General features: G+C 58.7%; 59 protein-coding genes (1 of these 59 only partly in view). 31 read left to right on the top strand and 28 right to left on the bottom strand.

Going from position 1 to position 55,460, the window contains the following annotated elements:
* On the bottom strand, window positions 1-560 hold the 5' portion of the coding sequence (locus ACR0AG_RS15450; RefSeq protein WP_480840468.1) for a rhomboid family intramembrane serine protease. The gene continues 127 nt to the left of window position 1, outside the view; 560 of the gene's 687 nt are visible here — the first part of the coding sequence; it begins with the start codon at window positions 558-560; its stop codon lies beyond the left edge, outside the window.
* Between the two features lie 86 nt (window positions 561-646).
* On the opposite strand from ACR0AG_RS15450, the gene trpS reads away from it, so the two are divergent.
* The 13 genes from trpS to ACR0AG_RS15385 all read left to right on the top strand — a co-directional run bounded on the left by trpS (window position 647) and on the right by ACR0AG_RS15385 (window position 12,124).
* Window positions 647-1,675, top strand: coding sequence for a tryptophan--tRNA ligase (trpS, locus tag ACR0AG_RS15445; protein ID WP_480840466.1), 1,029 nt, complete (start codon window positions 647-649; stop codon window positions 1,673-1,675).
* Between the two features lie 58 nt (window positions 1,676-1,733).
* On the top strand, window positions 1,734-2,597 hold the full coding sequence (locus tag ACR0AG_RS15440; protein WP_480840464.1) for a branched-chain amino acid aminotransferase: 864 nt from the start codon (window positions 1,734-1,736) through the stop codon (window positions 2,595-2,597).
* A 66-nt stretch (window positions 2,598-2,663) separates the two neighbouring features.
* Window positions 2,664-3,119, top strand: coding sequence for a universal stress protein (locus ACR0AG_RS15435; RefSeq protein ID WP_480840462.1), 456 nt, complete (start codon window positions 2,664-2,666; stop codon window positions 3,117-3,119).
* A 10-nt stretch (window positions 3,120-3,129) separates the two neighbouring features.
* Window positions 3,130-3,723 carry a DsbA family protein gene (locus ACR0AG_RS15430; RefSeq protein ID WP_480840460.1) on the top strand — a complete coding sequence of 198 codons (594 nt, stop codon included), beginning with the start codon at window positions 3,130-3,132 and terminating at the stop codon, window positions 3,721-3,723.
* A gap of 69 nt (window positions 3,724-3,792) precedes the next feature.
* On the top strand, window positions 3,793-4,356 hold the full coding sequence (locus ACR0AG_RS15425) for a NifU family protein (RefSeq protein ID WP_480840458.1): 564 nt from the start codon (window positions 3,793-3,795) through the stop codon (window positions 4,354-4,356).
* Complete coding sequence (tsaB, locus tag ACR0AG_RS15420; RefSeq protein WP_480840456.1) at window positions 4,346-4,936, top strand: tRNA (adenosine(37)-N6)-threonylcarbamoyltransferase complex dimerization subunit type 1 TsaB; 591 nt, start codon at window positions 4,346-4,348, stop codon at window positions 4,934-4,936. The genes ACR0AG_RS15425 and tsaB overlap by 11 nt, the downstream gene beginning before the upstream one ends.
* An 11-nt stretch (window positions 4,937-4,947) precedes the next feature.
* On the top strand, window positions 4,948-5,352 hold the full coding sequence (locus tag ACR0AG_RS15415) for a GNAT family N-acetyltransferase (protein WP_480840454.1): 405 nt from the start codon (window positions 4,948-4,950) through the stop codon (window positions 5,350-5,352).
* A gap of 151 nt (window positions 5,353-5,503) precedes the next feature.
* Window positions 5,504-6,502, top strand: a complete 999-nt coding sequence (locus ACR0AG_RS15410; protein ID WP_480840452.1) for a BMP family lipoprotein — start codon at window positions 5,504-5,506, stop codon at window positions 6,500-6,502.
* Window positions 6,503-6,590: 88 nt separating this feature from the next.
* Window positions 6,591-8,120, top strand: coding sequence for an ABC transporter ATP-binding protein (locus ACR0AG_RS15405; RefSeq protein ID WP_480840450.1), 1,530 nt, complete (start codon window positions 6,591-6,593; stop codon window positions 8,118-8,120).
* 3 nt (window positions 8,121-8,123) lie between these two features.
* Window positions 8,124-9,218, top strand: coding sequence for an ABC transporter permease (locus ACR0AG_RS15400; RefSeq protein ID WP_480840447.1), 1,095 nt, complete (start codon window positions 8,124-8,126; stop codon window positions 9,216-9,218).
* Complete coding sequence (locus ACR0AG_RS15395; protein ID WP_480840445.1) at window positions 9,218-10,186, top strand: ABC transporter permease; 969 nt, start codon at window positions 9,218-9,220, stop codon at window positions 10,184-10,186. The genes ACR0AG_RS15400 and ACR0AG_RS15395 overlap by 1 nt, the downstream gene beginning before the upstream one ends.
* 253 nt (window positions 10,187-10,439) lie before the next feature.
* Window positions 10,440-11,357 (top strand): sulfite exporter TauE/SafE family protein, encoded by a 918-nt coding sequence (locus ACR0AG_RS15390; RefSeq protein WP_480840443.1) that lies wholly within the window; start codon window positions 10,440-10,442, stop codon window positions 11,355-11,357.
* Window positions 11,358-11,359: 2 nt separating this feature from the next.
* Window positions 11,360-12,124 carry a TIGR02186 family protein gene (locus tag ACR0AG_RS15385; RefSeq protein ID WP_480840441.1) on the top strand — a complete coding sequence of 255 codons (765 nt, stop codon included), beginning with the start codon at window positions 11,360-11,362 and terminating at the stop codon, window positions 12,122-12,124.
* Here ACR0AG_RS15385 and ACR0AG_RS15380 read toward each other — a convergent pair.
* From ACR0AG_RS15380 to ACR0AG_RS15350, 7 genes are all read right to left on the bottom strand, one after another.
* Window positions 12,121-12,849 (bottom strand): SDR family oxidoreductase, encoded by a 729-nt coding sequence (locus tag ACR0AG_RS15380; RefSeq protein WP_480840439.1) that lies wholly within the window; start codon window positions 12,847-12,849, stop codon window positions 12,121-12,123. The two genes, ACR0AG_RS15385 and ACR0AG_RS15380, sit on opposite strands and share 4 nt — an antisense overlap.
* Window positions 12,846-14,378 carry an ATP-dependent DNA helicase gene (locus ACR0AG_RS15375; RefSeq protein ID WP_480840437.1) on the bottom strand — a complete coding sequence of 511 codons (1,533 nt, stop codon included), beginning with the start codon at window positions 14,376-14,378 and terminating at the stop codon, window positions 12,846-12,848. The genes ACR0AG_RS15380 and ACR0AG_RS15375 overlap by 4 nt, the downstream gene beginning before the upstream one ends.
* A gap of 60 nt (window positions 14,379-14,438) precedes the next feature.
* Window positions 14,439-15,077 (bottom strand): acyl-homoserine-lactone synthase, encoded by a 639-nt coding sequence (locus tag ACR0AG_RS15370; protein WP_480840436.1) that lies wholly within the window; start codon window positions 15,075-15,077, stop codon window positions 14,439-14,441.
* An 83-nt stretch (window positions 15,078-15,160) separates the two neighbouring features.
* Window positions 15,161-15,880: a helix-turn-helix transcriptional regulator gene (locus tag ACR0AG_RS15365; RefSeq protein ID WP_480840434.1), complete on the bottom strand. Its 720-nt coding sequence runs from the start codon at window positions 15,878-15,880 to the stop codon at window positions 15,161-15,163.
* On the bottom strand, window positions 15,819-16,037 hold the full coding sequence (locus ACR0AG_RS15360; protein WP_480840432.1) for a hypothetical protein: 219 nt from the start codon (window positions 16,035-16,037) through the stop codon (window positions 15,819-15,821). The genes ACR0AG_RS15365 and ACR0AG_RS15360 overlap by 62 nt, the downstream gene beginning before the upstream one ends.
* A gap of 210 nt (window positions 16,038-16,247) precedes the next feature.
* Window positions 16,248-17,534: a crotonyl-CoA carboxylase/reductase gene (gene ccrA / locus ACR0AG_RS15355; RefSeq protein WP_480840430.1), complete on the bottom strand. Its 1,287-nt coding sequence runs from the start codon at window positions 17,532-17,534 to the stop codon at window positions 16,248-16,250.
* A 136-nt stretch (window positions 17,535-17,670) separates the two neighbouring features.
* Window positions 17,671-19,029 (bottom strand): 1-acyl-sn-glycerol-3-phosphate acyltransferase, encoded by a 1,359-nt coding sequence (locus tag ACR0AG_RS15350; protein ID WP_480840428.1) that lies wholly within the window; start codon window positions 19,027-19,029, stop codon window positions 17,671-17,673.
* Window positions 19,030-19,174: 145 nt separating this feature from the next.
* Here ACR0AG_RS15350 and ACR0AG_RS15345 point away from each other — a divergent pair, with 145 nt between their 5' ends.
* From ACR0AG_RS15345 to deoD, 3 genes are all read left to right on the top strand, one after another.
* Entirely contained in the window at window positions 19,175-21,142 is a 1,968-nt protein-coding gene (locus ACR0AG_RS15345; protein WP_480840426.1) for a protein meaA, read from the top strand.
* 121 nt (window positions 21,143-21,263) lie between these two features.
* Window positions 21,264-21,581 (top strand): H-NS histone family protein, encoded by a 318-nt coding sequence (locus tag ACR0AG_RS15340; protein WP_480840424.1) that lies wholly within the window; start codon window positions 21,264-21,266, stop codon window positions 21,579-21,581.
* Window positions 21,582-21,598: 17 nt separating this feature from the next.
* Window positions 21,599-22,309 (top strand): purine-nucleoside phosphorylase, encoded by a 711-nt coding sequence (gene deoD / locus ACR0AG_RS15335; RefSeq protein ID WP_480840422.1) that lies wholly within the window; start codon window positions 21,599-21,601, stop codon window positions 22,307-22,309.
* 40 nt (window positions 22,310-22,349) lie between these two features.
* Here deoD and ACR0AG_RS15330 read toward each other — a convergent pair whose 3' ends face one another.
* The 11 genes from ACR0AG_RS15330 to ACR0AG_RS15280 all read right to left on the bottom strand — a co-directional run bounded on the left by ACR0AG_RS15330 (window position 22,350) and on the right by ACR0AG_RS15280 (window position 30,932).
* Window positions 22,350-23,213, bottom strand: a complete 864-nt coding sequence (locus ACR0AG_RS15330) for an urea carboxylase-associated family protein (protein ID WP_480840420.1) — start codon at window positions 23,211-23,213, stop codon at window positions 22,350-22,352.
* A gap of 367 nt (window positions 23,214-23,580) precedes the next feature.
* Window positions 23,581-23,832: a hypothetical protein gene (locus tag ACR0AG_RS15325; RefSeq protein ID WP_480840418.1), complete on the bottom strand. Its 252-nt coding sequence runs from the start codon at window positions 23,830-23,832 to the stop codon at window positions 23,581-23,583.
* Window positions 23,833-23,920: 88 nt separating this feature from the next.
* The gene (locus ACR0AG_RS15320; protein WP_480840416.1) at window positions 23,921-24,700 is read right to left on the bottom strand and encodes a succinate dehydrogenase iron-sulfur subunit; all 780 of its coding nucleotides are present in this window, start codon (window positions 24,698-24,700) and stop codon (window positions 23,921-23,923) included.
* A 12-nt stretch (window positions 24,701-24,712) separates the two neighbouring features.
* Window positions 24,713-26,521: a succinate dehydrogenase flavoprotein subunit gene (gene sdhA / locus ACR0AG_RS15315; RefSeq protein WP_480840414.1), complete on the bottom strand. Its 1,809-nt coding sequence runs from the start codon at window positions 26,519-26,521 to the stop codon at window positions 24,713-24,715.
* Between the two features lie 12 nt (window positions 26,522-26,533).
* Window positions 26,534-26,917, bottom strand: coding sequence for a succinate dehydrogenase, hydrophobic membrane anchor protein (locus ACR0AG_RS15310; protein WP_480840412.1), 384 nt, complete (start codon window positions 26,915-26,917; stop codon window positions 26,534-26,536).
* Between the two features lie 12 nt (window positions 26,918-26,929).
* Window positions 26,930-27,313, bottom strand: a complete 384-nt coding sequence (sdhC, locus tag ACR0AG_RS15305) for a succinate dehydrogenase, cytochrome b556 subunit (protein WP_480840410.1) — start codon at window positions 27,311-27,313, stop codon at window positions 26,930-26,932.
* Window positions 27,314-27,527: 214 nt separating this feature from the next.
* On the bottom strand, window positions 27,528-28,190 hold the full coding sequence (locus ACR0AG_RS15300) for a DUF1194 domain-containing protein (RefSeq protein ID WP_480840408.1): 663 nt from the start codon (window positions 28,188-28,190) through the stop codon (window positions 27,528-27,530).
* Window positions 28,191-28,266: 76 nt separating this feature from the next.
* Window positions 28,267-29,295, bottom strand: a complete 1,029-nt coding sequence (locus ACR0AG_RS15295; protein ID WP_480840406.1) for a MaoC family dehydratase — start codon at window positions 29,293-29,295, stop codon at window positions 28,267-28,269.
* On the bottom strand, window positions 29,295-29,501 hold the full coding sequence (locus tag ACR0AG_RS15290; RefSeq protein ID WP_480840404.1) for a DUF1737 domain-containing protein: 207 nt from the start codon (window positions 29,499-29,501) through the stop codon (window positions 29,295-29,297). The genes ACR0AG_RS15295 and ACR0AG_RS15290 overlap by 1 nt, the downstream gene beginning before the upstream one ends.
* A 14-nt stretch (window positions 29,502-29,515) precedes the next feature.
* The gene (locus tag ACR0AG_RS15285; RefSeq protein WP_480840402.1) at window positions 29,516-30,067 is read right to left on the bottom strand and encodes an NnrU family protein; all 552 of its coding nucleotides are present in this window, start codon (window positions 30,065-30,067) and stop codon (window positions 29,516-29,518) included.
* Between the two features lie 7 nt (window positions 30,068-30,074).
* Window positions 30,075-30,932, bottom strand: a complete 858-nt coding sequence (locus ACR0AG_RS15280) for an HpcH/HpaI aldolase/citrate lyase family protein (protein WP_480840400.1) — start codon at window positions 30,930-30,932, stop codon at window positions 30,075-30,077.
* Between the two features lie 170 nt (window positions 30,933-31,102).
* Here ACR0AG_RS15280 and ACR0AG_RS15275 point away from each other — a divergent pair, with 170 nt between their 5' ends.
* Entirely contained in the window at window positions 31,103-31,402 is a 300-nt protein-coding gene (locus tag ACR0AG_RS15275; protein ID WP_480840398.1) for a hypothetical protein, read from the top strand.
* On the opposite strand, the gene ACR0AG_RS15270 is transcribed toward ACR0AG_RS15275, so the two are convergent.
* The gene (locus ACR0AG_RS15270; protein ID WP_480840396.1) at window positions 31,399-32,154 is read right to left on the bottom strand and encodes a sulfite exporter TauE/SafE family protein; all 756 of its coding nucleotides are present in this window, start codon (window positions 32,152-32,154) and stop codon (window positions 31,399-31,401) included. The genes ACR0AG_RS15275 and ACR0AG_RS15270 overlap by 4 nt on opposite strands.
* Window positions 32,155-32,315: 161 nt before the next feature.
* Between ACR0AG_RS15270 and mdh the strand changes: the two genes are divergently transcribed.
* The 11 genes from mdh to lpdA all read left to right on the top strand — a co-directional run bounded on the left by mdh (window position 32,316) and on the right by lpdA (window position 44,077).
* A complete protein-coding gene (mdh, locus tag ACR0AG_RS15265) occupies window positions 32,316-33,278 on the top strand; it encodes a malate dehydrogenase (protein ID WP_480840394.1) in 963 nt (320 codons plus the stop codon).
* A gap of 312 nt (window positions 33,279-33,590) precedes the next feature.
* Window positions 33,591-34,784 carry an ADP-forming succinate--CoA ligase subunit beta gene (gene sucC / locus ACR0AG_RS15260; protein ID WP_480840392.1) on the top strand — a complete coding sequence of 398 codons (1,194 nt, stop codon included), beginning with the start codon at window positions 33,591-33,593 and terminating at the stop codon, window positions 34,782-34,784.
* Window positions 34,781-35,302 carry a hypothetical protein gene (locus tag ACR0AG_RS15255; RefSeq protein ID WP_480840390.1) on the top strand — a complete coding sequence of 174 codons (522 nt, stop codon included), beginning with the start codon at window positions 34,781-34,783 and terminating at the stop codon, window positions 35,300-35,302. Before sucC ends, ACR0AG_RS15255 begins: the two co-directional genes overlap by 4 nt.
* Window positions 35,303-35,319: 17 nt before the next feature.
* On the top strand, window positions 35,320-36,201 hold the full coding sequence (sucD, locus tag ACR0AG_RS15250) for a succinate--CoA ligase subunit alpha (RefSeq protein ID WP_170573356.1): 882 nt from the start codon (window positions 35,320-35,322) through the stop codon (window positions 36,199-36,201).
* A 121-nt stretch (window positions 36,202-36,322) separates the two neighbouring features.
* Entirely contained in the window at window positions 36,323-36,820 is a 498-nt protein-coding gene (locus tag ACR0AG_RS15245; RefSeq protein WP_480840387.1) for a DUF805 domain-containing protein, read from the top strand.
* Entirely contained in the window at window positions 36,817-37,359 is a 543-nt protein-coding gene (locus ACR0AG_RS15240) for a DUF805 domain-containing protein (RefSeq protein ID WP_480840385.1), read from the top strand. The genes ACR0AG_RS15245 and ACR0AG_RS15240 overlap by 4 nt, the downstream gene beginning before the upstream one ends.
* On the top strand, window positions 37,356-40,313 hold the full coding sequence (locus ACR0AG_RS15235) for a 2-oxoglutarate dehydrogenase E1 component (protein WP_480840383.1): 2,958 nt from the start codon (window positions 37,356-37,358) through the stop codon (window positions 40,311-40,313). Before ACR0AG_RS15240 ends, ACR0AG_RS15235 begins: the two co-directional genes overlap by 4 nt.
* A gap of 3 nt (window positions 40,314-40,316) precedes the next feature.
* Window positions 40,317-41,831 (top strand): 2-oxoglutarate dehydrogenase complex dihydrolipoyllysine-residue succinyltransferase, encoded by a 1,515-nt coding sequence (odhB, locus tag ACR0AG_RS15230; protein ID WP_480840381.1) that lies wholly within the window; start codon window positions 40,317-40,319, stop codon window positions 41,829-41,831.
* A gap of 2 nt (window positions 41,832-41,833) precedes the next feature.
* Complete coding sequence (locus ACR0AG_RS15225; protein WP_480840379.1) at window positions 41,834-42,106, top strand: hypothetical protein; 273 nt, start codon at window positions 41,834-41,836, stop codon at window positions 42,104-42,106.
* Between the two features lie 132 nt (window positions 42,107-42,238).
* Complete coding sequence (locus ACR0AG_RS15220; RefSeq protein ID WP_480840377.1) at window positions 42,239-42,631, top strand: MAPEG family protein; 393 nt, start codon at window positions 42,239-42,241, stop codon at window positions 42,629-42,631.
* A gap of 57 nt (window positions 42,632-42,688) precedes the next feature.
* Window positions 42,689-44,077 (top strand): dihydrolipoyl dehydrogenase, encoded by a 1,389-nt coding sequence (gene lpdA / locus ACR0AG_RS15215; protein ID WP_480840375.1) that lies wholly within the window; start codon window positions 42,689-42,691, stop codon window positions 44,075-44,077.
* Between the two features lie 18 nt (window positions 44,078-44,095).
* On the opposite strand, the gene ACR0AG_RS15210 is transcribed toward lpdA, so the two are convergent.
* Window positions 44,096-44,674, bottom strand: a complete 579-nt coding sequence (locus ACR0AG_RS15210; protein ID WP_480840373.1) for a TetR/AcrR family transcriptional regulator — start codon at window positions 44,672-44,674, stop codon at window positions 44,096-44,098.
* A 101-nt stretch (window positions 44,675-44,775) separates the two neighbouring features.
* Here ACR0AG_RS15210 and ACR0AG_RS15205 point away from each other — a divergent pair, with 101 nt between their 5' ends.
* Window positions 44,776-45,369 carry an NAD(P)H-dependent oxidoreductase gene (locus ACR0AG_RS15205; protein WP_480840371.1) on the top strand — a complete coding sequence of 198 codons (594 nt, stop codon included), beginning with the start codon at window positions 44,776-44,778 and terminating at the stop codon, window positions 45,367-45,369.
* 21 nt (window positions 45,370-45,390) lie between these two features.
* Here the strand turns inward: ACR0AG_RS15205 and ACR0AG_RS15200 are convergent, their stop codons facing one another.
* Genes ACR0AG_RS15200 through ACR0AG_RS15185 form a run of 4 tightly spaced genes read right to left on the bottom strand, consistent with a single transcriptional unit; the run spans window position 45,391 to window position 48,296 of the window.
* Window positions 45,391-45,996, bottom strand: a complete 606-nt coding sequence (locus tag ACR0AG_RS15200) for a pyridoxamine 5'-phosphate oxidase family protein (protein ID WP_480840369.1) — start codon at window positions 45,994-45,996, stop codon at window positions 45,391-45,393.
* Window positions 45,983-46,723, bottom strand: coding sequence for a lysophospholipid acyltransferase family protein (locus ACR0AG_RS15195; RefSeq protein ID WP_480840367.1), 741 nt, complete (start codon window positions 46,721-46,723; stop codon window positions 45,983-45,985). Before ACR0AG_RS15195 ends, ACR0AG_RS15200 begins: the two co-directional genes overlap by 14 nt.
* Entirely contained in the window at window positions 46,723-47,622 is a 900-nt protein-coding gene (locus tag ACR0AG_RS15190; protein WP_480840365.1) for a cell division protein FtsX, read from the bottom strand. The genes ACR0AG_RS15195 and ACR0AG_RS15190 overlap by 1 nt, the downstream gene beginning before the upstream one ends.
* Window positions 47,619-48,296, bottom strand: a complete 678-nt coding sequence (locus ACR0AG_RS15185; RefSeq protein ID WP_480840582.1) for a cell division ATP-binding protein FtsE — start codon at window positions 48,294-48,296, stop codon at window positions 47,619-47,621. Before ACR0AG_RS15185 ends, ACR0AG_RS15190 begins: the two co-directional genes overlap by 4 nt.
* Window positions 48,297-48,478: 182 nt before the next feature.
* On the opposite strand from ACR0AG_RS15185, the gene ACR0AG_RS15180 reads away from it, so the two are divergent.
* Window positions 48,479-49,174, top strand: coding sequence for a zinc-ribbon domain-containing protein (locus ACR0AG_RS15180; RefSeq protein ID WP_480840363.1), 696 nt, complete (start codon window positions 48,479-48,481; stop codon window positions 49,172-49,174).
* 18 nt (window positions 49,175-49,192) lie between these two features.
* Here the strand turns inward: ACR0AG_RS15180 and ACR0AG_RS15175 are convergent, their stop codons facing one another.
* The 3 genes from ACR0AG_RS15175 to argH form a co-directional block, all read right to left on the bottom strand.
* Window positions 49,193-51,673 (bottom strand): TIGR02302 family protein, encoded by a 2,481-nt coding sequence (locus ACR0AG_RS15175; RefSeq protein ID WP_480840580.1) that lies wholly within the window; start codon window positions 51,671-51,673, stop codon window positions 49,193-49,195.
* A 96-nt stretch (window positions 51,674-51,769) separates the two neighbouring features.
* Window positions 51,770-53,035, bottom strand: coding sequence for a diaminopimelate decarboxylase (gene lysA, locus ACR0AG_RS15170; RefSeq protein WP_480840361.1), 1,266 nt, complete (start codon window positions 53,033-53,035; stop codon window positions 51,770-51,772).
* 434 nt (window positions 53,036-53,469) lie between these two features.
* Window positions 53,470-54,861 (bottom strand): argininosuccinate lyase, encoded by a 1,392-nt coding sequence (argH, locus tag ACR0AG_RS15165; RefSeq protein ID WP_480840359.1) that lies wholly within the window; start codon window positions 54,859-54,861, stop codon window positions 53,470-53,472.
* 21 nt (window positions 54,862-54,882) lie between these two features.
* On the opposite strand from argH, the gene ACR0AG_RS15160 reads away from it, so the two are divergent.
* Complete coding sequence (locus ACR0AG_RS15160) at window positions 54,883-55,452, top strand: TlpA disulfide reductase family protein (RefSeq protein ID WP_480840357.1); 570 nt, start codon at window positions 54,883-54,885, stop codon at window positions 55,450-55,452.
* The last annotated feature ends 8 nt before the right edge of the window (window positions 55,453-55,460 follow it).

Below are 55,460 nucleotides of genomic sequence, written 5' to 3'. Positions count from 1 at the left end.
CCAAACAGCAACTGAATGCCCATCAGCACTGCGATCAGGTTAAAGGCCCGCGCCTGGTTTTCCCCGACCAAAGACAGGTTGCGCCACAAAAGCCAGGTGAACGCGCCGATCAGGCCATAGACCGGTGGGAACCCGCCCACCAAAGGGTAAGCGGGGTTCAGCAACAGCGCATAGACCAGGGCCCCGCCAACGCCGGAGAGGACAAAGGTGATCAGCATTCGAAAGCCGCCGAAAACCTCACCCACCATCTTGCCCATCGCCAGAAGAAACACGCTGACAAAAATGGCCTGGGTAAACGCCCCCGAGACAAAGGGATAGGTGAAGAAACGCATCACATGTTCAACCGGCCAGCGTCCGTTCTGCATCATCCAATCGAATATGTCGGGCGAGAAGGAATAACGCTGCAACGCGTCCAGCCGCCAACCGACAGCCGTCGGCCCGCCGATCAGCCCTCGTGAACCAAGTGTAAAGGCCAGCTCGATCCCCATGATGAACAGCACCAGCGCGACCACAACGGGCGGCAAAGGGTTCACGGGTGGGGTATAATGCTCACTGCTCATTGGGCGGGCCTTTCGCGGCTGTTGACGTCCCTTGGCCTCATGGGTAAGCGACGAGGGCTGATTTTTCCAGACGGGAGTTCCCTTTGATGACCGAGACCCAGTTCACGCCGCGCGTGTTTTCCGGCATCCAGCCTTCGGGAAACCTGCACCTTGGGAATTACCTGGGTGCGCTTAAGCGTTTTGTTGACATGCAGGGGCAGGATTACGAGACCGTCTATTGCATGGTCGACCTGCACGCGATCACCGTCTGGCAAGACCCCGCCCGCCTGCGTGAAAAGACGCGCGAGGTTTGCGCCGGGTTCATCGCTGCGGGACTGGATCCGAACAAGTCGATCCTGTTCAACCAAAGTCAGGTGGCCGAGCACACTCAACTGGCCTGGATTTTCAACTGCATCGCCCGCATGGGCTGGATGCAGCGGATGACTCAGTTCAAGGACAAGGCGGGCAAGAATGCGCAGAACGCCTCGTTGGGGCTCTTTGCCTATCCGGCGCTGATGGCGGCGGATATTCTGGCCTATCACGCCACCCATGTGCCGGTGGGAGAGGACCAAAAACAGCATTTGGAACTGACCCGCGACATCGCGATCAAATTCAATCACGACTACGGCGTCGATTTCTTTCCCGTCACCGAACCGGTGATCGGGGGCCCCGCGCCGCGTGTGATGAACCTGCGCGACGGCTCGCGCAAGATGTCATCCTCGGATCCATCTGACATGACGCGGATCAACATGACCGACGATGCCGACACGATCGCCAAGAAAATCCGCAAGGCAAAGACCGACCCGGATGCCCTGCCCTCGGATGTGGATGGCCTGTCCGAACGCCCCGAGGCGCGCAACCTGGTCAGCATCTATGCCGCGCTGAGCGATCAAACGGCCGATCAGGTGTTGGCCGAAGTCGGTGGCAAGCAGTTTGGCGAGTTCAAACCCATGCTGGCTGAACTGGCTGTATCCAAACTGTCGCCGATTTCGTCCGAGATGGCGCGCCTGATGAATGAAGAAGCCGAAATTGAGCGGATTCTGGCAGATGGCGCAGAAAAGGCGCGGGCCATTGCTGCTCCAATTTTGCAAAAGACCTACGACATCATCGGCATGGTCGGCGCAAAATCGGGCTGATTGCGCTGGACGTTAACGCAATGCCCTCCTAGGTTTGGCGCAAATCCGGGAGGGCAAGATGGCTGTTGGCAAGAACATTCGCACGTATTTCGAAGGTCAGTGGCATGACGCGGATCAACCGATCATGCGCGCGGCTGACCATGGCTCATGGTTGGGGTCATCCGTGTTTGACGGCGCGCGCCATTTTGACGGGCTGACACCCGATCTTGACGCCCATTGCGCCCGTGTGAATCGCTCGGCCGAGGCACTGATGCTGACCCCTACCGTGACGGTCGAACAGATGGTCGACATCGTGCACGAGGGGTTGAGCACATTCAGTCCCGATGCGGCAGTTTACATCCGTCCGATGTATTGGGGCATCGACGGGGACCAGACCGCAATCGTTCCGCAGGAAAACAGCACCGGGTTTGCCGTTTGTCTGGAAGAAATTCCGATGGCCCCGGAAACCGCTTCGACGACGCTTGCCACCACCCGCTTCCGCCGCCCGGTCCTGGAATCCGCTGTTGTCAACGCCAAGGCAGGGTGTCTCTACCCCAACAATGCCCGCATGTTGCAGGAAGTGCGCCAAAGGGGCTTTGGCAATGCGCTGGTGGCCGACGCCATGGGTCACGTCGCCGAGACCGCGACGGCCAATATCTTTATGGTCCGGGATGGCGAGGTGTTCACCCCGATCCCGAACGGGACCTTCCTGGCCGGGATCACGCGTGCACGCCATATCGAAAACCTGCGCGCTGACGGTGTGACCGTACATGAAACCGTTCTGAGCTTTGATGATTTTCACAACGCAGACGAGGTGTTCATGACCGGCAACATGAGCAAGATCACCCCCGTGACCGCCTTGGAAGACACGCAGTATCAGGTCGGCCCGATTGCGCGCCGCGCGCGGGAAATGTACTGGGACTGGGCCGCGAGCGCGCGATAGCCCAGCCTTTCGGTTGCCTCGGTTCAGCGTCTAAGGCATGATCCACAAAAATGAATGAGGACAGACATGCGCAAGTTCCTGGTGGTACTTGATGATAGCCGCGAATGCCTGAACGCAATGCGCTTTGCCGCAATGCGCGCCGCGCATACCGGCGGAGGCGTGACGGTTCTGTCCGTGATCCCGCCGGATGAATTCAACCATTGGATCGGTGTCGCCGAGGTGATGCGCGAGGAAGCACGCGAACGTATCCACGCCCATTTCGAAGTTTTTGCCAAATGGATGCGCGACAAACAAAATGTCGAGCCCGAGCTGTCCATCCGCGAAGGTGACCCCGTGCCCGAGATCATCGCCCACGTGCAGGCCGATCCCGAGATTGGCGTGTTGGTTCTGGGCGCCGGGACCGACAAAAAGGGGCCTGGGCCGCTGGTCACTCAGCTGACGCGCAACTCGGGCAGCCTTCCGATCCCGATCACCATTGTGCCTGGTGATCTGAGCAAGGAAAAACTGGAAGTCATCACCTGAGGTCGGTTGGATGCGTGCCGAAATTCAGTTCTGGTTCGATTTCGCCTCAACCTATTCGTACCTGTCCGCCATGCGTGTGGAACAGGACGCCGCCGCGAAAGGCGTGGCTGTCTCGTGGCAACCGTTCCTGCTGGGTCCGATCTTTGCCGAACAAGGCTGGAACAACTCTCCGTTCAACATCTACCCGGCCAAAGGGCGGTATATGTGGCGCGATATGGAACGTCTTTGCGAAGCCCGCGGCCTGCCTTTGAAACGGCCCCAGACCTTTCCGGTAAACAGCCTGAAAGCCGCTCGCCTGGCCATGGCGATCGAGGCACCCGAACAACGCGCTGCCTTTGCGCGGGCCGTGTTCGCTGCCCAATTCGGTGAAGGGCGCGATATTTCAGACGACGATTGCCTGACCCGTTGCCTCGATGCGGCGGAGCTTGCACCCGAGACACTGGGCCGAACGCAGGACGGTGACATCAAAGCGGCCTTGTTCGAACAGGTTGCCCGCGCCAAGGCCATCGGTATCTTTGGCGCGCCCAGCTTTGTGGTCCAAGACGAGCTGTTTTGGGGGGATGACCGCCTGGATGCGGCCATTTTTGAGGCCTCGCGAATTTAGAACGGTTCCAATTCTTGACTTCCCGCACCCCGAGGCGCATATCAGGGACATCAAAATCGGAGCCGCATCATGTTTATCCAAACCGAATCCACCCCGAATCCGGCCACTTTGAAATTCCTGCCCGGACAAACGGTGCTGGAGGCCGGAACAGCCGATTTTCCGACTGCGGAAGCCGCGGAAAAATCGCCGCTGGCCAAACGTGTTTTCGGCGTCAAAGGCGTGACCGGTGTGTTTTTCGGCAACGACTTCGTCACGGTCACCAAATCCGAGGACGTGCAGTGGGATCACATCAAGCCAGCGATTCTGGGCGCGGTGATGGAGCATTATCAATCCGGTCAGCCGGTCATGGGCGCAGGTGCTGAAACCGCATCTGGTCATGCCGAACATACCGGCGAAGACGCAGAAGTGGTCAACCAGATCAAGGACCTGCTGGACAGCCGTGTGCGCCCTGCCGTTGCGCAAGATGGCGGGGATATTACCTTCCACGGGTTCGACCGCGGTGTCGTGTATCTGCACATGCAAGGGGCCTGCGCAGGGTGCCCGTCATCCACACTGACGTTGAAGATGGGCATCGAAAACCTGCTGCGCCACTATATCCCCGAAGTGACCGAGGTGCGCCCGGTTGCCGTCTGACCCAACCATACTGGCATTTGACACATCGGCCGCGCATTGCGCGGCCGCTTTGCTGCATGGGGGCCAGATCGTCGCCTCTCGCGCCGAAGCCATGAGCCGAGGCCAGGCGGAACGCCTAATGCCTCTGCTTCAAGACGTTCTGGCCGAAGCCGATCTGACATGGGGCGATCTTGACGCGATTGGCGTCGGCGTGGGCCCCGGCAATTTTACCGGCATCCGCATTTCGGTCTCGGCAGCGCGCGGTCTGGCGCTAGGGCTCAATGCGCCAGCCGTGGGTGTCACCGGGTTTGAGGCGCTCGCCATGCTGGCGCCCGGGACAAATATTCCCGCCATTCCCGGACCGCGGGATCAGGTCTACATTGAAACGAGCGACACACCGGCCCGTCTGATGACGCGGGACGAGGCCGAAGCGATCGGTGCGCTTTATTTCTGCACCGACCCCAAGGAACATGCGCAAGCGATTGCCCGGATTGCCGCCGCACGTTGGGACACAAACGTGCCCTCCCCTGCACCGCTTTATGTCAAAGCCGCGGATGCAGCCCCATCCAGGGATGTCCCGCCCGCGCTGCTGGACGCATGACGCCTGCGGACATGGCATCCACGCACGCTGCGGCTTTCACGCAGTCTCGGCCCTGGACGGCAGAGGAGTTCACCGATCTTCTGACCAACCGCTTCACGCATTTTGTTGGTACGGCTCAGGCATTTGCCGTGTTTCAGGTGATCGCCGACTCGGCTGAACTGTTGACCATTGCCACGCATCCCCGGTTTCAAAGACAGGGCCTGGCCCGTGCGCTCATGAACGAATGGCACGATTCTGCGCGCGAATTGGGCGCGACGCAGGCTGTTCTGGATGTCGCGACCGACAATCACCCGGCGATCTCGCTTTATGAAAGCTGCGGCTATGTCGCTTGCACGATTCGCAAGCAGTACTACCTGCGCGAGAATGCCGAAAACATGGATGCTATCGTCATGAATCGCAACTTGGCCAGACTCTGACCCAAGGTTCTAGACCATATGGTCAAAAATGTATTGACCATTGATGTTGCAAACGCTCTTAATTCCCGCCATCACAACAGATATGCTCGCTCTGAGTGGGTATTCGGGGCTATATTTGCCCGAGACCAACTATAACAAACGGGAGTAACACATGACGCTGATGAAATCTTTGATGGGCGCTGCCGCCGCCGTCGCTTTGACTGCGGGTGCTGCGCTGGCAGAACCGGCCCTGATCTTTGACCTTGGCGGTAAATTCGACAAATCGTTCAACGAAGCTGCCCACAATGGCGCGCAGCGCTGGGCCAACAAAACCGGCGGCACCTATCGCGAGATCGAATTGCAATCCGAAGCTCAGCGTGAACAGGCTCTGCGCCGTTTCGCCGAAGCCGGAGCAAACCCGATCATCACAATGGGCTTTGCCATGGCTGATCCGCTGTCGGCTGTTGCAGGCGACTATCCGGACACCAAGTTCGTTGCGATTGACGTCAACTGGCTGGACGCGCCGAACATTCGTCAGATCGGCTTTGCCGAGCACGAAGGTTCGTACCTCGTCGGCATGATGGCTGCGATGGCGTCGCAATCCGGCACCGTTGGGTTCATCGGCGGCATGGACATCCCGCTGATCCGTCACTTTGGCTGCGGCTACGCGCAAGGCGCCAAGGCCGTGAACCCTGATATCGAGATTGTCGCCAACATGACCGGCACAACGCCGGCTGCGTGGAATGATCCGGTGAAGGGGTCAGAGCTGACCAAAGCGCAGATCAGCCAGGGCGCTGACGTGATCTATGCTGCGGCTGGCGGCACCGGCGTAGGTGTTCTGCAAACCGCTGCCGACGAAGGCATCCTGTCGATCGGCGTGGACAGCAACCAGAACCACCTGCACCCGGGCAAGGTCCTGACCTCGATGCTCAAGCGTGTGGACGTTGCCGTCTATGACGCGATGGAGGCCGGTGACAACGTTGAAACCGGTGTGTTCACCATGGGTCTGGCCGAAGACGGTGTTGGCGTCGCGATGGACGACAACAACAAAGAACTGGTCTCGGCGCAGATGGCGGACGCTGTTGAGGACGCGCGCAAAGGCATCATCGACGGCAACATCAACGTCGTCGCCTATTACGAGAACGACAGCTGCCCTGCACTGCAGTTCTGATATCTTTCGGGGCAGAGGCTGACTCTGCCCCGTTTTCCATCCTGCCGCTTTGCGCAAACGCGGCCCCTTCGGCAATTGAGGACAAGACATGACCGTCCCCGCCATTGAGCTCAAAGGGATTTCCAAAGCCTTTGGGCCGGTTCAGGCCAACAAGGACATCTCGATCAGCGTCGCCCCCGGTACGATCCACGGGATCATCGGTGAAAACGGTGCGGGCAAATCCACGCTGATGAGCATTCTTTACGGCTTCTACAAAGCCGACAAAGGTGAGATCTGGATAAACGGAACCAAGACCGACATCCCCGATAGCCAGGCGGCGATTGCTGCAGGAATCGGGATGGTGTTCCAGCATTTCAAGCTGGTTGAGAACTTTACCGTTCTGGAAAACATCGTTCTGGGCGCCGAGGATGGCGGGCTGCTGGCCCCGTCTTTGGCCAAGGCGCGGAAAGAGTTGAAAGAACTGGAAGAAGAATACGAATTGTTCGTGGACCCCGACAAACGCATCGATGAGATCGGCGTGGGGATGCAACAGCGTGTCGAGATTCTCAAGGCGCTGTACCGCCGCGCCGAGATTCTGATTCTGGACGAACCCACAGGCGTGCTGACCCCTGCCGAGGCCGATCAACTGTTCCGCATTCTCGACCGTCTGCGGGCCGAGGGCAAAACGATCATCCTGATCACCCATAAACTGCGCGAGATTATGGAGGCCACAGACACCGTCTCGGTCATGCGGCGCGGGCAGATGACGGCCACCGTGAAGACCTCGGAAACCAATCCGCAAGAGCTGGCCGAGTTGATGGTGGGCCGCAAGGTTCTGCTGCAGGTCGACAAGGTTCCGGCGCAGCCCGGCAAACCTGTTCTCGAAATCAAAAATCTGCGCGTCACCGACAGCGCTGGTGTCGAGCGTGTTAAAGGCATCGACCTGACCGTGCGCGCCGGTGAAATCGTTGGGATCGCCGGTGTCGCTGGCAATGGCCAATCGGAATTGCTTGAGGTTCTGGGCGGGATGCGCCCGGGGCAAGGCTCCATCAAGCTGAATGGCGAACCTCTGGCGCTCAGCGGTACGGGCTCGGATGGTCAGGCGCGACGGGCGCAAGGCGTGGCCCATGTGCCCGAAGATCGTCAGCGCGAAGGCCTGATCATGGATTTCCACGCGTGGGAGAACGTGGCTTTCGGCTATCACCGCGACCCGGCCTATCAGCGTGGCATCTTCATGGATAACGCCGCCCTGCGCGCCGACACCGAGCGCAAGATTGAAAAATTCGACGTGCGTCCGCCGGACGGCTGGCTGGCGGCCAAGAACTTCTCGGGCGGGAACCAGCAAAAAATCGTCGTCGCGCGCGAGATTGAACGCAACCCCGACCTGCTGCTGGTCGGTCAGCCCACACGCGGCGTCGATATCGGGGCGATCGAGTTCATTCACAAACAGATCGTCGCCCTGCGCGATCAGGGCAAGGCGATCCTGCTGGTTTCGGTTGAGCTGGAAGAGATCTTCTCGCTGTCCGACCGGATCGCAGTGATGTTTGACGGACATATCATGGGCGAACGCCTGCCCGCCGAGACGGATGAGAAAGAACTGGGCCTGTTGATGGCAGGCGTAGCAGGAGAGGCCGCGTAAACCATGGATAAAATGCCCAAATGGGCCGATGTCATCCTGATCCCGCTGATCAGCCTGCTATTGGCCGCAATCCTGTCGGCGCTTGTCATCCTTGCAATCGGTGAGAACCCTGTCGAAGCCGTGAACCTGATGGTCACCGGCGCGCTTGGGTCGACCTACGGCTGGGGCTACACGCTCTATTACGCCACAAATTTCATGTTCACCGGCCTTGCGGTGGCGGTCGCCTTTCATGCCCGCCTGTTCAATATCGGTGGCGAAGGGCAAGCCATGTTGGGCGGCCTGGGGGTTGCCATTGTCTGCCTCTATATTCCCTGGCCACACTGGACGATTGCCTTGCTGGCCGCATCCATAGCTGCGGCCCTTTTCGGAGCGGCCTGGGCGGCCATCCCGGCCTATCTGCAGGCCAAACGCGGCAGCCATATCGTGATCACCACGATCATGTTCAACTTTATCGCGGCGGCTTTCCTCAACTACATGCTGGTCAACGTCATGCGCCCGTCGGGGTCACAAGACCCCGCCACCGCACGTTTTGGCGAAGCGGTTCACCTGCCCACCTTCCAGTCGATGTTCTCAACCGCCGAGAGCGTGGTGTTCCGGGGGGCCCCGGCCAACGTGTCATTCTTTGTTGCGGTTCTGGCCTGTTTCGTTGTCTGGGCGCTGATCTGGCGTACCCGTCTGGGATATGAAATCCGCGCTTACGGGCATTCGGAAACCGGTGCGGTTTATGCCGGCATCTCGCCTGTACGCATCACCATCATCGCCATGCTGATCTCTGGCGGTCTGGCTGGCATGATGGCGATCAACAACGTTATGGGCGAGGCGGAACGGTTGGTCCTGAACTCGACCGAAGGTGCCGGCTTCATCGGTATCGCTGTGGCCCTGATGGGCCGGTCGCATCCCTTTGGGGTGTTCCTGGCTGCGCTGTTGTTCGGGTTCCTCTATCAGGGTGGTGCGGAACTGGCGCTTTGGACATCGATCCCGCGCGAGCTGATCGTGGTCATTCAGGCGCTGGTCATCCTGTTTACAGGTGCATTGGACAATATGGTCCGCATGCCGCTTGAAAAACTGTTCCTAGCATTGCGGAAGGGATCAGCCTGATGGACGTCTTCATCACTCTCGTCCAGGTTCTGGATTCGACCGTCCGGTTGGCAACTCCTCTGCTTCTTGCATGTTTGGCGGGGCTTTATTCCGAGCGTGCTGGTATCTTTGACATCGGCCTGGAAGGCAAAATGCTGATGGCCGCCTTTTTCTCGGCAGCCGTCGCGGCGGTCACCGGGTCGGTCTGGCTGGGCCTGTTGGCGGGGATTGCCGCCTCACTAGTGCTGTCGGCGCTGCACGGGGTGGCATCAATCACGTTTCGCGGCAATCAGCTTATTTCCGGGGTTGCGATCAACTTTCTGGCCTCGGGCATGACGGTTCTGGTCGCCCAAAGCTGGTTTCAGCAAGGCGGGCGCACACCGTCGCTGTTTGACGGCGGCCGGTTCGAACCGATCAACCTGCCCTTCGCCGAAGCGCTGAGCGGCGTGCCGTTCCTGGGCCCAATCTATGCCGAACTGCTTTCTGGCCACTCCATTCTGGTTTACGTGGCCTTCCTGATGGTACCTGCGACCTGGTGGCTTTTGTTCCGCACCCGGTTCGGGCTGCGCCTGCGTGCCGTAGGTGAAAACCCCGCCGCTGTGGACACCGCAGGGGTTTCAGTTGTGGGCCTTCGGTTTGCGGCAGTTGCGATCTGTGGCGTGCTCTGCGGCATTGCCGGTGCCTATCTGGCCACAGCCCTGCAAGCGGGCTTTGTCAAAGAGATGACGGCCGGTCGCGGATTTATCGCGCTGGCGGCGCTGATCTTTGCGAAATGGCGGCCATGGCACGCGATGGGGGCCTGTTTGCTGTTCGGCTTGCTGCAGGCCATCGCGTTGCGGTTCCAGAACATCGATCTGGGCGGCGTGGTCATTCCGGTGCAAGTGATGGATGCCCTGCCATACATCCTGACCGTCGTGATCCTGGCCGGGTTCGTTGGCAAGGCGATTCCACCCAAGGCAGGCGGCGAACCCTACGTGAAAGAGCGGTGATAAGGCCAGTTTGACCCCAAACTTCGGTCCTGTTTGCTGCAGAGCGGCATGCACGGTTGATTTTTGTACAACAACCGCTCTAAGGAGGTATGGAATCGCCTCAAAGCCGTTTCTCGCGTCGCCTCCTGAGTCGGCCAATTCGGGTTTGAGACCTTCAGGGTCCGCGTCGCCGCCACACCCGATCCGATAACAGGTATTAACTCCGCCAGTGCTTTACGGCCCTTATTGGCGGCAAGCCCGCCAAGAAGAAGCTATGCAGATTTATTTACCGATTGCCGAAGTCTCCGTTAATGCGTTTCTGCTGCTTGGCCTGGGCGGGATGGTGGGCATTCTGTCGGGCATGTTTGGAGTGGGTGGTGGCTTTCTGATGACGCCACTGCTGTTTTTTATCGGCATTCCACCTGCCGTGGCCGTGGCGACCGAAGCCAACCAGATCGTCGCCTCTTCGTTTTCCGGCGTATTGGCGCATTTCCGAAGGCGAACGGTCGATTTCAGGATGGGGACAGTGTTGCTGATCGGCGGTTTGACAGGGGCCGCCCTGGGTGTGCTGCTGTTCAACTATCTCAAAAGCCTTGGGCAGGTCGATCTGCTGGTCAAGCTTTGCTATGTCGTCTTTCTTGGCGTCATCGGAAGCCTGATGTTCATCGAAAGCGTCAACGCACTGCGGAAATCCCGAAAAGGTACCGCCCCGGCAAAGCGGCGGCAGCGGGGATGGATCCACGCGATGCCGTTTAAGGTGCGGTTTCGGACATCGGGCCTTTATATCTCGGTCATCCCACCGCTTGTGGTGGGTCTTTTTGTGGGGATCTTGTCGGCCATCATGGGGGTCGGCGGTGGCTTTATCATGGTCCCGGCGATGATTTATCTCTTGGGAATGCCTACCAAGGTGGTCGTGGGAACCTCGCTGTTTCAGATTATTTTTGTCACCGCATTCACCACAATGCTGCATGCCACCACGAACTATACGGTCGACGTTGTTCTGGCCGTACTGCTTTTGGTCGGGGGCGTCATCGGGGCGCAGATCGGCACTGTCATCGGGGCACGCATGCCAGCCGAGCAACTGCGCGTTCTTCTCGCCGCGCTTGTGCTTGTCGTGTGCGGCAAACTGGGGCTTGATCTGCTGTTGCAACCGTCCGAGCTCTACTCGCTTGGCGACGCAGGAGGGCATTGATCATGTTCCGTCTTGCCGCCGCGTTTTGCCTGTTGTGCTTGCCTGCGTTTGCAGCGTCAGAACAGGTCGTATTGGGCCTGAGCCAGGATCGCGTTTCAATCACCGCAACCTTTGACGGGTCGGAAATTCTGATTTTCGGCGCAGTCAAGCGCGAAGCACCTATCCCCGAGGGCCCACCCCTTGAGGTCATCGTTGCCGTCTCGGGCCCGTCCGAGCCGGTGACCGTGCGCCGCAAGGAAAGAAAGTTCGGGATATGGGTCAACACCGACAGCGTGCTGGTTGATCTGGCACCCAGCTTTTATGCCGTCGCCACCAGTGCGCCATTGAATGAAATCCTGACACAGACCGAGGATTTGCGGCACAGCATCTCGATTGAAAACGCGGTTCGTCTGGTCGGAGCGGAAATGGACGTCAAGGGCGCACAGGATTTTGCCCGGGCGGTTGTTCGCATTCGTGAAAACGAAGGCCTCTATTCGATCCGTGAAAACACCGTCGCGGTGGATGAGCAGACCTTGTTCCGGACCTCTATCAAGATGCCGGCCGACCTGACCGAAGGCGACTATGCTGCACGGATTTATCTGACTCGCGGAGGGCGGGTCGTTTCAGACTTTGAAACCACCATCGATGTACGCAAGGTCGGGTTGGAGCGAATTTTGTACAACATGTCGCGCCAGCAACCGGTTTGGTACGGCCTGATGTCTCTGGTCATCGCGATTGCCGCTGGCTGGGGTGCGTCCACGGCGTTCCGTCTGCTACGGGAAAACTAGCCCCGTCCGATATAGGGCATCGTTGTCGCCATCACGGTCATGAACTGAACATTGGCTTCGGCCGGCAGGTTCGCCATGTGCAAAACAGACCGCGCGGCATCCTCGACCGACATGGTCGGATCGGGTGTCTTTCCGGCTGCGGTTTGCGCCTCGACCAGACCTTCGACCATCGGCGTTCTGGCGTTGCCGATATCAATTTGCCCACAAGCAATGCCAAAAGGACGACCATCCAGAGACAGGCTGCGCGTCAGGCCGGTAACCGCATGTTTTGTCGCGCTGTAATGCACCGAGTCGCCGCGCGGCACGTGGGCCGCAATTGATCCATTGTTGATGATCCGACCCCCTTGTGGCGTTTGATGGCGCATGGCCCCGAATGCCGATCGTGCACACAGAAACATGCCGTTCAAGTTCACATTGACGGATTGATACCACGACTCCAGCGGGATCTCGTCAATCGTGCCTCCGGGGGCAAAGATACCCGCGTTGTTGAACAAAACGTCCAGCCTGTCCGTCTCGTTCAGGAAAGACTTGAAAGCGCGCGAGACAGCGATGGGGTCGGTCACATCGGCGACCAGCGGGATAGCCCGATCACCACCTTTGGCCATCGCTTTCAATGTATCCGCGCTGCGGGCCAGCAGACCAACGGTCCACCCTTCGGACAGAAACAGCTCTGCCGTTGCGCGCCCGATGCCCGAGCTTGCTCCGGTCACGATGATGGTTTTCATGTTTCCTCAGCCTCCAATGTAAGCGACGGCGCTGGCGCGGCGCGCAAGTCATCGACACGTAGCGGATGCGTCGGCTTGGACAAGCGATTGCGGACGACCCAGACAAGCCGCTCTTGCGCGCGGGTGATGGCCACATAGGCCAGCCGTTTCCACAAGGGCTGCCCGGCCTCGGTGCGCCCCATCCGGGCTGCGGCATAGATATCCGGGGCAAAGACCTGCACCGTATCCCATTGCGATCCCTGCGCTTTGTGGATGGTCACGGCCGCACCATGCAAAAAGGTAGCCCCCATGCGCGCCGCGTAAGGGATAAAGGGCTCTTCTTCGTCCGGCTTTTCGATCTGCACAATCGAGGCGGCGCTGACCTGCGGGTCTTCGGCCCCCATCACATGCAAGCGCGAAAAGCCGGGCTTGCGCCCGGGACCGAGATAGATCACCTGCGCGCCTTTGATCAGGCCGCGCGCTTCAAGGTCCAGACGTTTTTTGCGATGCTTCAAAGGCAGCTCAATACCGTCACAAATCAGCGGTTCGCCCTCCAACAGCTCGGTCTCGGGGGCGCCATGGACGTTGCGGAAGGCCTGTATCAGACGAATGCGGGTCGCATTGCGCCAGACCAGAACCGGGCTGCGGGCCATCAGATCAACCTCGACCCGCTGACCCCAGACAACACGGTCGTCCTTGCGCGCGGTCTCTTCGATCAGACGTTCGAAATCCTCAAAACCCAACGCCGGATCGGCCAGCGCATGGGCAAGGTCCAAAATCGGGTTGTCCGCGGTCTGCCGATGTACCCGGTGCAGTGTCAGCTTGCGCGGTTCGGGCAAACCGTCAAACACCATCGAGCCCGATTGGTTTACGGGCGCCAACTGGGCCGGATCACCAAACAACAGCAAAGTTGGAAAGATCTCTTTCAGGTCTTCGAATTGCCGATCGTCCAGCATCGAAGCCTCGTCAACAAAGCCGATATCCAACGGCTCTTCCCGCCGCTTCCAGCCGGTGATGAAATCCGAACCGCGCAGCCCCGCAGCCGCCAGCGCGCCGGGAATGGATTTGTTATTCGCATAAAACGCCGCGGCCCGATCCAATGCCTCGTCGGTGAGGCCCTCGATCTCGGGCCGTTCGTCATTTCCGGCCAGCCATTCGGCAATGCGCTCATATTCCGGGTCATAGACGGGCGTGTAGAGAATGCGGTGAATGGTCGTCGCAGGCACACCGCGCAGGCGCAGAACGCTGGCGGCCTTGTTCGTGGGTGCGAGTATGGCGAGGCTACGTTTGTCCCGCGATTTTCGGCTTTCGAAATCACCGGAGATCAGGTTGACGCCCGTTTCCGCAAGCGCCTTGTAAAGCTCTGCCAGCAAAAGCGTTTTCCCCGACCCCGCCTTGCCTATCACAGCCATAACGCCTGATTTGCCATCACTCGGAGGCTTTAGCAGCGCATCGTCTTCAAGATCGACACCTGCCGAACGCAACATCTCGGCAATGCTGTCGAACGCGGCGGCCTGGTCTTCGGAAAAAGTTACTTGGGGCAGAGACATGGCGCGACCCTACAGGGACACGCCAGCGCCGACCAGAGAGGTCGGTGTAAATTCCTGACCTCAGGCCGACAAAGCGAACCTGTGCCGCGCCGTGTTGCCGAATGCAGTCCGGAACCATAGGCGCGACAGTTCACGCGGGATGCCTGCGCGTTCTGCAACCCGGTTGCAGTCATCAGCGGAATAGGGCCACAGACCGACAGAAATCTGGTCACGGCCCTTGCCTTGAGACCCCAGAACAACCGGGGAAGATCCGATCAGACGATAGATCCGGATCATCCGCGCATCAAAAACGCCGACAATATGGGTCAGACCGAACCCTTCCATGATTTCACCACCGCTCAGCATGATGGCGCCAGCGGTGTGGGGACCCGCAGTGCGTGACAGGCAAAACCGTGTCACCTCCCAGATCATCGGGCTGTGGATCGGGCTGCCGCCGGTCAGATGCCCGAACACTTCGTTAACCATGACCCGTCCGGTTGTCGGCAAAACCCGCATTGACCCGCCGTGACTGCCATCCGGTTCCTCCCAGATCACATAGAGCGGATTGAGATCGTCGTATTGGTCCCGCTCTTCGCCTTTTTCATTAACCTTAACGTCCCAACCGAGCCTGGTCTTGAACTGGTCGGCGCGATCCCGAAACATGCCTTCGGCCAAGATCGGATAATTGTGAAGTTCGTCTGCATAAATATAACGCAGCATGACGTATTCCCCTTGTCGTCCATAATTGGAACAAAAGGAGTACGTAGACGTGGTTAATTTCTGATAAGCGCAACGTACTGTCGTTAAACGACTATTAAACCTCTGCTGAGTGCCGTTGCGATGGCGTGAGTCGTGTTCTGAGCGCCCAGCTTGGACCGGGCGCTTTCGATATAGGCGCGCAAGGTGTGTTCTGAGATCGACAACGCATGGGCCACCTGCGCCCGGCTATGGCCCAACGCCAGCAGGGTCATTGCGTCAATCTCGCGCGGGGAAAGGCCGCGCCGATTTTCGGGCTGCCTGTCTCGGGCAAATTCCAGCGCTTTACGATTGAAATAATGCGCAACGAGGATCAGATCCCGGCCATAGACATCGACAAACCCTTGCCATTTCTTGTCATCGCAAGAGGTATTGACCGTGAACAAGGCAAACTGACCGCTTGGCCCCCGCAGTGGAATGGAATACCCTTGGTTGCCGACGCCATGATCCCGGGCGTCCTGCAAAAACGCACGGGCTGCCTTGCCGGACCAGTCCAGCTTTTTCCAGTCGACAGGATGAAATCGTTGGAAACAGCCCAGGATGACGGGGTCAATACGGTGATAGTTTCTTTCCTGGTACCGCTCGGCCCAGTCATCGGGATAGGTGGTGAACCCGTATTGATCCCCTGCCCCGTCAACCCAATGATAGATGATGTGATCGATGCCCAAATTGTCGCGAAGGCGGATGGCGACGTCCGTCAGTTCTTCAAGCGTGCTGGTGTTTTCCAAATCCTCTGGGATCTGACTTAAGTCGAATTTCGTTGCCATTCGCGGGCGTCCGTGCCTCATCCTGCATGGACGTTATTTCGGCCGCTGCGATCAGCCGGGTATCATCCAACTGTTCGGCAAGCGCGCTCATACCGTTTGCCACCGCAAAGGCGTTGAGGTCCGACAGAACGTCCAGTATCCACTCATTTTTCGCCATCCAAGGTGTCCCCGAAATAGTTAACGAAGGGTTAACACAACCATAACATGTGTGCAGTAATTGCGCATATTCACTGCTTTCTACTCCCCAAAAATAGCGAGGCCTTTTTCGCTAGATGGTTGAAACTCAAGGAAAGTGTCTCAGAACACAAAACACCCGCAAAGCGCGTCAACGCCTTGCGGGTGTGGCTTGATAACTTTAACGGGAATTTTACGAGCGCGCGTCCAACACTTCGTCGAGGGTGCGCATCCCCGTACGAGGTGCCTGAACAAGAACAGACATATTCCCTGGTTTGTGCTCGTTCCGCATCATCTTCATATGCGCCTCTGGCAGGTCCGCCCACGAGAACACCTCGGACATGCAGGGATCAAGGCGGCGTTCAACCATCAATTGGTTCGCGGCGGACGCCTGTTTCAGATGCGCAAAGTGCGAACCCTGCAGGCGCTTCTGGTGCATCCACATGTAACGCACGTCGAAGGTCAGGTTATAACCGGTGGTACCGGCGCAGATCACAACCATGCCGCCCTTTTTCACCACAAAGGTCGAAACCGGGAATGTGCTTTCGCCGGGGTGTTCGAACACCATGTCGACATTCACACCCTTTCCGGTGATGTCCCAGATGGCTTTGCCGAACTTGCGGGCCTCTTTGAACCACTCGGCATATTCCGGCGTGTTGACGGTCGGCAACTGCCCCCAGCAATTGAAATCCTTCCGGTTGATCACACCCTTGGCGCCCAGACCCATGACGAAATCACGCTTGCTTTCGTCCGAGATCACACCGATCGCGTTTGCGCCTGCGGTATTGATCAACTGGATCGCATAAGAGCCCAGACCACCCGACGCGCCCCAAACCAGAACATTCTGGCCTGGTTTCAGATCATGCGGCTCGTGGCCAAACAGCATCCGGTAGGCCGTGGCCAGCGTCAGGGTATAGCAGGCGCTTTCCTCCCAGGTCAGGTGCTTGGGGCGCGGCATCAGCTGTTGTGCTTGCACGTTGGTGAACTGTGCAAACGAACCGTCCGGCGTCTCGTAGCCCCAGATGCGCTGGCTGTCCGAATACATCGGGTCGCCACCGTTACAGGCTTCGTCGTCGCCATCGTCCTGATTGCAGTGGATGACAACCTCATCCCCCACTTTCCACCGACGCACCTTGTCGCCCACGGCCCAGACAATGCCCGACGCATCCGAACCCGCGATGTGAAAGGGCTGACCATGGCCGTCAAACGGGCTGATCGGTTTGCCGAGCGAGGCCCAGACACCATTATAGTTGACGCCCGCGGCCATCACGAGAACCAATACCTCGTGACTGTCCAGCTTCGGCACATCGACGACCTCAAGCTGCATTGCCGTGTCCGGTTCGCCATGCCGTTCTTTCCGAATGGCCCACGCGTACATCTGCTTGGGCACGTACCCCATCGGAGGGATCTCTCCCATCTCATAGAGGTCCTTTTCCGGCGCCTCATACGACGCGATGCCGCTTTCGGTATCCAAAGCCATAGTGGCCTCCCTTGATCAGAAACTTTGCCGCGGCGCAGAATCGCCGCCTTCTGTCAGAGGAATATTGACAACAAGGTAATATTACAACCCTTTTGAGGTCGGTTTTGAAATTTTATAACCTTGCCGATGCAGAAATTCATTTTGCGGTCGCGGCATCCGGCGGCCAGGAGATCGCCGGACTGGACGCGGCGTAGTAGGTTAACAGTTCAGGTCTGTCACCGGATGGCTTCAGCAAACCGTCCTCTCGGGTCAGGATTCTGCGGTCGACCAATTGGTCGATGCCGTCATCGATGGCCTGCCCGTTTTCGTCCGCCAGATCGGGCCCTCCGGTCGCGATCAGATGCGCTTTCAACGCCTCTTCGCTTATCGGGCCGTGCTGTTCAATGATCCGACAGGTTGCCGGCACCGGTAGGATCGGTATCGCGTCCCCAATCCGCCGCATCAGTTCCCGGGCCAGGTCCGTGGTCAGATCGCGATCGCCATCCTGGCCGAATTCCCGCAACGAGATGGGTCTGCCATAGCGCACCGAAGCAAGCCCGAAGCGTTTGTAACGGCCCAGCAATCTGCGCCAAATCTGCTTGAGCGTCCACCGCGTGATAACACCGATACGCGCGTGAAATCGCCTTTCGTTTCCAAGTGCGGCAGCGGTCAGCACAGTATCTTCCAGAACCCGATCATAGTTCAGGGCGACCGGTACAAAAACAACATCGCGCCCCTTTGGGTCCGCCCCATCAGTGATGTATTTCAGCAGCCCAAGCTTTGGGCGACCCAATTGACCGCTCAGGCTTAACCCGCCTTCGGGAAACATGGCTTGGGTGACACCGGCCTCGGTCGCATGGCGCACATAGCTGGCCAGAACCTGCCGATACAGGTCACTGCCCGACTTGCGACGAATGAAATAGGCCCCCATCGCCCGGATCAAACGGCTAAGCGGCCAGACACGTGCCCATTCACCCACCGCATAAGACAGCGCCGATTGCCTCGCAGCCAGATAGGTAACCAGAACATAGTCCATGTTGCTGCGGTGGTTCATGACAAAGACCACCGTGGCATCCGGGTCGATGGTGTTGATCGCCTCTTCGTCTTCATAACTGAGCCGCACGTTGTAGAACGCGTTACTCAGCAAACGTGCGATACGGATGGCGAAACTGAAATAGGCGAAGGCCGAGAAGGATGGCACAATCTCACGCGCGTAACGGCGCGCTTTTTCTGATGCGACGGCTTCGGGCACGCCTTCTTCATGGGCGTAGCTCTGTGCGGCTTTGCCGACTTGCGGATCATAAGTCAGACGCTGGATCATGTCATGACGCCCGGCCAGCTTGAACGGCTGGATCGGGCGCTGCAAACGTTTGTTCAGCCGCGCAACGGCCCGCTCAAGCCTGCGGCGAAAGAACCACCGCACCGACGGAAACAGAAAATGCGACGCGAAAGTGACCGCAGCAAACACCACGATCAGCACAAACAGCCAAAGCGGAATTTCCACGGTCTGCATCATGCCTGCACAGTGCCACCATTCGACGGCACCGACAATCCGCAGAAATTCAAGATGCCGCAACGCAGCGAATTGACATATCCTGAAAATTGCGCTTTAGAGGCTCTCACGGTAATTTTGTTACCTTGGAAATCGCGAGGACCGCCCAATGACGCAGATGCAGAAAGATCGCCCCTGGCTGATCCGGACCTATGCTGGACATTCCACGGCGCGGGCCTCTAACGCTCTTTATCGCGGCAATCTGGCCAAAGGGCAGACCGGCCTATCGGTGGCCTTCGATCTGCCGACGCAAACCGGATATGACAGCGATCACACCCTGGCGCGTGGCGAGGTTGGCAAGGTGGGCGTTCCCGTTTGCCATCTGGGTGATATGCGGGTTCTCTTTGATCAGATTCCGCTGGAACAAATGAACACGTCGATGACGATCAACGCCACCGCGCCGTGGTTGCTGGCCCTGTATATTGCCGTGGCCGAAGAACAGGGCGCCGATGTCGCGAAACTGCAAGGCACGGTGCAGAACGATCTGATCAAGGAATATCTCAGCCGTGGCACTTATGTTTGCCCGCCGAAACCGTCGCTCAAGATGATCGCGGATGTGGCCGAGTATTGCTATGCCAACGTGCCAAAATGGAACCCGATGAACGTGTGTTCCTACCACTTGCAAGAGGCGGGCGCGACGCCTGAACAAGAGCTCGCCTATGCGCTGGCCACTGCAATTGCCGTTTTGGATGAGCTGCGCCCGCGTGTACCAGCCGAGGATTTTCCCGCCCTGTGCGGTCGCATTTCGTTTTTTGTGAACGCAGGCATCCGCTTTGTTACTGAAATGTGCAAAATGCGCGCTTTTGTCGATCTTTGGGACGAAATCCTGCAAGATCGGTACGGGATCGAAAACCCCAAGTTCCGCAGGTTCAGATATGGCGTACAGGTCAACTCGCTTGGACTGACCGAACAGCAGCCCGAAAACAACGTCTACCGCATCCTGATCGAAATGCTGGCCGTCACCTTGTCCAAGAAGGCACGCGCGCGTGCCGTTCAACTGCCCGCCTGGAACGAAGCCCTTGGCCTGCCCCGGCCCTGGGACCAGCAATGGTCGATGCGGATGCAGCAAATCCTGGCTTACGAAACCGATCTGCTGGAATACGGCGATCTGTTTGATGGCAACCCGGCAGTGGATGCAAAGGTCGAAGAACTCAAGGCAGATGCACGCTCTGAGCTGGCCAATCTGGAATCGATGGGCGGCGCTGTGGCCTCGATCGAGTATATGAAATCCCGTCTGGTGGATTCCAATGCGGAGCGCCTGAACCGGATTGAACGGAATGAAACAGTTGTCGTTGGCGTCAATAAATGGACCGAAGGCGAACCTTCACCCCTGCAGACCGAAGATGGCGGCATCATGGTGGTTGATCCTGCGGTCGAACAGGAACAGATCAATCGCCTGAACGACTGGCGCGCGGAACGAGACGAACGCTCGGTCGCACAGGCCCTGGCCGATTTGCGCGCGGCCGCACAGCGGGGGGCCAACATCGTGCCCCCGTCCATCACTGCGGCAAAAGCCGGTGTCACGACAGGGGAATGGGCCGAAGAAATGCGCAAAGCCTATGGCACCTATCGCGGTCCAACCGGGGTTTCGGGCTCGGTATCCAACAAGACCGAAGGTCTCGACGATCTGCGCCACGCGGTTGACGCCGTCAGCGACAAGCTGGGGCGCCGTTTGAAATTTCTGGTGGGCAAGCCCGGTCTGGATGGCCATTCCAACGGGGCCGAGCAAATCGCCTTTCGTGCCCGCGATTGCGGAATGGACATCAACTATGAAGGTATCCGACTGACCCCGGAAGAAATCGTTTCCGCAGCCGCCGCCGATGATGCACACGTGATTGGCCTGTCCATCCTGTCGGGCAGCCACCTGCCCTTGGTCAAGGATGTGATGCAACGACTGAAAGACGCGGGTCTTGACGATATTCCGGTGGTTGTGGGTGGAATTATCCCAGATGACGATGCCGAATTGCTGAAATCAATTGGCGTGGCAAAAGTCTATACACCGAAGAATTTCGAATTAAACGAAATCATGGGTGATATTATTACTTTGGCCGATCCCCAAACTCTGGTTGCAGAATAAATTCCAGCCCAACGCTATCCGATCCAATCTATTTCCGTAACTGGGGATAGATAAATTCCTTATTTGGAATTAAGTTTGGCCAATCTGCCAATAAAACCAATAACGGGTACGGAGAAGAACGATGGGGATAAATCTGGATAAAATGTCGCGTAAAGAGCTGCTGTCTTTGCGTAACGACGTTGAAAAGGCGCTGAAGAACGCCGAAAAACGGGAACGCGGCGAGGCCTTGAAGGCTGCTGAAAAAGCGGCGGCTGAATTTGGGTTCTCTTTGGCCGAATTGTCGGGTGAAACGACCCGTCCGGGGAAAATAGGCAAGGCACGGGCCAAATACCGCAACCCGGCCAATCCGGAACAGACCTGGACAGGGCGAGGAAGAAAGCCACAGTGGATTCATGACGCCTTGCATTCCGGGGCGGATATATCCGATCTCGAAATCTAAATGAAACAGGTTTCAAAATGACAATTCATATTGGTGCCGAAAAAGGTGAAATTGCGGAAACCGTATTGCTGCCCGGCGATCCGTATCGCGCGAAATGGGCGGCAGAGACGTTTCTGTCCGATGTCAGGCTGGTCAATGAGGTTCGCGGGATGCTTGGGTTTACCGGCACCTGGCGCGGCAACCCTGTGACAATCCAGGGCAGCGGCATGGGAATGCCCTCGCTGTCCATCTACGTCAACGAACTGATCCGTGATTTCGGCGCCAAAACTCTGATCCGCATCGGATCCTGCGGCGGTATGCAGGACAGTGTGAATGTACGCGATGTCATTTTGGCGATGACATCTACCACGCTGAGCACTCCGTCGCGCGGGATTATGAAAGAGCTCAACTTTGCCCCCTGCGCGGATTGGACTTTGTTGCAGGCCGCAGCCAAAGCCGCCGAGGCGAAAGGCACACCAACTCATGTCGGCGGCATCTATTCGTCAGATGTGTTTTATGATGAACGCCCGGACCTGAACGAACAGATGGTGCGCCACGGCATTCTGGGCGTCGAGATGGAAGCGGCAGAGCTTTACATCCTGGCCGCGCGTCACAAGTGCCGGGCCCTGGCGGTTCTGACCGTGTCCGACCACCTGCTGACGGGTGAGGCTTTACCGTCTGAGGATCGTGAACGCAGCTTTGGCGATATGGTTGAAATCGCCCTGCAAGCCACATTCCCGGACGCTTAAACATTGCCGGGGCGCGACCCCTGTCGCGCCCTGCCGTTGCTTACAGCCCGTGCGACCGGTCATACCCGTTGCGAGGCGGGCTTTCCCAACCTTTCAACGCCGCTGCATCCGAGGCAAACACCTCGACCAGCAGTGGATAGCATGCGGCTGTGTCCGACGAATGCTCGGACGAGCAATCACCACCGGGGCAGGCGCTGAGATTCCCGAGCAGGTCAATTTCGGCGAAAAACTCCAGGTAATCTCCGGGCCTGACGGGGGATGCCTTCATGAAATACTGGCCGGTGTCCCGAGTGAAACCGGTGCACATAAAGACGTTCAGCACGTCGTGTACGGCTGGTTCTGCCTCGGCCAGTGAAATGCCAAGATGATCTGCCAAGGCGCGAGTCAGATTCGAATGACAACAATGGTGATACTGTGTACCGGCAAGAAGGTTACCGGTGTAAGGATCACACCGCGTACCGATCACATCGTGAACGGACCCGCCAAAGGCATCGATTCCGTACCAACCCAACGTATCCTCGACAATGGTGGCCATTGGGCGCATGTGCGGAAAGCTCGACCACATCCGCTCACCTGTCGTCAGGTGCGTGCCGTGCAGCGCGCGGGTCTTGCCCGAATAGAACCGCTCGGACAGATCCTTCAGGTTCCACAGATTCAAATCGCCAACCTGAGACCCCTCGACCGAGGTGATCCGAAAGAAATGACCCGCTGGAACCTCAAAGCACTTCGCGTCGCGCGGCGGCACAAGTACCTCGCCGGTTTTACGGGCTGTATCACGCACAGTCTTGAGAAACTGCAGGTCCGGTCTTGGCAGGCTATCGTTCGGATAACAAATGACCGGAGGTATAGCGCGGCGCGCTTCGGCATCCGCGGGCGGTTGAAGATTGTGTTGATTGTCTGACATGGCGCAGAGATTGGACCAGTTTTATCACAGAGGAAAGGCCGGATTATCGCCGATCTTTCAAACACACATTCGGCTGGTCATCCCCTTGCGACACCGCCCCGCAAAAGCTGCATTTCCACAGGCCTTCCTTTCGGTGCTGACGCCACCGGCAATCGCGCGACAGTGACGAAGTGCGCGACCGCCAGAAGAAATAGGCAAAGACCCCTGCGGCCAGCAATAACAGAAGAACAGGCATCTCTTTGCTTGGCGGTTTGAACTAAGATTTTCAAGTGTGTTTGGTTGTCGGGCACAGGTTCATTCGCATAGTTTGCGGCAACACATGGCCCCGAAAGGCTGACACCTCTGCGTGCCAGCCTCGCCGGTTCGCTTAGGCCGCCATACAGGCGTTCGCAGCTGCAGCTTGCGCTTCGGTCACACCGTCACCGGGAACAAACACTTCGGTCTGCTGGCCATTTTGCAAGGTATATTGCGTTGTGAAAGACCCCTTGATCCCAACCTTTTCCGCACATTCCACCTGCTTGAACACAAGGTTGGCCCGGTCCGAGCCGGACGATCCACCACAGGCAGACAGGCCCGCAATCGCAGCGACGGACAGAATTTTGAAAAGAGTTTGGGTCATTGGTGCTCTCCTAGAATGAAACACCCGCAGAACACGAAAAAACCCGGGATGTTTCCATCCCGGGTTTTGCTATTTACATCAGCTGTGATCAAACTGCGCGGTCGATCATCATCTTCTTGATCTCTGCAATTGCCTTGGCGGGGTTCAAGCCCTTTGGGCAGGTCTTGGCGCAGTTCATGATGGTGTGGCAACGATACAGCTTGAAGGGGTCTTCAAGCTCATCCAGGCGCTCACCCGTTGCCTCATCCCGGCTGTCGATGATCCAGCGATAGGCGTGCAACAAGGCCGCCGGACCCAGATAGCGGTCACCGTTCCACCAATAGCTGGGGCATGAGGTCGAGCAGCTGGCGCACATGACGCATTCATAAAGACCATCTAGCTTCTTGCGGTCTTCGATGGATTGCTTCCACTCTTTCGCAGGACGGTTGGTCTTGGTCTCCAGCCACGGCATGATCGATGCGTGCTGAGCATAGAAATGGGTCAGGTCCGGGATCAGATCCTTGACCACCGGCATATGCGGCAGCGGATAGATTTTCACGTCGCCCTTGATCTCATCCATGCCGTAGATACAGGCCAGCGTGTTGATCCCGTCGATATTCATCGCGCAAGACCCGCAGATGCCTTCGCGACACGACCGGCGGAAGGTCAAGGTCGGGTCGATCTCGTTCTTGATCTTGATCAGCGCATCCAGAACCATCGGGCCGCAACTGTCCATATCGACGAAGTAGGTATCGACGCGCGGGTTCTGGCCATCATCGGGATTCCAGCGGTAAATCTGGAACTTGCGTACATTGGTCGCGCCGTCCGGCTTGGGCCATGTCTTGCCCGTCGTGATGCGCGAATTCTTGGGGAGGGTCAGTTGTACCATAAGTTCCTCTCCTTAGAACGTCCGCGCCTTGGGCGCGATTCGTTTCAGGCTGATGCCGCCTTCGTCTTCGGTGGTCAGCGGATCAACAATGACAGGGCGATAGCTCAGCTCGACCTTGTTGCCTTCAACACGGCTGACCGTGTGCACGCGCCAATTCTCATCGTCCCGCTCGGTGAAATCTTCATGCGCGTGCGCGCCGCGGGATTCCTTGCGCGCCTCGGCCCCTACGATTGTGGCCAGCGCGCTTGGCATCAGGTTGGTCAGTTCCAGCGTTTCCATCAGATCGCTGTTCCAAACCAGGCTGCGGTCCGAGACTTTCAGATCGTCCATCTTGGCCGCGATGGCTGTCATTTTCTCGACCCCTTCTGCCATCGTTTTGGCGGTGCGGAACACGGCCGCGTCCTCTTGCATGGTGCGCTGCATCTCAAGCCGCAGATCGGCGGTTGGCACCGCGCCGCTGGCGTTGCGCACCGCGTCGAACCGATCAAACGCCTTGTCGACCGAGGCCTGATTCAGCTCGGGGTTCGACGCGGTCGGATCGACGACCTTACCCGCGCGGATCGCGGCGGCGCGGCCAAAAACCACAAGGTCGATCAGTGAGTTCGACCCAAGCCGGTTCGCCCCGTGGACCGAGGCGCAGCCGGCTTCACCCACAGCCATCAGGCCCGGAACCACTGCGGTCGGGTTATCTTTGGTCGGGTTCAGAACCTCACCCCAATAGTTGGTCGGGATACCGCCCATGTTGTAATGTACTGTCGGCAAAACCGGGATCGGTTCCTTGGTGACGTCAACACCTGCGAAGACACGCGCGGATTCCGAAATACCGGGCAGACGTTCCGCCAGCGCATCGGCAGGCAGGTGGCTGAGGTTCAGGTGAATATGATCCCCATTGTCGCCATGGCCGCGCCCTTCGCGGATTTCCATCGTCATCGAACGGCTTACATAATCGCGTGGTGCAAGGTCTTTGTATTGGGGCGCATAACGCTCCATGAACCGTTCGCCTTCGGAGTTGGTCAGGTACCCGCCCTCGCCGCGCGCACCTTCGGTGATCAGACAGCCCGAACCGTAAATTCCGGTTGGGTGGAACTGCACGAACTCCATGTCCTGCAAGGCCAAACCCGCGCGGGCCACCATGCCGCCGCCGTCCCCGGTGCAGGTGTGGGCCGATGTCGCGCTGAAATACGCCCGGCCATATCCACCGGTTGCCAGCACCACCATCTTAGCGTTGAAGACGTGCATCGTGCCGTCATCAAGCTTCCAGCAGACTACGCCCTGACATTGCCCGTCCTCAGACATGATCAGATCAATGGCGAAATACTCGATATAGAATTCAGCGTTGTTCTTCAGCGACTGACCATAAAGCGTATGAAGGATCGCGTGGCCGGTCCGGTCAGCGGCGGCGCAGGTGCGCTGCACAGCGGGGCCTTCGCCAAATTCGGTCGTATGACCGCCGAAGGGACGCTGATAGATCTTACCCTCTTCGGTCCGGCTGAACGGCACGCCGTAATGTTCCAGTTCGTAGACCGCCTTGGGTGCCTCACGCGCGAGGTATTCCATCGCGTCCGTGTCGCCCAGCCAGTCCGAACCCTTGACGGTGTCATACATGTGCCATTGCCAATGGTCGGGACCCATGTTGGACAGTGACGCTGCAATACCGCCTTGCGCCGCGACCGTGTGCGAACGGGTCGGGAAGACCTTGGTCACGCAAGCGGTTCGCAAACCCTGCTCGGCCATACCCAGGGTTGCGCGAAGGCCCGCGCCGCCTGCCCCGACAACCACGACGTCATATTCGTGGGTTTCATATTCATATGCTGCTGTCATTGTTCTTGTTCCTTACTGCGCATATCCAAGGGCAAGCCGGGCCAGGGCAAAAAGACCCGCCGCGATCAGCGTATAAGCAAAGGCCCGGGCCGCCATCAGGGTCAGTTTTTCCGCGACGCCATGCACATAGTCTTCGATGGCTTCCTGTGCTTCACGCAGGAGGTGCGGAACAACAACAACCAGCGTAAGACCCATGACAATCGCAGGGAACGGACGGCTGTAATAGGCCAGCGCCTCTTCGTATGTGCCGCCTAGTGCGCGACCGAATGTAAAGACAAAAAGCGGAACGAGAATGACAAGCGCCGCCGAGCTCAGCATCATTTGCCAGTGGTGATGCGTGCCCGCGCGTCCTGCACCCATGCCCTGCGCGCGTTTTCGGTCTGTCAGAAACTGCATAGCCAACCCCTCTTAAAGCGCCACAGCCGTGATCACGGCCAGAACGGTTGCAAGAACAAACATGCCAGCGCCAAGCTTTTCCGAAGTCTCGACGTTCAGGCAGTATCCCAGATCCCAAATGACGTGCCGCAGGCGGCCCAGCATGTGATAGAAAATGGCCCAGGCCGCTGCGAACATGACCAGATCGCCGAGAAAGCTCGTCATCAGACCGTTGATTTGATCGAAGGCGCTTTGGGACGTGGCCGCCGCAAGCAACCACCAGACGACCAACAAAGCCAAGCCAAACGACGCAAGACCCGTGATACGCACCATGATAGAGGATATGGACGTCATTTGCGGACGATAGATCGTCAGGTGCGGGGAAACTGGGCGGTTGCCTCGATTTACATCGGCCATGGTGGCTCCTTTTCGGTTGGCTACCGAACGTTTTACTGTTTTTTGCGACTCTGTCACGTGCTGCACATGCAAAAAACCAAAAAACGAGGGCAATTTGATGGATATTTACTGTTCGTGATCACACAAAATAATCTCGTGATCACAAATATGCCCTTACGGGATCAATGTTAGCGTTTTCATAAGGAAAGCATTGTGATCACGAATCTGTTTACCTCTAGTCGATGCCCGCGGTTTGTCGGGTAACTTCGCGCAAAAGCTTTTTACGGATGCGTTCCGGGTAGTCTTCGAACCCCGAGGCTGAAACAACAAACGCTCCCTCGCCCACAATGACATTTTCAAAGAAATAGGCGGTCAAATCCGGTTCGCTTTCTTCGATGGCAATCGCGTTGACGGTTATGCCGCGCCGCGTCAGGCTTTCGCGCAGTTCCGAAGGCTCGACCCCCTCGTTCGAGATCCCGTCGCCCGAGATATCAATCAGGTGCCGTTTGCATTCTGTCACTTCGGCAAAGCTATTCACCGTGACCTCCAGCGCTTCGCCGATGGCTGTCGAGAAGTTCCGCCAGACACGTGGATCAGAGGCGACCCGATCCGCGAACGCCTCGACCGCGATGAAACTGTCGATCACCGTCCAGGGAACCGTGATGCGCTGCCGGGACGACCCGGTCCATTGCACCAGCATCAGACGCGCGTTTGCACGCACCAAAGCTTCGGACACAACCGGATCGCGCAAACCCGCCGCCAATCCGTCCATCTGTATCCGATATTCATCGGAGTCGACCGAACCCGAGACATCCACAGCCAAGGCTAGCGCCAGATCGCAGGCTTTTGCCGCAGGCACCAGACACAGCCAGAGGATAAGGGATCGCAACAACACCATGCCCGCACGTTAGCACGGAAACCGCGTTTCGCGATCACATCAATGTCAGCGCTGTATTGGCGCGAAGCCGCACCCCTTAGGTCGGGATCAGGACCCAGTAATCGAGGTCCAGCAACACGTCCGAAGTGTATTTGCCATCATCACCCCGCAGCTCGAAAGCCGTGCCGCCTTTGGTTGCGACCAGGCGAAGTCGCAGGGCCCCGACGCCCGGAGTATCCGTTTCAGCCTTATCCAGAACTTCGGACCACGCTTTGATCGTATCCCCGGCGAAACAGGGGTTCGCATGGGCCCCACCGCTCAGCCCCACGATCATCTGCGCGTTGGCCAGGCCATTGAACGACAGCGCGCGCGCCATCGAAATGACGTGACCGCCATAGATCAGGCGCCCCTCAGGGCGGAAGGTCAGATCGAAATGGACCTTGGCAGTGTTCTGCCAGAGGCGCGTGGCCAGCATATGCTCGGCTTCCTCCACGGTCACGCCGTCCACATGGTCAATCTTTTCACCGATCTCGTAGTCGCCCCAGCGATGCGGTTCGCCAGATTGAACGAAGTCATAGGCCGAGAAATCCAGTCCTTCGGGAACGACCAAGTCCTGCGGGTCAAGCACCGTTTTTAACTCGGGCACAACCGTCTCAGGCGCAGGCGCATCAGGGTTGGATTTACGCACCATGACCCAGCGCACATAATCGATGACCACGTCGTCCAATTGATTGAGCCCACGAGTCCGCACCCAGACCACGCCGGTTTTACCGTTTGAGTTCTGCTTGACCCCGATCACCTCGGATACGGCGCGTAGGGTGTCGCCCGGGTAGACTGGTTTCAGCCACCGCCCCTCGGCATAGCCCAGATTGGCCACCGCATTCAGCGAGATGTCCGGCACCGTTTTGCCAAAAACCACATGGAATGCCGCCAGATCATCAATCGGGCTTTCCGGAAGGCCGCAAGAGCGTGCAAATTCATCCGACGAATAGAGCGCGTGGCGCGCCGGGTAGAGCGCGTGGTACAGCGCCCGCTCGCCATCGGTGACAGTACGGGGCACGGCGTGTGTCAGCACCTGACCAACAGCGTAGTCCTCGAAGAACCGGCCCGGATTGGTCTTTGCCATCACTGCTGCCCCAGCTTCATGTCAGGGGAGTAGTCCGCTGCGACCTCTTTGGTCACCGCCTGCGCACAGCGCATTACCCCGCCCGTGGCATCAAAGGCATATGAGGGATCGCCATAAAGTTCCCACCCTTTGGCCAACGCGTCAGACACTTTGTGACAAAAGGCCGAGCTGTCTTCCTCGGTCAGCAAGCGATAGAGTTTCGCCATTGTTCAGTTCCTTCTCAGCCAAAGGGGGACGGGCCCACCAATCCGTGGATATAGCCAACGACACCCAGCAACACGATCGAGGCCACAAAGAACATCGCATCCTTGCCGTAGGTTCCGGGTTCGCCCGGGGTCCAGTCGGGCTCGGATTTGTTGATCACGATGACTTCGACCACGGCCCAGGCCAGCAACCCGCCGAACAGGATGATCGAGGCCAGGTCGCCATTCACCAGCAAATGCGCAAAAGCCCAAAGCTTGAAACCCGCCAGCATCGGGTGGCGCATTCCGTGCAACAGGCGGCCTTTCTGGCCGGCGGGACTGGCCAGATAGAAGGCAATCAACACCAGCAGGTTGTTTATGTGGGTCAGGAAAGTGGGGGGCGCCCAGACATAGATGAAGTCGGTCATGCGATACCCGAAGATCATCAACAGGATCGCGGCGAAAATGGCCAGCGCCACGGCCCCTTTGCCTGCGTCGCCCATTGCAGCGCGCCGTTCCGGCATCGCGCGCTTGAACAGATGTGCGGCCCACCACAATGCGACCCCTAGTATCAGAAGAACAAAGCCCATGGCTGACTTACCTCGCTTGCAAAGCTTGTATCGCTTCTGCTTTTGCCAGAATTTCCCGGGCAGTTACAACGTGCAGGTTTTCGACGATCTTGCCATCGACCACAGCAACGCCTTGCCCCTGGGCCTCGACCTCTTCGAATGCGCTAATCTGGCGGCGCGCCAAATCGATTTCGGTGTCCGAGGGTGCGAAGGCCGCATTTGCGACTTCGATCTGGGCCGGGTGGATCAGGGTCTTGCCGTCAAATCCCATATCGCGGCCTTGCGTGCATTCAGCCGCAAGCCCTTCTGCATCTTTGAACGCATTGTAGACCCCATCGACGATGATCAACCCCTCGGCCTTTGCCGCCAGCAGGCACAGACCTAGTGATGCCATCATCGGCAAGCGGTCAGGTCGGGAGCGGGTCTGCAACTCTTTCGCCAGATCGTTGGTACCCATGACAAAACCCGCCATCAAAGGGTGCGCCGCGATCTCCGCCGCATTCAGCATGCCCCGCGGGGTTTCCATCATCGCCCAGATCGGCAGATCACCGGTGATTGCCGCCAACGCATCAACATCCGTGGCAGAATCCACCTTGGGCAACAGCACAGCATCCGCATCCATCTGACGAACCGCCTCGGCATCCGCGCGACCCCATTTGGTATCCAACCCGTTGATCCGTACGATCTTGACCCGCGCACCAAACCCGCCCGTCGCCAGCGCAGCCTTCAGCGTGTCGCGGGCATTCTCTTTTTCGTCGGCGGCAACCGCGTCTTCCAGATCGAAAATGATTGCGTCCACCGGCAGGCTGCGCGCCTTTTCCAACGCCCGCTCTCTGGAGCCCGGAATATAGAGAACCGAACGATAAGGTCGCTGGCGGGGGTCCATTTTCTTCTCCGTGAGAAATAAAGTTGCGCGGAATGGGCCACTTTTTGTCGGAAAGTTCAAGAACAAAATCGCCGCATCGCAGCATTCGTGACGCAACGTGCGTTGGTTTAACCGGATTTCGGTCTGTCCCGCGCACCCTTTCGGGCAGTTGGAATCGAAAGGGTGCAAGGATGGAAAAGACAGTGTTCGGGATGACAATGGGGTTTGGCATCTTGGTTCTAGCCGCAAGTCAGGTTCAGGCGCAAAGCTGTGCCCCCCGCGACGATGTGATGAAACGGCTGACCGAAACCTATGGGGAAACGCGCCGGGGCATCGGCATCGCGCGTCAGGGCGCGGTGATGGAGCTTTTTGCCTCGGAGGTCAGTGGCAGCTGGACGATCACAGTGACTTTGCCTGACGGGCGAACGTGTCTGGTGGCGTCGGGTCAGGCGTATGAAGATATGGCCGAGGCGCTGCCGCCCAACGCCTAAGTGAGCGCGTCCCAGATCAGCTTGCTGCCGGTCAGGGTCAGCAGCACATAGGCAAGGCCAAAGAACAGGCGTTCGGACATCATGAAATGTGCCCGGACGCCCAGCCACGCCCCAACCAGGGCAAACGGGATCAACAGCACATCCGCGAGCGCCGTGTGCCACGTGAACAGACCCAGATAAGCGAAGGGCACGAATTTCAGCGCATTGATCACCCAGAAGACCAGAACGGTGCTCGCCTGAAACTCGGTCTTTGTCACACGCTGTGACAGCAGATAGACGGCGGCGGGCGGGCCGCCTGCATGGCTGACGAAACTGGTGAACCCGGCGACCAGCCCCGCAAACAGCCCGGCAGAAGGCGGCAAACGGTTTGTGAATCCCCGGATCCAGCCATTGGTCTGCGCCAGATGCCAAATCACAAACCCGACCGAGATCCCCCCGATCAGCAGGCGCAATAGGTCATCATCCGTCACGCGATAGAGCCATGCGCCCAGCGCCACGCCCGGCACCCCGCCCAGGATCAGCAGGCGCGAATCCGGCCAACTCCAACGGTTCCAGTAGGGTTTCAAGGTCGCCACGTCGATCACCATAAGGATCGGCAGCATCAGCGCCAGCGCCTGCCCCGGCGTCAGGATCAAAGCCAGAATCGAGGATGAGGCAAAGGCAACGCCGCCCCCGAACCCGCCCTTGGATATCCCTGCAAAGATCACCGCCGGGATGGCCACGGCAAAAAACATCAGGTTCAATTCGAACATGCGGTGGCCCCGGTTTTGGCTTGAGTCACAAGCCGTTTAGCGCAACCAGGTCAGAGGTTGCAAACAGTATGCGGTTGTATGCCACGTCGCAGAACCCTTGCGTATTTCGGCCCGAACGACTAGCACAACCGCGATTTCAATTCCGACCGGAGATATTCCAAATGGCCAGACCCAAGATTGCGCTGATCGGCGCGGGGAACATCGGCGGCACGCTTGCTCATCTGGCAGCTGTCAAAGAACTGGGTGACGTTGTCCTGTTTGACATCGCTGATGGGTTGCCGCAGGGCAAGGCCCTCGACATTGCCGAATCCGGCCCGTCCGAAGGCTTTGACGCCTCGATGAAAGGCTCCAGCGACTATGCGGATATCGCCGGTGCGGATGTGTGCATCGTCACCGCAGGTGTCGCCCGCAAACCGGGGATGAGCCGCGATGATTTGCTGGGCATCAACCTGAAAGTCATGAAATCGGTCGGCGAAGGCATTGCCGCCCACGCGCCCGACGCGTTCGTGATCTGCATCACCAACCCGCTGGACGCGATGGTCTGGGCCCTGCGCGAATTCTCGGGCCTGCCGCACAACAAGGTCTGCGGCATGGCAGGCGTTCTGGACTCGGCGCGTTTCGCTCACTTCCTGTCGGAAGAATTCAGTGTCTCGATGCGCGACGTCACGGCCTTTGTTCTGGGCGGCCACGGTGACACGATGGTGCCGTCGGTGCGGTATTCGACCGTTGCAGGTATCCCGCTGCCCGATCTGGTTGAGATGGGCTGGACCACGCAGGAAAAACTGGACGCCATCGTTCAGCGCACCCGCGATGGCGGCGCCGAGATCGTTGGCCTGCTGAAAACCGGCTCGGCCTATTATGCACCGGCAACTTCGGCAATCGAAATGGCCGAGGCCTATCTGAAAGATCAAAAGCGCGTCCTTCCCTGCGCTGCCTATTGCAGCGGCGAGCTGGGTGTTGACGGGCTTTACGTCGGTGTACCGACGGTGATCGGCGCAGGCGGTGTCGAGCGGATCGTTGACATCAAGCTCAACGCTGACGAACAAGCCGGTTTCGACAATTCGGTCAATGCGGTTAAGGGCCTGATCGAGGCCTGCAAGGGTATTGATAGTTCGCTGGCCTAAAGCGCAACAGACATTAGCTATTCGAACCGGCCCGAATTCGGGCCGGTTTTCTTTTGTCAGGGCGCCCGACGATGCGAGGAGTGTTGGCGCAAACGCTGCAAATCCCTTGTTTGAAAGCTATTTCCGCTGGATTGATCAGAAAATCGAATCAAGATGATCCTCTTTGTGATTTTGTGATCACACCCTAAAATACCGTGATCACAAATATCGAAAATCTTCTGCAATTTCCCGTGACACATCAAAAAAGCCTTTAACCTTGCCCGTTAGACACGCCTATAACGGTGTAATCGTAGTCAGACGGGACATTTTTCGATGAACATTCACGAATATCAGGCCAAGGCGCTTCTTCGCAGCTATGGCGCTCCGGTCTCCGATGGTCGCGCAGTGTTGCGCGCCGAGGAAGCCAAAACCGCAGCCGGTGAGCTTGATGGGCCGCTTTGGGTCGTCAAGGCACAGATCCACGCGGGTGGTCGCGGCAAAGGCTCTTTCAAAGAGACCGACGCTGGCGAAAAAGGCGGCGTCCGTCTGACCAAATCGGTGGAAGAGGCCGCTGAGGAAGCCAAAAAGATGCTGGGCCGCACGCTGGTCACGCATCAGACCGGCCCCGCAGGCAAGCAGGTCAACCGCATCTATATCGAGGCCGGATCTGGCATCGAACGCGAACTGTATCTGGCCCTGCTGGTGGATCGCCAGACCAGCCGTATCTCATTTGTCTGCTCGACCGAAGGCGGCATGGATATTGAAGAGGTCGCCGCAGCAACGCCCGAGAAAATCTTGTCCTTCTCAGTCGACCCGGCAACCGGCTATCAGGCCTATCACGGCCGCCGCATCGCCTTTTCGCTGGGTCTGCAAGGCGCGCAGGTCAAGCAATGCGTCAAGCTGATGAACCAGCTCTATAACGCCTTCGTCGAGAAAGACATGGAGATGCTGGAGATCAACCCGCTGATCATCTCGGACAAGGGCGACCTGAAGGTGCTGGACGCCAAGGTCGGTTTCGACGGCAACGCGGTCTACCGCCACCCCGACATCGCCGAGCTGCGCGACACGACCGAGGAAGACCCCAAGGAACTGGAAGCCAGCAAATACGACCTGAACTACATCGCGCTGGACGGCGAGATCGGCTGTATGGTGAACGGTGCCGGTCTGGCGATGGCCACGATGGACATCATCAAGCTCTATGGGGCTGAGCCTGCCAACTTCCTGGACGTTGGTGGCGGTGCGACCAAAGAGAAAGTGACCGAGGCGTTCAAGATCATCACCTCGGACCCGAACGTCAAAGGCATTCTGGTCAACATCTTCGGCGGCATCATGCGCTGTGACGTCATCGCCGAAGGCGTTGTCGCCGCGGTGAAAGAGGTCGGCCTGCAGGTTCCGCTGGTCGTGCGTCTGGAAGGCACGAATGTCGAGAAAGGCAAAGAGATCATCAACACCTCTGGCCTGGACGTGATCGCGGCAGACAACCTGAAAGACGGTGCCGAGAAGATCGTGAAGGCGGTTAAGGTTTGAAGCACGTGATCGCAGGTTTTCGTCATTCCGTTGCAAATATTTGCCTGGTTTTGGTGTCAGTTTTCTTCGTTTCTGCAGCCTCAGCTCAAGATCTCGAACCAGGCACCAAAAGCTTGGGCTTGGAAGACACTGCGAACCTGTTTATCGGGGTCTGCGCTGATACTTATCCGAACTTTCGTAAGGCTAAGAAAGTGCTTGCCCAAAACGGGTTTCAAGCTCACTCAAAAACGGGAACGTTTTACGATGGTGAGCGAGACGTGTCTTTTAAACTCACACGTAGCTCGAATGGCAAAGTGTGCTCGATGGTTTTCTCATCGGAAGAAAAACCGGAGGAACTCGGCCTGTTGCTTGCGGTAGGAAGCACGCAAGGAGCCGACGGTAATGCGAAAATCGACGTTGATCCGAACACTTTCGCGACTCGAACAAACTCGCGCGGAGGTTCGGTTATGAATTTCGCGCCCACAATCGTGAACAACGGCAAACAATACTTTCGTGCGTCCCTGAGCGCATCTAACTGACAAGGAGACTCCACAAAATGGCAGTCCTCATCGACGAAAATACCAAAGTGATCTGTCAGGGCTTTACCGGCTCGCAGGGCACATTCCACTCCGAACAGGCCATCGCCTATGGCACCAAGATGGTTGGCGGTGTGACCCCCGGCAAAGGTGGGATGACCCATCTTGATCTGCCCGTTTTCAACTCGGTTCACGAGGCCAAGCATGTGACCGAGGCCAATGCCAGCGTGATCTATGTACCGCCGCCCTTTGCGGCTGACTCGATCCTCGAGGCGATTGATGCCGAGATGGAGGTGATCGTGGCGATCACCGAAGGCATCCCGGTTCTGGACATGATGAAGGTGAAGCGCGCGCTGGAAGGCTCGAACTCGCGCCTGATCGGGCCGAACTGCCCCGGTGTCATCACGCCCGATGCCTGCAAAATCGGCATCATGCCCGGCCACATCCACAAGCGCGGCTCGGTCGGCGTTGTGTCGCGTTCGGGCACCCTGACATACGAAGCCGTCAAGCAGACCACCGATGTGGGTCTGGGCCAGTCCACCTGTGTTGGCATTGGCGGCGACCCGATCAAAGGGACCGAGCATATCGACGTGCTGGAATGGTTCCTGGCGGATGACGAGACTCACTCGATCATCATGATCGGTGAGATCGGTGGTTCAGCCGAAGAAGAAGCCGCGCAGTTCCTGGCGGATGAGGCCAAGAAGGGCCGCAAGAAGCCGACCGCCGGCTTTATTGCAGGCCGCACAGCCCCTCCGGGCCGCCGCATGGGCCACGCGGGCGCGATTGTTGCCGGTGGCAAAGGCGGTGCCGAAGACAAGATCGAAGCCATGCGCAGCGCCGGTATCGTCGTGGCCGAAAGCCCGGCGCAGCTGGGTGAGGCTGTGCTGGAAGCGATTGGATGATAGCTGATCGACTCTCCAAAGGCGCTGAAGGCAGCGCCCGACCCTGGGTGGGTGCTGCAAGCGCCCTCCCGGGGGGAGGGTCGAGTGCTGCCCGGCGTTATCGCCGGGCGGGTGGATGTTAATGGGACCAAAGCAAGCCATATCGACCGGCTTCCGTAAAGCTTTTGTCTTTTCAGGCAGAGCTTCGCGCGCTGAGTTTTGGTGGTTCGCACCTGTTGCTTCAATTCTACCTTTTTCAGTAGCACTTCATCTTGATTGGCGCGTTTCCCTAAGCTGGGGAATTGGACAGCTATTTGTTGTGATGATGGCCTCACTGCCTTTGCTTTCGGCGATGAGCCGACGACTTCAGGATACTGGTGAAGACGGTTATCAGGCCATTTTTCCTTTCATGCCTATCTTTCTCTTCTGGCTCGGATATCAGTTGTTTCTTGGTTTCAGCTTGCTTATTGGCGGGCCAATTCTTTGGTTCATTCTGGCTTTTCTAACTCTTTTTCCAGCATTCGTAGCGTCGCTAGTGGGGAGTGCATTGGTTACCTCCAATATTATTGGAATGATGCTCGTCACGTCCGACACAGGGGAAAACAGGTTTGGAGTTCCGAGCGGAGCCTTGCCATCATGACCTTCTCCGACGCTATTCGCACCTGTTTCTCCAAGTTCTTCACCTTCTCGGGTCGTGCTTCGCGGCCCGAATACTGGTTCTTTTTCCTGTTCATTGTGATCTGGAGCATTCTCGCGGGGATAATCGATGCCCGGTTTTTTACGCAGGTTGTGACAACCGAAACGGACACCACGAAATCGATCGCGGCCACTTCCTCGCAACCGGTGCAAAGCATCGTCAGCCTGATCGTCTTCTTCCCGCATCTGGCCGTCGCGTGGCGGCGGATGCATGATACCGGGCGCAGTGGGCTCTATGCCCTATTGCCGATTCTGCTGATCCTCGGGGCATTCGCAGTGCTGATCTTTGGCATCGGCATCGCCTCAAGTTTCCAGCACGGCGGCAATCTGGATATCCTGTTCACCCGCGCCACGCTTCTCATCGTCATTCCGACACTCATCGTTCTGTTTGTGTCGCCCCTTCTGGTGCTCTGGTGGCTGACCCGCCCCAGCCAGCCAGGCCCCAACCAATACGGTCCCAACCCATATGAGGTAGCCCAATGACCGAACACAGCCCCAACGACCAGTTTCACGCCTCAAGCTTTATGCAGGGGCATAACGCTGAATATCTTGAGCAGCTTTATGCCCAGTACACCCGCAACCCCGGTGCGATGGATGCCGCGTGGGTTGAGTTCTTCAAGGCCATGGGCGACGCCACGCCTGATGTTCAGCGCGAGGCCGAGGGGCCTTCGTGGGCGCGATCTGACTGGCCCCCGATGCCAACGGACGACCTAACTGGCGCGCTGACCGGGGAGTGGGCCGAGATTGATGCCAAGGCAGCGGGCAAGAAGATCCAGGACAAGGCGGCGGACAAGGGTATTCAGGTCAGCGAAGACCAGATCAAACGCGCAGTGCTGGATAGCCTTCGGGCCCTTATGCTAATTCGGGCCTATCGCATCCGGGGCCATCTGGCCGCCAATCTGGACCCGCTGGGCATGCGCGCGGCCAGCACGCATCCCGAATTGGATCCCAAGACCTATGGCTTCACCGATGCCGATATGGATCGACCGATCTTTATCGACAACGTGCTGGGCCTGCAGATGGCCAGCATGCGCCAGATCGTCGAGATCGTGAAGCGCACCTATTGCGGCACGTTCGCACTGCAATACATGCATATCTCGAACCCGGAAGAGGCCGCGTGGCTAAAGGAACGGATCGAAGGCTATGGCAAGGAAATCGCCTTTACCAAGGAAGGCCGCAAGGCGATCCTGAACAAGATGGTCGAGGCCGAGGGGTTCGAGAAATTCCTGCATGTCAAATACATGGGCACCAAGCGGTTTGGCTTGGATGGGGGTGAGGCGCTCATCCCCGCGATGGAGCAGATCATCAAGCGCGGCGGCGCGTTGGGTGTCAGCGATATCGTCATTGGCATGCCGCACCGGGGCCGTCTGAACATTCTGGCCAACGTGATGCGCAAGCCTTATCGCGCGATCTTCAACGAGTTCCAGGGCGGCAGCTTCAAGCCCGAAGATGTGGATGGGTCGGGTGATGTGAAATACCACCTTGGGGCCTCCAGTGACCGCGAGTTTGATGGCAACAGCGTGCACCTGTCGCTGACGGCAAACCCGTCGCACCTTGAGGCGGTGAACCCGGTGGTTCTGGGCAAGGTGCGGGCCAAGCAGGATCAGTTGAAAGACGCCGACCGCACCAAGGTCATGGGCATCCTGCTGCATGGCGACGCAGCCTTTGCCGGTCAGGGTGTGGTGGCCGAAGGGTTCGGCCTGTCTGGCCTGCGCGGGCACAAGACCGGCGGCACGATGCATATCGTGGTGAACAATCAGATCGGCTTTACCACCGCTCCGCATTTCAGCCGCTCCAGCCCCTATCCCACCGATATCGCGCTGATGGTCGAGGCCCCGATTTTCCACGTCAATGGCGACGACCCCGAGGCGGTGGTCCACGCCGCCAAGGTGGCGACCGAGTTCCGCCAGAAGTTCCACAAGGACGTGGTCATCGACATTATCTGCTATCGCCGGTTCGGTCACAACGAGGGCGACGAGCCCATGTTCACCAACCCGATCATGTACAAGAAGATCAAGACGCATAAGACCACGCTGTCGCTCTACACCGAGCGTCTGGTCAAAGACGGCCTGATCCCCGAAGGCGAGATCGAGGATATGAAGGCCGCTTTTCAGGCGCATCTGAACAACGAGTTTGACGCCGGAAAGGACTATAAACCAAACAAGGCCGACTGGCTGGATGGGCGCTGGTCTCATCTGGACAAGAACAAGGACGAATATGTCCGAGGCGACACGGCGATCAAACCCGAAACCTTCGCCGAGATCGGCAACGCGTTGACCCATGCGCCAGATGACATCGCCGTTCATAAAACGGTGGCGCGTTTGTTGGACCATAAGAAGAGAATGTTCGACAGCGGCGAAGGGTTTGACTGGGCCACGGGCGAAGCGCTTGCCTTTGGCTCGCTCCTGACCGAGGGCTATCCGGTGCGGCTGTCTGGTCAGGACGCCACCCGCGGCACGTTCAGCCAGCGCCATTCCGGCTTTGTGCATCAAGAAACCGAAGAACGGTACTACCCGCTGAACAATATCCGCGCGGGTCAGTCGCATTACGAAGTGATCGATTCGATGCTGTCGGAATATGCCGTGCTTGGGTTCGAATATGGCTATTCACTGGCGGAACCAAATGCGCTGACCCTGTGGGAGGCTCAATTTGGCGACTTTGCCAACGGCGCGCAGATCATGTTCGACCAGTTCATCAGCTCGGGCGAAAGCAAATGGTTGCGTATGTCCGGCCTCGTCTGCTTGCTGCCGCACGGGTTCGAAGGTCAAGGGCCCGAACACTCGTCAGCACGCCTGGAGCGGTTCCTGCAAATGTGCGGGCAAGACAACTGGATCGTGGCGAATTGTACGACGCCCGCGAACTACTTCCACATCCTGCGCCGTCAGCTGCACCGCACCTTCCGCAAGCCCTTGATCCTGGTAACGCCCAAATCGCTGCTGCGTCACAAGCTGGCCGTCAGCACAGCGGATCAGTTCACCACGGGCTCCAGCTTCCACCGGGTTCTGTGGGATGACGCCCAACACGGCAATTCCGACACCAAGCTGGTCGCCGATGACAAGATCAAACGCGTCGTCCTGTGTTCGGGCAAGGTTTACTATGACCTGCTGGAAGAGCGTGACGCGCGCGGTATCGATGACGTCTACCTGCTGCGGATCGAACAGTATTATCCCTTCCCGGCGCATTCGCTGATCAACGAGCTGGATCGTTTCAAACAAGCCGAGATGATCTGGTGTCAGGAAGAACCCAAAAACCAAGGGGCCTGGTCCTTTATCGAGCCGAATATCGAATGGGTCCTGTCCCGCATCAAAGCCGACCATAAACGCCCGCGCTATGTCGGTCGCGCAACCTCTGCCTCGCCCGCGACGGGTCTGGCAAGCCAACACAAAGCCCAACAAGAGGCGCTCGTGAACGAAGCGCTGAGCATCGAAGGAAAATAAGCGATGACGATTGAAGTTCGTGTACCTACGCTTGGCGAATCCGTGACCGAAGCCACCGTTGCGACCTGGTTCAAAAAACCCGGTGACGCGGTAGCGGTGGATGAAATGCTCTGCGAGTTGGAGACAGACAAGGTGACGGTCGAAGTGCCCTCACCTTCCGCCGGAGTGATGGGCGAGATTGTCGCCGCCGAAGGCGAAACCGTGGGCGTCAATGCCTTGCTGGCGACGATCACCGCCGGCGAAGGTGCAGCCCCCGCCCCGGCGGCGGCCCCTGCCCCCGCAGCAGCCCCGGCTGCTGCGTCCGGCAGCGTTGACGTCATGGTGCCCACCCTGGGCGAATCTGTTACCGAAGCCACGGTATCGACCTGGTTCAAAAAGGTCGGCGACAACGTTGCGCAGGATGAAATGCTGTGCGAGCTGGAAACCGACAAGGTCTCGGTTGAGGTTCCCGCCCCCGCAGCCGGTGTCTTGTCTGAAATCGTGGCGCCCGAGGGCGCAACCGTCGACGCATCCGCCAAACTGGCCGTAATCTCCGGTGCCGCTGCCGGTGCTGCAACGGCAGCCGCACCCGCGGCACCTGCAAGCGGAGGCGACTCGGTCGGTGGCAAGGACGTCGCCAATGCGCCCTCTGCCGAAAAGGCCATGGCCGAGGCTGGCTTGTCTGCGGATCAGGTCACCGGAACAGGCCGCGATGGGCGCATCATGAAAGAAGATGTGGCCAAAGCCGTCGCAACCGCAGCAGCCCCAGCACCAGCTGCGGCCCCCGCGCCATCCCCAGCCGCTCAGGCACCGCGCGCGCCGGTTGCGGCCGAGGACGCATCGCGTGAAGAACGCGTGCGCATGACTCGCCTGCGCCAGACCATCGCCAAGCGCCTGAAAGACGCGCAGAACACCGCCGCGATCCTGACCACCTACAACGAGGTGGACATGACCGAGGTGATGGCCCTGCGCAACGAATACAAAGAGCTGTTTCAGAAGAAACACGGCGTAAAACTGGGCTTCATGTCCTTCTTCACCAAGGCCTCCTGCCACGCGCTGAAAGAAGTGCCCGAGGTGAATGCCGAGATCGATGGCACCGACATCGTCTACAAGAACTTCGTCCATATGGGCGTGGCCGCCGGTACGCCGCAGGGTCTAGTGGTTCCGGTCATCCGGGATGCGGATTCGATGTCTTTTGCAGCCATCGAAAAGGCCATTGCCGAAAAGGGCAAAAGGGCCCGCGACGGCAAACTGTCCATGGCCGAGATGCAGGGCGGCACCTTCACCATCTCGAACGGCGGTGTCTATGGCTCGCTGATGTCCTCGCCGATCCTGAACCCGCCGCAATCGGGTATTCTGGGCATGCACAAGATCCAGGACCGCCCGATGGCCATCAATGGTGAGATCAAGATCCGTCCGATGATGTATCTGGCGCTGTCCTATGACCACCGGATCGTGGACGGCAAGGGCGCGGTGACCTTCCTTGTGCGTGTAAAAGAGGCGCTGGAAGATCCGCGCCGTCTGCTGATGGATCTGTAATCATGGCGACGCATGTACTCTGGCAGGCCGACGTGGCCGATTTCAACGCCTGGCTGAAAGTGTTCCGCGAAGACCGCAAGATGCGAGAGGCCTCGGGCATACGCGATCTGCATGTCTGGAAGGACCCCGAACAGCGCGACCATGCGGTTGCAATGTTCGAGGTTGCAGACCTGGAACGGGCGCGCAAGTTCTTCGATTCAGAAGAGCTTGCGATGCACCACGAACGTGGCGGCGTGGCCCATATTCAGGTCAAGCTACTGGAAGAAGCGGTCTGACCTGACCATAGATTTGTGTGCAGGGTCACCCCTGTACACGCCACAGCAATTGCGCGTGAAGCCCGCCTGCCCTTGAGCCTTCCAAGTGATAGTCCCGACATCAGGACACTCATCTAAAAAGGATATGTGAACATGTCTTCGGAACTCTCAATTCTTGCCCTGTATGGCCTGCTGGTCGTGGTGATCATCCTGCTGAACGTGCTGTCTGCCATGTCACAGGTTGGTTTGATGACACTTGGCGGCGCACGGGACGACATGCCCCCGCTGACCGGGGTTGCCGCCCGGATCGAGCGCACGTTGAACAACTCGGTCGTGGCAATGGCCCTGTTTGCCCCGGCAGTGCTGATCCTATCTGTCAGCGACGGCTTTACCGCCGGGACCCTGCTGGCGACGCAGATCTTTCTGATCGCGCGCATTGCATTTGTTCCCATTTACGCTTTTGCCATCCCGGTCCCGTTCCTGCGCACGCTTGTCTGGCTGGCAGGATTTCTTGCAACCGTTTATCTATACCTTATGGCCTTGTAAGGCCGAACTGCCGCGCCCTTTTGCTGGGCGCGGTCACGACACATCAAGGAGTGCCCAATGTCCAGCTATGACGTCATCGTAATCGGAGCAGGCCCCGGCGGCTATGTCTGCGCCATCCGCTGTGCCCAGCTGGGGCTGAAAACCGCTGTGGTCGAAGGGCGCGAGACATTGGGCGGCACTTGTCTGAACGTAGGCTGCATTCCGTCCAAGGCGTTGCTGCATGCCAGCCATCAGCTGCATGAGGCCGAACATAACTTTGCCAAGATGGGCCTCAAGGGCAAAAGTCCCTCGGTCGATTGGAAACAGATGCAGTCCTATAAGGACGAAGTGATCGACGGCAACACCAAGGGCATCGAGTTCTTGTTCAAGAAGAACAAGATCGACTGGCTGAAAGGTTGGGGCTCGATCCCTGCAGCCGGTCAGGTCAAGGTGGGGGATGAGGTTCATGAGACCAAGAACATCATCATCGCCTCGGGGTCCGAACCCTCTGCACTGCCGGGGGTCGAGGTTGATGAAAAGGTTGTCGTCACCTCAACCGGTGCGCTGTCGCTTGGCAAGATCCCCAAGAAGATGGTGGTGATCGGTGCCGGTGTGATCGGGTTGGAATTGGGCTCGGTCTACAGCCGCCTTGGGGCCGAGGTGACCGTGATCGAATTCCTCAAGGAAATCACGCCCGGCATGGACCCCGAGGTGCAGAAGACGTTTCAACGTATCCTAAAGAAACAGGGCCTGAAGTTTGTCATGGGGGCGGCGGTCCAAAAGACCGAGGCCACCAAAACCAAGGCCAAGGTCACCTATAAACTGCTCAAGGATGACAGCGAGCATGTGATTGATGCCGACACGGTGCTGGTCGCCACCGGGCGCAAACCATTCTCGGACGGGCTGGGGCTGGATGCGCTTGGCGTTGAAATGACGCCACGCGGCCAGATCAAAGTGGGCACGGATTGGCAGACCAATGTGCCCGGCATCTACGCGATCGGCGACGTGACCGAAGGCCCGATGCTCGCGCATAAGGCCGAAGACGAAGGCATGGCCGCTGCCGAGCAGGTTGCAGGCAAGCATGGCCATGTGAACTATGGCGTCATTCCGGGCGTGATCTACACCTGGCCCGAAGTGGCCAACGTGGGTGAGACCGAAGCCACGCTCAAAGAACAGGGTCGCGCCTATAAGGTCGGCAAGTTCATGTTCATGGGCAATGGCCGCGCCAAAGCCAATTTCGCGGCGGACGGGTTCGTCAAGATCCTGGCGGATAAGGACACCGACCGCATTCTGGGTGCCCATATCATTGGCCCCGCCGCAGGCGACCTGATCCACGAGGTGTGCGTCGCGATGGAATTTGGTGCCTCAGCCGAAGATCTGGCCCTGACCTGCCACGCCCACCCGACCTATTCCGAGGCGGTGCGCGAGGCGGCTTTGGCCTGTGGGGACGGACCGATCCACAGCTGATCCTGAGGACCTCGGCGATCACGTCGCTGGGGTCAACCACGCGTTCAGATAGATTTTGAGCCTGTCATCAAAGCTTTGCGATTCGTGCAATGCGCAGAAATTCAGCGACATGGCCTGAATCGCAAAGGCCATTACGCCTTCGGCAAGCAGGTCAGCCGAAACATCTCTGCGCATCTTGGCCGTTTCAAGCCAACGGGTCACCACCCGTGTATATCTTTCGAAACAATGCGCAATCGGGCCGATCTCGGCAATCGCCGTCGCGCCGGAATAGCGCAAAAGCAAATCGAATACATAACGCTCTGACATCATGAAGCCATGGACCGGTTCCAGCGCTACGATGATTTCAGGCACCGTTTGAGGAACTGGCCCCGCCTCGGCCTGATCAAAACAGGCTGCCAGCTTTTCTCCGATCAGAATCTCCATCAGGGCGTCTTTGTCTTTGAAATGCGCAAAGAACGTGCCTTTGGCGACACCGGCGGCAAGCACCACCTCTTCGACGCGCAGGGCTTCGTACCCGTTTCGATCAACAAGATCGGCCGAGACTTCCAACAGTCGCGCGCGGGTTTTCAGCGTTCTTTTCTGAATTGGTTTTTGCATAGGGCTTCGTCGCATAGTTTTTGACCGTGGTCAAATTTTATATTGACCGTGGTCATTTTTGATTCTATTAAACTGACCGTGGTCATTTTTGGAGAAGTCATATGCAACGCAAAAACATCCTGATCCTCGACGGACACCCGGCTGAAAGCAGCCTGTCCCGCACTTTTGCCCAAACCTATGCCGATGCAGCCCGCGCCAACGGGCACAGCATTCGGATGGTGCATCTCAGCGAGTTGCAGTTTGATCTGGATTTCGGTCAGGGCAATTACCACGATTTCAAACCGCTGGAGCCCGCGCTTGAGAAGGTTCTGGAGGATTTCGAATGGAGCGACCATCTGGTGCTGACGACACCCATGTGGTGGGGCGGATTGCCGGCCAAGCTCAAAGGATTGATTGACCGGATGTTTATCCCCGGGCGTACGTTCGACACGCGCAACACGACAAAGATCGGCCTTCCAGCGCCGATGCTGACCGGTCGCACCGCTCGGGTGATCCTGACATCGGATACGCCAGGATGGTTCATGCGGTTGATCTATCGCCAGGCTCTGATCCGTCAAGTTCGGGATCAGATTCTGGGCTTTGTCGGCTTCAAGCCCACCCGGTTCACCTATTTCGCCGGGGCCAGCTATCCCAAACCGGGCAGTGTTGAGCGGTGGGTGTCACAGGTCGCCAGGATCGGAGCGGCTGCCGCCTGATGATCCGACGACAAAGCTTGCCTACCACATCGTGCGGGCGGCGCGTGCACCCCATTCCTGATCATATTGCGCGCCGCCTTCTTCGCCTGCCGTCATCTCGGCCAGAATCTCTCCAACGCTTGGCAAACCGGCGCTTTCATCCCCGCTGGTCCATGTTCCGGCACGGATCAACGCGCGGGCGCATTGCGAATAAATCTCGGCGATTTTGATGACGATCACGGTGGCTGGTATCTTTCCCTGCCGCACAAACCGATTGCGCACAGCCTCGTCTGCCGTCAGTCGCGCCGATCCGTTGACGCGGACGACGTTGTTCGAGCCCGGCACCATGAACATCAACGCCACGCGCGGGTCACGCACAATGTTGCGCAGGCTGTCCAGCCGGTTGTTGCCACGCCAGTCCGGCAGCGCCAATGTGCCCGCGTCCAGCTCAACCACAACCGGGCCATCATCCCCACGCGGGCTGCCATCCACCCCCTCGGGGCCAACCGTGCTGAGCACGCACAACCGCGAGGCCATGATCCATTGGCGGTACAAGGGCGTCAGGCGCCGGGCCACCTTGCGCAATGAGGCAGAGCCGGGCGTACCGTACAGCGCTTCAAGCGTGGCGATGTCGTCAATGAAGTCCATGTGGGTCAAATCCTGCTTCCTGCATCAGGGCGTCGGATCGCGTTTCAATCACGGTCTCCAACCGCTCCAGAAACGATGCGCGTTCCACGCCCGGTTCGATCGGGTCAAGAAAATCGACAATCGCGAGGCCCGGCTTGCGCATCACCCCGGTGCGTGGCCAGAAAAGGCCCGCATTGGTTGCGACGGGCACGCAAGGAAAGCCCAACCCGTCATAGAGGATCGCCGTCCCAACCTTATAGGGCTTCTTCACACCCGGTGCGACCCGGGTGCCCTGCGGATAGATCACCAGTTGGCCGGGTTCGCTGAACTCTTTGGCAACATCCTTGACCATCTTGGCCACCGCCGCGCCCTTTTTGCCCCGATTGACCGGAATACACCCCAACCGCCGCGCATACATGCCGATGATCGGGGTCCACAGCAGCTCGCGCTTCATGATGAACTTGCCATGCGGAACTGCGTTGAAGATCATGATGATGTCCAAAAAAGACTGGTGCTTGGCGCCAACAACCACTTCGCCCGAAGGAACAGCCCCGCGCACTTCGCAACGAATGCCGACCATCCAACTGGCCAGCCACATCGTTGACCGGGCATAGGTTTTGCACGCCCGCAACGCCCCGCGTTTGGCGAACATGGCATAGGGGGCAAAGACGATGCCCAGCACCAGCATCCATGCATAGATGGTGATCATGAACACCAGCGACCGAACCCATTGCAGTGCCGTGAGCATCACGAAAGCTCCTTGAGTTTGCGCCGGGCAGCCGACCATGTTGCCAGAAAGGCCACTGCGGCGCCTAGAACGGGGATCAGCACAGGCAGCAACCAGCCAATGCCCTGAAAGCCCAATCCTGTCAGGAAACCGCCTTCGTCCGAAGCCTCGGGCAGCAAAAGAACGCCGGACATGCCAAGCAGGGTGCCGACAGCGGCACCAAACAACGCGCGATAGGTGAACCGGCGCACGAAAGCGCCTGCAATGAACCGGTCGCGGGCCCCAACCTGACGCAGGACTTCGATGATTTGTGCGTTGGCTGCGAGGGACGCGTTGGCCGCCAGCGTGATCATCGCTGCGGTGGCCCCACCGATCAGCAGGATAGATACCCAACCCAGCCGCCGCAGCGAACGGGCCGCATCCACCAAAGGCTCACGCCATCGTGAATGATCGTCCAGCACGGCACCGGGCACCTCAGCGCCCAGACGCAGGCGCAGGCCGGTGGTATCCAATCCGGGCTCCCCTTCGGTGATTTCGATCAACTGCGGTACGGGCAAGGTATCCAATGGCAAATCGGGCCCGAACCAGGGCGCAAGCAGCGCGGCTTGTTCTTCCGTAGACAGGGCCCGCGCGGTCGCCACGCCCGGCGTCTGTTGCAGGACGTTCAGCGCGGCCTCGGTCTGGGCCTGTCGCTGATCGGCCGGTGCATTGATCCGTATCGTCGCGGCCCCGGCCAATTCCGAACTCCACCGATCAGCCAAACGCCCCGACGCCAAGGACAGGGCCAAAGCAAACACCGCCAAAAAGGCCATAGCACCTGAAACGAACAGGGTCAGTTGCGCTGTAAACCCTGTGGGCGGTACAACGCGATCTGCGCGGGTATCCCGGCGCAGAAGGCTGCGGATCGTATCTCCGATCATAGATCCGCCCCCGCGTGTTGCAGCCGCCGTTGCGAGATTCTCAGGACACGGGCCTGTACCTGGCTTTTGGCAGCACGGATCAGGCTAAGGTCATGCGTAGCGATCAGGACGGTTTTGCCCATACGGTTAAGCTCGATCAACAGGCGCAGCAGGCGTTGCGACATTTCCCAATCCACGTTGCCTGTGGGCTCATCGGCCAGAACGATATCGGGGGACAGGATGACCGCGCGCGCAAGGGCGGCACGCTGGCGTTCTCCACCGGACAATTCGGGTGGCAGAGCCTCAAGCCGCGCGCCAAGGCCAACCCAGCTGAGCAGTTCGGTCAGATTGTCCTGTTCGGCATTTGCGGCACGCCCGGACACCATCAGAGGCAAAGCCACGTTTTCAGCCAGGGTCATGTGATCCAGAAACCTGCAATCCTGATGCACAAAGCCGATCCGCCGTCGCAGCATCGCCATCTGGTCACGGTCCAGCCGTGCAATATCCTCGCCCAGCGCGGTCAGATGCCCCGAAGTGGGCAGCAACGCGCCATAACATAGCTTGAGCAACGTGGTTTTGCCTGACCCGGACGGGCCGGTCAAAAAGTGAAACGATCCCGGCTGCAATTGCAGCGAAACATCGCTGAGCAATTCGCCCCCACCATAGCTGTAGCTGACATTCTCCAGCTCAATCACACCTGCCCCCATTTGTTCTTCGGTTTTCTTGCCCGACGAGGGCCAAGGATTCAATGCCTGTGGCGGGTCCAATTGGCTACACTTGACCCATGAATCCGAAAACACGCTTTGCTGTTGGGTCTTAACCGAATATGATCCCAAAAAAAATTCATTATCGGGCCTCAACAAGGCCAGGAGGCAGAATGCGACTTACGTGTCCGAATTGCAGCGCACAGTACGAAGTCCCCGACGACGTCATCCCGGCAAGTGGACGTGATGTGCAGTGCTCGAATTGCGAACACACCTGGTTCCAGCCCAAAGGCACAATTGCCGAGGCCCCGGCCCAGGAAAAAGTGGCGCCGCCCAAGGCTGAGCCGTCTGAACCCGCCACATCCAGCACAAGCGCTGCGGACAAGCCCGCTGATACCGGCAATGTGGATCCGGCCGTGGCAGATATCCTCAAGGAAGAAGCCGCGCGCGAGGCCGACCTGCGCGCGAAAGAGGGCAGCAGCCTTGAAAGCCAGCCTGACTTTGCCCTGGATACCCCTCAGGATCGTGGCACAAAAACGAAAGAGCCGGTTGCCACCGCGACCGCCTCGGCGACCGGTGGCAGCAACAGCCTGCCGGACGTGGATGCCATCAATTCGGGCCTCAAGGCCAGCGTGAGCAAGGACGACATAGTCGAACCCGTTCAAGCCCCCCGCAAATCCGGTGGTTTCCTGCGCGGCTTTGGCCTGATTGTCATACTGGGCGTCATTCTGCTGTTGATCTACGGGAATGCGAACCAGATCAGCGAAGCGGTTCCGCAAGCTGAACCTGCCCTGCAGTCTTACGTATCACTGATCGATCAGGCCCGTATCTGGCTTGAGGCTCAGACCAGCGGCGCGGCAGAAAATTAAGCCGCGCCTTTCAGGGCATCAGAACCGTTCCAACAGACGTCTGAGGTAATCCAGCTCGATCTGGGGCCGGTCGGTATCACCCGTCCGACGGCGGATTTCGTCCAGCAACTCGCGCGCCCGGCGATAGACATCCTCGCCTTGCAACAGGTTGTCATCGGTCGAGATCGATCCGGCAGCCCCGGCACTGCGCCCCAAAGGATCGCGGTTGTTGGCCTGCATGTCGCCTTCTTGTGTACCCTGACCCGGCTGGCTTTGCTGGTTTTCGGCCATCGCCTCACCCAACGAACGCATGCCTTCACGCAGGGCTTCCATCGCCTCAGACTGGCGGTCAATGGCTTCGGCCAGATCGTCACCCCTCAGCGCCTCTTCGGCGTCATCCATCGCGCGACCTGCGCGATCCAGCGCTTCACGAGCGGCTTCGCCTTCGGGCGTGCCCGTGCCAGGCAATCCTTGCTGTTGACGACCAAGCTCATCCCTCAGCGCCTGCTGACGATCCGCCAATGACCCCTGACCCTGCTGGCCTTCGCCTGCTGGATCATCACCTTGTCCCTGACCACCCTGGCCTTCGTGGCTCTGACCACGGCCCTGACCACCCGAGCGCCCTTCGTTACCCTGATTTTCACCCGCCTGGGCACCGGGGTTGAATTGTTCCTGCAGGTCGCGGAACGCCTGATCGCTGAGACCCTGTTGTTCACGCAGCGTTTCGGCCAATCCTTCCATGGCCTGTTGCCCTTCGGACTGGCCGCCCTGACCTTGCCCTTGGGTGACGCGCATGTTCTCCATCATCTGCTGGAATTCTTCCAGCGCCTGTTGCGCCTCGGCCATCCGGCCCTGCTCCATCAGTTCCTGAATGCGATCCATCATGCGTTGCAGGTCGTCCTGCGTCATCTGCATGCTTTCGCCCGACGGACCCTGCTGACCGTTTTCGCTGTCACCTTCCTGAGCCAGACGCTGCAATTGACGCATATAGTCCTGCGTCGCTTCGCGCAGTTCTTGCATCAGTTCCGCAATCTCTTCGTCCGACGCACCGTTTTGCATTGCTTCGGTCAACCGCTCTTGCGCGCGGCGCATCCGTTCCAACGCGTCCGCAAGTGTGCCGTCTTCGATTATCACGGCCAGCTCCCAAAGGGCTTGCGCCAACTCTTCCTGCTGCGCAGGCTTCAACCCGTATTTGTCGAAGGTTTCCAGCCTGCGCAGGATCACGCGCAGACGCAGATAGGCCGTGTCCGACCGGAACAGATCCTCAGGCTTGTACGACACCGCCCGCAGCATCTGCGAGACACGTTTGGCATTCGTGCGCGACCAAAGAAGATCACGACGTTGTTCGATGATCGCAGCGGCCAAAGGGTCAAAGAACCGACGGGCCGGCAGTTCGGTTTGATACGCTGCGGAAGAGGATTCCTGATCTGACGCATCCCGCGCCATCAACGTGATCCTCACGGGCAGATGCGCCCAGGGATGCTGCGAGAAATCTTCGATCAGGTCCTCGGTAAAGTCGGTCCTGTCGCCGGTGATCGGCATCGGCAATTCGATGGTGATCGTTTCCCGTGGCTCGGGATCTGCCGCCAGCCCATAGACTCGATCGACCGAGGGCAAATCCAATTCTATCCGGGCCGAGCCCGAAACAATCCCATAATCATCTGACGCGGAAAATGGCAGTTTCATCTGCCCGCCCACCTCGGATGTCGCCACACTGGCCACGGAAATCTCGGGCGCCTGATCTGCCAGGATCTGCAATGCCCAGTCGCGGCCGCTCGGGCCGTCGATGCGCAACTGGCCAGAGCGCTGCGCGACAAAATCCTGTTCCGGCGCGGTCGCCGCCTCTGCGCCGGTGGCAGAGGTGGTTTCGGTCAGGCTATGGCCGCCGACCTCTCCATAAAATCGCAAAGTGATGCGGCTGCCTTGCGGTATCGACAGTTCGGGCCCGGATTGATCAGCCAGGTACAACGTCGGCAAGCCAGTATAGCGCGGCGGTTCGACCCAACCCTCCCAGCTTGGCCCTTGCGCCGCCACGGCCGAGCCCGGCGTCATCTCGGCAACCGAGCCGATGCGCCAGAACGATCCAAACAGAGCCGCAACCACAAGCGCCAACAAGGCCGCAAATCGCAGCGCATAAGGATCGCGCGCCGCCAATTGCGGATCAGGTTTGACCACCTTGGCCTGCGCCGCCCGTTGCCGCATACGGTCCTGATGCGCCGCCCACAATGCAACCGAATCCGCGTCGGTCGCGCCAATGGCCTGATCGTCCAGCAGGGCCTGAATTGGCCGGCCCGGTAATGTTTCATCCAACCGGATCAGCGCATCCGCACGGGTGGGGATTTGGAATCGGCGAAAGCCAACCACTGCCGACCCAATGAGCGCCAACACTCCCAGGCCCCCGGTCGCCCAAACAATCTCGACACGGACCAGATCCTGCAGACCCAGCATCAAAGCGGCCAAAAGGGCCATCAGAATCGAGAAAAACGGCCAAAAAGCGCGCAAAACCCGTTCGGCCAGCATCCCGGCATGGGTCAGCCACAAGGACAGCTTGGGAATTGGCAGGTTTGGTTGTTCGCGCAAAGCGGGCCTCCTGATCGGGCCCGCGCGCCTATCGCGTCAAAGCCACGAGGGTATGGTATCGCGGTTTATGATTTCGTCAAAGCTCGGGCGTTCACGAATTACGGCAAATTGATCCCCGTTCACCAGAACTTCGGGGATCAAAGGCCGTGTATTGTACTCGCTGGACATCACCGCGCCATAAGCGCCCGCGCTGCGAAAGGCGATCAGATCACCTGATTCCAGCGGCGGCATGTTGCGTTCTTTGGCAAATGTGTCACCGGATTCGCAAACCGGCCCCACGATATCATATGGGCGCTGTTCAACACCCGCCGCAGGTTCGCGTACTGCGACAATATCGTGATGTGCCTCATACATGGCCGGGCGGATCAGGTCATTCATGGCCCCGTCGAGGATCAGGAAATCGCGCCCTTCGCCGGATTTCACATAGATCACCTTGCTGACCATCAACCCGGCATTTCCGGCGATCAGACGGCCCGGCTCGATCTCGATCTCGCAGCCCAAATGGCCCAGCGTTTTCTTGATCAGCGCGCCGTATTCCACCGGCAGCGGTGGGGCATCGTTTGAACGGGTATATGGAATGCCTAAGCCACCGCCCAGATCCAGGCGGTGGATCTCATGCCCCTCGGCGCGAAGCCTTTCGGTGAGTTCCGCGACTTTTGTATAAGCCAGTTCGAACGGTTCCAGCTCGGTCAGTTGCGAGCCGATATGCACGTCGATGCCGATCACTTCGAGGCCCGGCAGGCTGGCGGCAAGCGCATAAACCTCGGACGCGCGTGAGATCGGGATGCCAAACTTGTTCTCGGATTTCCCGGTGGCGATCTTGGCATGCGTTTTGGCATCGACATCGGGGTTCACGCGCACCGTGATTGGCGCGATCATGCCCAGTTCCAGAGCAACCGCGTTGATCACCTGCATCTCGGGCTCGGATTCAACATTGAACTGGCGGATACCGCCGGTCAGCGCAGTACGGATTTCATCCGCCGTTTTGCCCACGCCCGAGAAAACGATCTTGTCGCCCGGAACCCCTGCCGCCTTGGCCCGCAGGTATTCCCCGCCCGAAACCACATCCATTCCGGCACCGGCTTGCGCAAGCGTCTTCAGAATTGCCTGATTGCTGGCCGCTTTCATCGCATAGCAGACCAGATGATCCGTTCCCTCCAACGCGTCATCGAATAGCTTGAAATGCCGCAACAGAGTGGCGGTCGAATACACATAGAACGGCGTTCCGACCGCTGCAGCAATTTCGGAGATCGGGACATCCTCGGCGTAGAGCGCGCCGTCGCGGTAGAGAAAGTGATCCATGTCAGCGCGCTTAGACCAAAAACGGCCCGAGGATCAATGGATTCTAAGAATATGGCGTGGCTGGCCGTCGGTCAAAGGCGTGTAGACACACCAATCCGGCCATATCCCGACACCGAAATCCCGGACTTCCGCGGTTCTGCTGCGGGTTCTGGGCGCGTTTGCCGTGTGGGCTCGCATGCGGCCAAGACGACCAGTGCCAGGATCGGAATGAAAAATCTCATGATCGCGCCCTTTCCGCTTGGTCGCCACTCCGGATGCCGACCGGGTTGCAGATGGGGGCGGCGGCCCTTCGGGTCAAGCCGCTCACTGCGCGATGCTACTAAAGACTGCGGAGGCGGAGGTGGCCTGCCTTGTCGGTGTTTCGGGTTCGCCATCCGCGCCGCATGCCGCCAGAAACAGGCCCGCGCAAATCAGAGCAACGCCTCGCAAAGCTGTCATTGAACCAATGCCTTCCATCTTTTGATCTGTGCGCGCACCTGATCGGGCGCGGTGCCGCCATAGGATTGGCGTGAGTTTACCGAGTTTTCGACCGTAAGGACAGAATAGACATCATCCGTGATATCGGCATGGACCGATTGCATGTCCTCCAACGCCAGATCCGGCAGATCGCAGCCTTTGGCCTCGGCCATCGCGACCAGCGATCCGGTGACATGATGCGCGTCGCGGAAGGGCAGGCCCAGCACGCGAACCAGCCAGTCGGCCAGATCGGTCGCGGTGGAAAAGCCGGAACCCGCGGCGGCGGCGAGGCTGTCGCGGTTGGCGGTCATGTCCTTGGCCATGCCTTCCATCGCCGCCAGTGCCAGCATCCAGTTATCGGCGGCGTCAAAGACCTGCTCCTTATCTTCCTGCATGTCCTTGGAATAGGCTAGCGGCAGGCCCTTCATCACCATCATCAGCGCCGTGTTGGCCCCATAGATGCGCCCCACCTTGGCGCGGATCAGCTCGGCCGCGTCGGGGTTTTTCTTCTGCGGCATGATGGATGACCCGGTCGAGAACCGATCCGACAGCGTCACGAACCGAAACTGGGCCGAGGACCAGATCACCAGTTCTTCGGCAAAGCGCGACAGGTGGACGGCGCAGATCGAGGCGGTCGATAGGAACTCCAACGCAAAGTCACGATCACTGACCGCATCCAACGAGTTCGCAGCAGGGCGGTTAAAGCCCAGTGCCTCAGCGGTCATTGCGCGGTCGATGGGGAAGGATGTGCCTGCCAGCGCCGCAGCGCCCAGCGGGGACTCGTTCATCCGGGCGCGGGCATCGCGGACGCGGGACAGATCGCGGCCAAACATCTCGACATAGGCCATCATGTGGTGGCCCCAAGTCACCGGCTGCGCTGTTTGCAGATGGGTGAATCCGGGCATGACCCAATCGGCCCCGGCCTCGGCTTGTGCAAGCAACGCGCGGATCAGAGCCAGCAGGCCGGTTTCGGCTGCGTCAAACTGATCGCGCACCCAGAGTTTGAAGTCGGTCGCGACCTGATCATTGCGCGAACGCCCGGTGTGCAAACGGCCTGCGGGCTCTCCGATCACCTCTTTCAGCCGCGCCTCGACATTCATGTGAATGTCTTCCAGAGCGGTCGAAAACTGAAACGAACCGGACTGAATTTCTGACAAGACTGTGAGCAGCCCTTCCCGAATGGCCTGCGCGTCATTATCAGTAATAACGCCTGTGGCAGCCAGCATGGCGGCATGGGCGCGCGAGCCTGCGATGTCCTGGGCTGCCATCCGCTGATCGAACCCGATCGAGGCGTTGATTGCCTCCATGATCGCGTCTGGACCGGCGGCAAAGCGGCCGCCCCACATCTGGTTCGAGGATTGATCGGTCATGAAAGAAAACCCGGAGTTGATATGCGCCTGTTACGTCTGATCCCCCTTTATATGGCCCTTGCCCTGGGTGCAAATGCCGCTTTGGCCGCGGATGTTGAAACGCTGAAGCCCTTGCGTGACGGCACTTTGAAACGGTTGATCCTGCATAAGGAGCCAAAGGAAGCCAAGATCATCGAATTCCAGCTGGAAGATGATGGCGGTGTCGGCACGCTGCAAGATTATGCAGGCAAGTATGTGCTGGTGAATTTCTGGGCCACATGGTGTGCGCCCTGCCGCAAGGAAATGCCGCAAATCGCAGAGCTGCAGGAAGAATTCGGCGGCGACAAATTTCAGGTTCTGACTCTTGCGACGGGCCGCAACTCACCTGCCGGGATCAAGAAGTTCTTTGAGGAAAACGGCATCGAGAACCTGCCTCGCCACCAGGATCCAAGCCAGGCCGCCGCGCGTGAATTTGGCGTCATTGCCCTGCCCATCACAGTCATCCTGAACCCCGAAGGTCAGGAGATTGCGCGGCTAATCGGGGATGCCGAATGGAATTCCGAAAGCGCCAAGTCCATCATCTCGGCTTTGGTTGATTCTGAAAACTCATAGCGAGCGTC

The organism is Ruegeria sp. H6 (genome assembly GCF_056532975.1).
The sequence above is the reverse complement of the archived record's forward strand: the minus strand, read 5'-3'. Positions and strand labels throughout refer to the sequence as shown.

Coding starts and splice junctions, on each gene's coding strand:
- lysA (WP_480840361.1), bottom strand. CDS start 53,035: ATGGATCACTTTCTCTACCGCGACGGCGCGCTCTACGCCGAGGATGTC.
- ACR0AG_RS15350 (WP_480840428.1), bottom strand. CDS start 19,029: ATGATGCAGACCGTGGAAATTCCGCTTTGGCTGTTTGTGCTGATCGTG.
- ACR0AG_RS15295 (WP_480840406.1), bottom strand. CDS start 29,295: ATGGCAAAGACCAATCCGGGCCGGTTCTTCGAGGACTACGCTGTTGGT.
- trpS (WP_480840466.1), top strand. CDS start 647: ATGACCGAGACCCAGTTCACGCCGCGCGTGTTTTCCGGCATCCAGCCT.
- ACR0AG_RS15300 (WP_480840408.1), bottom strand. CDS start 28,190: ATGGTGTTGTTGCGATCCCTTATCCTCTGGCTGTGTCTGGTGCCTGCG.
- ACR0AG_RS15290 (WP_480840404.1), bottom strand. CDS start 29,501: ATGGCGAAACTCTATCGCTTGCTGACCGAGGAAGACAGCTCGGCCTTT.
- ACR0AG_RS15440 (WP_480840464.1), top strand. CDS start 1,734: ATGGCTGTTGGCAAGAACATTCGCACGTATTTCGAAGGTCAGTGGCAT.
- ACR0AG_RS15270 (WP_480840396.1), bottom strand. CDS start 32,154: ATGTTCGAATTGAACCTGATGTTTTTTGCCGTGGCCATCCCGGCGGTG.
- ACR0AG_RS15385 (WP_480840441.1), top strand. CDS start 11,360: ATGTTCCGTCTTGCCGCCGCGTTTTGCCTGTTGTGCTTGCCTGCGTTT.
- ACR0AG_RS15160 (WP_480840357.1), top strand. CDS start 54,883: ATGCGCCTGTTACGTCTGATCCCCCTTTATATGGCCCTTGCCCTGGGT.
- ACR0AG_RS15395 (WP_480840445.1), top strand. CDS start 9,218: ATGGACGTCTTCATCACTCTCGTCCAGGTTCTGGATTCGACCGTCCGG.
- sucD (WP_170573356.1), top strand. CDS start 35,320: ATGGCAGTCCTCATCGACGAAAATACCAAAGTGATCTGTCAGGGCTTT.
- ACR0AG_RS15340 (WP_480840424.1), top strand. CDS start 21,264: ATGGGGATAAATCTGGATAAAATGTCGCGTAAAGAGCTGCTGTCTTTG.
- ACR0AG_RS15235 (WP_480840383.1), top strand. CDS start 37,356: ATGACCGAACACAGCCCCAACGACCAGTTTCACGCCTCAAGCTTTATG.
- ACR0AG_RS15415 (WP_480840454.1), top strand. CDS start 4,948: ATGGCATCCACGCACGCTGCGGCTTTCACGCAGTCTCGGCCCTGGACG.
- ACR0AG_RS15275 (WP_480840398.1), top strand. CDS start 31,103: ATGGAAAAGACAGTGTTCGGGATGACAATGGGGTTTGGCATCTTGGTT.
- ACR0AG_RS15365 (WP_480840434.1), bottom strand. CDS start 15,880: ATGGCAACGAAATTCGACTTAAGTCAGATCCCAGAGGATTTGGAAAAC.
- ACR0AG_RS15345 (WP_480840426.1), top strand. CDS start 19,175: ATGACGCAGATGCAGAAAGATCGCCCCTGGCTGATCCGGACCTATGCT.
- ACR0AG_RS15210 (WP_480840373.1), bottom strand. CDS start 44,674: ATGCAAAAACCAATTCAGAAAAGAACGCTGAAAACCCGCGCGCGACTG.
- ACR0AG_RS15390 (WP_480840443.1), top strand. CDS start 10,440: ATGCAGATTTATTTACCGATTGCCGAAGTCTCCGTTAATGCGTTTCTG.
- ACR0AG_RS15240 (WP_480840385.1), top strand. CDS start 36,817: ATGACCTTCTCCGACGCTATTCGCACCTGTTTCTCCAAGTTCTTCACC.
- odhB (WP_480840381.1), top strand. CDS start 40,317: ATGACGATTGAAGTTCGTGTACCTACGCTTGGCGAATCCGTGACCGAA.
- ACR0AG_RS15195 (WP_480840367.1), bottom strand. CDS start 46,723: ATGCTCACGGCACTGCAATGGGTTCGGTCGCTGGTGTTCATGATCACC.
- deoD (WP_480840422.1), top strand. CDS start 21,599: ATGACAATTCATATTGGTGCCGAAAAAGGTGAAATTGCGGAAACCGTA.
- ACR0AG_RS15205 (WP_480840371.1), top strand. CDS start 44,776: ATGCAACGCAAAAACATCCTGATCCTCGACGGACACCCGGCTGAAAGC.
- ACR0AG_RS15200 (WP_480840369.1), bottom strand. CDS start 45,996: ATGGACTTCATTGACGACATCGCCACGCTTGAAGCGCTGTACGGTACG.
- ACR0AG_RS15280 (WP_480840400.1), bottom strand. CDS start 30,932: ATGGACCCCCGCCAGCGACCTTATCGTTCGGTTCTCTATATTCCGGGC.
- ACR0AG_RS15405 (WP_480840450.1), top strand. CDS start 6,591: ATGACCGTCCCCGCCATTGAGCTCAAAGGGATTTCCAAAGCCTTTGGG.
- ACR0AG_RS15400 (WP_480840447.1), top strand. CDS start 8,124: ATGGATAAAATGCCCAAATGGGCCGATGTCATCCTGATCCCGCTGATC.
- ACR0AG_RS15320 (WP_480840416.1), bottom strand. CDS start 24,700: ATGGTACAACTGACCCTCCCCAAGAATTCGCGCATCACGACGGGCAAG.
- ccrA (WP_480840430.1), bottom strand. CDS start 17,534: ATGGCTTTGGATACCGAAAGCGGCATCGCGTCGTATGAGGCGCCGGAA.
- ACR0AG_RS15435 (WP_480840462.1), top strand. CDS start 2,664: ATGCGCAAGTTCCTGGTGGTACTTGATGATAGCCGCGAATGCCTGAAC.
- ACR0AG_RS15180 (WP_480840363.1), top strand. CDS start 48,479: ATGCGACTTACGTGTCCGAATTGCAGCGCACAGTACGAAGTCCCCGAC.
- ACR0AG_RS15190 (WP_480840365.1), bottom strand. CDS start 47,622: ATGATCGGAGATACGATCCGCAGCCTTCTGCGCCGGGATACCCGCGCA.
- lpdA (WP_480840375.1), top strand. CDS start 42,689: ATGTCCAGCTATGACGTCATCGTAATCGGAGCAGGCCCCGGCGGCTAT.
- ACR0AG_RS15430 (WP_480840460.1), top strand. CDS start 3,130: ATGCGTGCCGAAATTCAGTTCTGGTTCGATTTCGCCTCAACCTATTCG.
- ACR0AG_RS15425 (WP_480840458.1), top strand. CDS start 3,793: ATGTTTATCCAAACCGAATCCACCCCGAATCCGGCCACTTTGAAATTC.
- mdh (WP_480840394.1), top strand. CDS start 32,316: ATGGCCAGACCCAAGATTGCGCTGATCGGCGCGGGGAACATCGGCGGC.
- ACR0AG_RS15330 (WP_480840420.1), bottom strand. CDS start 23,213: ATGTCAGACAATCAACACAATCTTCAACCGCCCGCGGATGCCGAAGCG.
- ACR0AG_RS15225 (WP_480840379.1), top strand. CDS start 41,834: ATGGCGACGCATGTACTCTGGCAGGCCGACGTGGCCGATTTCAACGCC.
- ACR0AG_RS15380 (WP_480840439.1), bottom strand. CDS start 12,849: ATGAAAACCATCATCGTGACCGGAGCAAGCTCGGGCATCGGGCGCGCA.
- ACR0AG_RS15220 (WP_480840377.1), top strand. CDS start 42,239: ATGTCTTCGGAACTCTCAATTCTTGCCCTGTATGGCCTGCTGGTCGTG.
- ACR0AG_RS15375 (WP_480840437.1), bottom strand. CDS start 14,378: ATGTCTCTGCCCCAAGTAACTTTTTCCGAAGACCAGGCCGCCGCGTTC.
- sucC (WP_480840392.1), top strand. CDS start 33,591: ATGAACATTCACGAATATCAGGCCAAGGCGCTTCTTCGCAGCTATGGC.
- sdhC (WP_480840410.1), bottom strand. CDS start 27,313: ATGGCCGATGTAAATCGAGGCAACCGCCCAGTTTCCCCGCACCTGACG.
- argH (WP_480840359.1), bottom strand. CDS start 54,861: ATGACCGATCAATCCTCGAACCAGATGTGGGGCGGCCGCTTTGCCGCC.
- ACR0AG_RS15310 (WP_480840412.1), bottom strand. CDS start 26,917: ATGCAGTTTCTGACAGACCGAAAACGCGCGCAGGGCATGGGTGCAGGA.
- sdhA (WP_480840414.1), bottom strand. CDS start 26,521: ATGACAGCAGCATATGAATATGAAACCCACGAATATGACGTCGTGGTT.
- ACR0AG_RS15325 (WP_480840418.1), bottom strand. CDS start 23,832: ATGACCCAAACTCTTTTCAAAATTCTGTCCGTCGCTGCGATTGCGGGC.
- ACR0AG_RS15370 (WP_480840436.1), bottom strand. CDS start 15,077: ATGCTGCGTTATATTTATGCAGACGAACTTCACAATTATCCGATCTTG.
- ACR0AG_RS15360 (WP_480840432.1), bottom strand. CDS start 16,037: ATGGCGAAAAATGAGTGGATACTGGACGTTCTGTCGGACCTCAACGCC.
- ACR0AG_RS15175 (WP_480840580.1), bottom strand. CDS start 51,673: ATGCTGGCCGAACGGGTTTTGCGCGCTTTTTGGCCGTTTTTCTCGATT.
- ACR0AG_RS15285 (WP_480840402.1), bottom strand. CDS start 30,067: ATGGGCTTTGTTCTTCTGATACTAGGGGTCGCATTGTGGTGGGCCGCA.
- ACR0AG_RS15245 (WP_480840387.1), top strand. CDS start 36,323: ATGGGACCAAAGCAAGCCATATCGACCGGCTTCCGTAAAGCTTTTGTC.
- ACR0AG_RS15410 (WP_480840452.1), top strand. CDS start 5,504: ATGACGCTGATGAAATCTTTGATGGGCGCTGCCGCCGCCGTCGCTTTG.